The organism is Paraburkholderia sp. Ac-20342 (genome assembly GCF_017104985.1).
In the GTDB taxonomy this organism is placed as follows: Bacteria; Pseudomonadota; Gammaproteobacteria; order Burkholderiales; family Burkholderiaceae; genus Paraburkholderia.
The window spans coordinates 57,300-114,970 of the sequence record NZ_JAAGPQ010000012.1 but is presented as its reverse complement, the minus strand read 5'-3'; the positions used below and the strand labels follow the sequence as shown (position 1 = coordinate 114,970).

50 protein-coding genes and 2 pseudogenes (2 of these 52 cut by a window edge) are annotated in these 57,671 nt (G+C 63.7%); 29 read left to right on the top strand and 23 right to left on the bottom strand.

The window, feature by feature from the left end:
• Both G3N58_RS07290 and G3N58_RS07285 read left to right on the top strand, forming a co-directional pair.
• On the top strand, positions 1-214 hold the 3' portion of the coding sequence (locus G3N58_RS07290; RefSeq protein ID WP_167048628.1) for a YciI family protein. Its footprint begins 155 nt before the window's first position; only the last 214 of its 369 coding nucleotides appear in the window; the start codon falls outside the window, past its left edge; the stop codon is at positions 212-214.
• Entirely contained in the window at positions 211-1,473 is a 1,263-nt protein-coding gene (locus G3N58_RS07285) for a DUF6596 domain-containing protein (RefSeq protein WP_205987996.1), read from the top strand. Before G3N58_RS07290 ends, G3N58_RS07285 begins: the two co-directional genes overlap by 4 nt.
• Before the next feature lie 203 nt (positions 1,474-1,676).
• Here G3N58_RS07285 and G3N58_RS07280 read toward each other — a convergent pair whose 3' ends face one another.
• The 8 genes from G3N58_RS07280 to G3N58_RS07245 form a co-directional block, all read right to left on the bottom strand.
• Positions 1,677-3,047: an MFS transporter gene (locus G3N58_RS07280; protein WP_205998847.1), complete on the bottom strand. Its 1,371-nt coding sequence runs from the start codon at positions 3,045-3,047 to the stop codon at positions 1,677-1,679.
• 32 nt (positions 3,048-3,079) lie between these two features.
• Positions 3,080-4,267: a porin gene (locus G3N58_RS07275; RefSeq protein ID WP_205998846.1), complete on the bottom strand. Its 1,188-nt coding sequence runs from the start codon at positions 4,265-4,267 to the stop codon at positions 3,080-3,082.
• A 143-nt stretch (positions 4,268-4,410) separates the two neighbouring features.
• The gene (locus tag G3N58_RS07270) at positions 4,411-5,388 is read right to left on the bottom strand and encodes an aldo/keto reductase (RefSeq protein WP_167048620.1); all 978 of its coding nucleotides are present in this window, start codon (positions 5,386-5,388) and stop codon (positions 4,411-4,413) included.
• A 39-nt stretch (positions 5,389-5,427) separates the two neighbouring features.
• Positions 5,428-6,252 carry a hypothetical protein gene (locus G3N58_RS07265; protein WP_205998845.1) on the bottom strand — a complete coding sequence of 275 codons (825 nt, stop codon included), beginning with the start codon at positions 6,250-6,252 and terminating at the stop codon, positions 5,428-5,430.
• Positions 6,249-8,102 (bottom strand): hypothetical protein, encoded by a 1,854-nt coding sequence (locus G3N58_RS07260; protein ID WP_205998844.1) that lies wholly within the window; start codon positions 8,100-8,102, stop codon positions 6,249-6,251. Before G3N58_RS07260 ends, G3N58_RS07265 begins: the two co-directional genes overlap by 4 nt.
• A 36-nt stretch (positions 8,103-8,138) precedes the next feature.
• The gene (locus G3N58_RS07255) at positions 8,139-9,611 is read right to left on the bottom strand and encodes an aldehyde dehydrogenase (protein WP_205998843.1); all 1,473 of its coding nucleotides are present in this window, start codon (positions 9,609-9,611) and stop codon (positions 8,139-8,141) included.
• Positions 9,611-10,483 carry an alpha/beta fold hydrolase gene (locus tag G3N58_RS07250; protein WP_205998842.1) on the bottom strand — a complete coding sequence of 291 codons (873 nt, stop codon included), beginning with the start codon at positions 10,481-10,483 and terminating at the stop codon, positions 9,611-9,613. The genes G3N58_RS07255 and G3N58_RS07250 overlap by 1 nt, the downstream gene beginning before the upstream one ends.
• Positions 10,476-11,060 carry an amino acid synthesis family protein gene (locus G3N58_RS07245; RefSeq protein ID WP_205988003.1) on the bottom strand — a complete coding sequence of 195 codons (585 nt, stop codon included), beginning with the start codon at positions 11,058-11,060 and terminating at the stop codon, positions 10,476-10,478. Before G3N58_RS07245 ends, G3N58_RS07250 begins: the two co-directional genes overlap by 8 nt.
• Positions 11,061-11,346: 286 nt before the next feature.
• Between G3N58_RS07245 and G3N58_RS07240 the strand changes: the two genes are divergently transcribed.
• Together G3N58_RS07240 and G3N58_RS07235 are read left to right on the top strand one after the other, a co-directional pair.
• A complete protein-coding gene (locus tag G3N58_RS07240; protein WP_167048607.1) occupies positions 11,347-12,108 on the top strand; it encodes a GntR family transcriptional regulator in 762 nt (253 codons plus the stop codon).
• Between the two features lie 34 nt (positions 12,109-12,142).
• A complete protein-coding gene (locus G3N58_RS07235) occupies positions 12,143-13,621 on the top strand; it encodes an NAD-dependent succinate-semialdehyde dehydrogenase (protein WP_205998841.1) in 1,479 nt (492 codons plus the stop codon).
• Between the two features lie 291 nt (positions 13,622-13,912).
• Here the strand turns inward: G3N58_RS07235 and G3N58_RS07230 are convergent, their stop codons facing one another.
• A complete protein-coding gene (locus tag G3N58_RS07230; protein ID WP_346778245.1) occupies positions 13,913-15,208 on the bottom strand; it encodes a YbfB/YjiJ family MFS transporter in 1,296 nt (431 codons plus the stop codon).
• A gap of 92 nt (positions 15,209-15,300) precedes the next feature.
• On the opposite strand from G3N58_RS07230, the gene G3N58_RS07225 reads away from it, so the two are divergent.
• From G3N58_RS07225 to G3N58_RS07210, 4 genes are all read left to right on the top strand, one after another.
• Positions 15,301-15,903, top strand: coding sequence for a TetR/AcrR family transcriptional regulator (locus G3N58_RS07225; RefSeq protein ID WP_167048601.1), 603 nt, complete (start codon positions 15,301-15,303; stop codon positions 15,901-15,903).
• 433 nt (positions 15,904-16,336) lie between these two features.
• Positions 16,337-17,185: a phosphonoacetaldehyde hydrolase gene (gene phnX, locus G3N58_RS07220; protein ID WP_167048599.1), complete on the top strand. Its 849-nt coding sequence runs from the start codon at positions 16,337-16,339 to the stop codon at positions 17,183-17,185.
• A complete protein-coding gene (psrA, locus tag G3N58_RS07215; protein WP_205998840.1) occupies positions 17,182-18,321 on the top strand; it encodes an iron-containing alcohol dehydrogenase PsrA in 1,140 nt (379 codons plus the stop codon). Before phnX ends, psrA begins: the two co-directional genes overlap by 4 nt.
• A gap of 47 nt (positions 18,322-18,368) precedes the next feature.
• Entirely contained in the window at positions 18,369-19,748 is a 1,380-nt protein-coding gene (locus tag G3N58_RS07210; RefSeq protein WP_205998855.1) for an MFS transporter, read from the top strand.
• Between the two features lie 161 nt (positions 19,749-19,909).
• Here G3N58_RS07210 and G3N58_RS07205 read toward each other — a convergent pair whose 3' ends face one another.
• The 5 genes from G3N58_RS07205 to G3N58_RS07185 form a co-directional block, all read right to left on the bottom strand.
• On the bottom strand, positions 19,910-20,527 hold the full coding sequence (locus G3N58_RS07205) for an NAD(P)H-dependent oxidoreductase (RefSeq protein WP_205998854.1): 618 nt from the start codon (positions 20,525-20,527) through the stop codon (positions 19,910-19,912).
• A 52-nt stretch (positions 20,528-20,579) separates the two neighbouring features.
• Positions 20,580-21,680, bottom strand: a complete 1,101-nt coding sequence (locus G3N58_RS07200) for an LLM class flavin-dependent oxidoreductase (RefSeq protein WP_167048593.1) — start codon at positions 21,678-21,680, stop codon at positions 20,580-20,582.
• A 55-nt stretch (positions 21,681-21,735) separates the two neighbouring features.
• Positions 21,736-23,064, bottom strand: a complete 1,329-nt coding sequence (locus G3N58_RS07195) for an MFS transporter (RefSeq protein ID WP_167048591.1) — start codon at positions 23,062-23,064, stop codon at positions 21,736-21,738.
• Between the two features lie 112 nt (positions 23,065-23,176).
• Positions 23,177-24,304: a porin gene (locus G3N58_RS07190; RefSeq protein ID WP_345889870.1), complete on the bottom strand. Its 1,128-nt coding sequence runs from the start codon at positions 24,302-24,304 to the stop codon at positions 23,177-23,179.
• Positions 24,305-24,349: 45 nt separating this feature from the next.
• A complete protein-coding gene (locus G3N58_RS07185) occupies positions 24,350-25,207 on the bottom strand; it encodes an alpha/beta hydrolase (RefSeq protein ID WP_167048590.1) in 858 nt (285 codons plus the stop codon).
• Positions 25,208-25,253: 46 nt separating this feature from the next.
• Between G3N58_RS07185 and G3N58_RS07180 the strand changes: the two genes are divergently transcribed.
• The 5 genes from G3N58_RS07180 (at position 25,254) to G3N58_RS07160 (ending at position 31,200) form a co-directional block, all read left to right on the top strand.
• Positions 25,254-25,973, top strand: a complete 720-nt coding sequence (locus G3N58_RS07180) for a MarR family winged helix-turn-helix transcriptional regulator (protein WP_167048588.1) — start codon at positions 25,254-25,256, stop codon at positions 25,971-25,973.
• A gap of 657 nt (positions 25,974-26,630) precedes the next feature.
• Positions 26,631-28,325: a thiamine pyrophosphate-binding protein gene (locus G3N58_RS07175; protein ID WP_167048586.1), complete on the top strand. Its 1,695-nt coding sequence runs from the start codon at positions 26,631-26,633 to the stop codon at positions 28,323-28,325.
• A gap of 22 nt (positions 28,326-28,347) precedes the next feature.
• Positions 28,348-29,634, top strand: coding sequence for an FAD-dependent oxidoreductase (locus G3N58_RS07170; RefSeq protein WP_167283395.1), 1,287 nt, complete (start codon positions 28,348-28,350; stop codon positions 29,632-29,634).
• Between the two features lie 32 nt (positions 29,635-29,666).
• Positions 29,667-30,422, top strand: a complete 756-nt coding sequence (locus tag G3N58_RS07165; protein WP_167048582.1) for an aspartate/glutamate racemase family protein — start codon at positions 29,667-29,669, stop codon at positions 30,420-30,422.
• A gap of 79 nt (positions 30,423-30,501) precedes the next feature.
• A complete protein-coding gene (locus G3N58_RS07160) occupies positions 30,502-31,200 on the top strand; it encodes a GntR family transcriptional regulator (protein WP_167048580.1) in 699 nt (232 codons plus the stop codon).
• A gap of 70 nt (positions 31,201-31,270) precedes the next feature.
• On the opposite strand, the gene G3N58_RS07155 is transcribed toward G3N58_RS07160, so the two are convergent.
• Positions 31,271-33,019: a gamma-glutamyltransferase gene (locus tag G3N58_RS07155; RefSeq protein ID WP_167048578.1), complete on the bottom strand. Its 1,749-nt coding sequence runs from the start codon at positions 33,017-33,019 to the stop codon at positions 31,271-31,273.
• Between the two features lie 118 nt (positions 33,020-33,137).
• On the opposite strand from G3N58_RS07155, the gene G3N58_RS07150 reads away from it, so the two are divergent.
• From G3N58_RS07150 to G3N58_RS07135, 4 genes are all read left to right on the top strand, one after another.
• The gene (locus G3N58_RS07150; protein WP_167048576.1) at positions 33,138-34,466 is read left to right on the top strand and encodes an MFS transporter; all 1,329 of its coding nucleotides are present in this window, start codon (positions 33,138-33,140) and stop codon (positions 34,464-34,466) included.
• A gap of 215 nt (positions 34,467-34,681) precedes the next feature.
• Positions 34,682-35,920 carry a porin gene (locus G3N58_RS07145; protein ID WP_167048574.1) on the top strand — a complete coding sequence of 413 codons (1,239 nt, stop codon included), beginning with the start codon at positions 34,682-34,684 and terminating at the stop codon, positions 35,918-35,920.
• A gap of 171 nt (positions 35,921-36,091) precedes the next feature.
• On the top strand, positions 36,092-36,889 hold the full coding sequence (locus tag G3N58_RS07140) for an alpha/beta hydrolase (RefSeq protein ID WP_167048572.1): 798 nt from the start codon (positions 36,092-36,094) through the stop codon (positions 36,887-36,889).
• Between the two features lie 356 nt (positions 36,890-37,245).
• Positions 37,246-37,683, top strand: a complete 438-nt coding sequence (locus tag G3N58_RS07135) for an SET domain-containing protein-lysine N-methyltransferase (RefSeq protein WP_167048570.1) — start codon at positions 37,246-37,248, stop codon at positions 37,681-37,683.
• 133 nt (positions 37,684-37,816) lie between these two features.
• On the opposite strand, the gene G3N58_RS07130 is transcribed toward G3N58_RS07135, so the two are convergent.
• Both G3N58_RS07130 and G3N58_RS07125 read right to left on the bottom strand, forming a co-directional pair.
• On the bottom strand, positions 37,817-39,067 hold the full coding sequence (locus tag G3N58_RS07130) for an MFS transporter (RefSeq protein WP_167048568.1): 1,251 nt from the start codon (positions 39,065-39,067) through the stop codon (positions 37,817-37,819).
• Positions 39,068-39,183: 116 nt separating this feature from the next.
• Positions 39,184-40,317 (bottom strand): mandelate racemase/muconate lactonizing enzyme family protein, encoded by a 1,134-nt coding sequence (locus G3N58_RS07125; RefSeq protein WP_167048566.1) that lies wholly within the window; start codon positions 40,315-40,317, stop codon positions 39,184-39,186.
• 115 nt (positions 40,318-40,432) lie between these two features.
• On the opposite strand from G3N58_RS07125, the gene G3N58_RS07120 reads away from it, so the two are divergent.
• Both G3N58_RS07120 and G3N58_RS07115 read left to right on the top strand, forming a co-directional pair.
• The gene (locus G3N58_RS07120) at positions 40,433-41,167 is read left to right on the top strand and encodes a FadR/GntR family transcriptional regulator (protein WP_167048564.1); all 735 of its coding nucleotides are present in this window, start codon (positions 40,433-40,435) and stop codon (positions 41,165-41,167) included.
• A gap of 191 nt (positions 41,168-41,358) precedes the next feature.
• The gene (locus tag G3N58_RS07115) at positions 41,359-42,273 is read left to right on the top strand and encodes an NAD(P)-dependent oxidoreductase (protein WP_167283394.1); all 915 of its coding nucleotides are present in this window, start codon (positions 41,359-41,361) and stop codon (positions 42,271-42,273) included.
• A 151-nt stretch (positions 42,274-42,424) separates the two neighbouring features.
• Here the strand turns inward: G3N58_RS07115 and G3N58_RS07110 are convergent, their stop codons facing one another.
• The 4 genes from G3N58_RS07110 to G3N58_RS07095 all read right to left on the bottom strand — a co-directional run bounded on the left by G3N58_RS07110 (position 42,425) and on the right by G3N58_RS07095 (position 46,348).
• A complete protein-coding gene (locus G3N58_RS07110; RefSeq protein WP_167048560.1) occupies positions 42,425-43,228 on the bottom strand; it encodes a sugar phosphate isomerase/epimerase family protein in 804 nt (267 codons plus the stop codon).
• A 28-nt stretch (positions 43,229-43,256) separates the two neighbouring features.
• Positions 43,257-44,156 carry an NAD(P)-dependent oxidoreductase gene (locus G3N58_RS07105; RefSeq protein WP_167048558.1) on the bottom strand — a complete coding sequence of 300 codons (900 nt, stop codon included), beginning with the start codon at positions 44,154-44,156 and terminating at the stop codon, positions 43,257-43,259.
• Positions 44,157-44,210: 54 nt separating this feature from the next.
• A complete protein-coding gene (locus G3N58_RS07100; RefSeq protein WP_167048556.1) occupies positions 44,211-45,602 on the bottom strand; it encodes an MFS transporter in 1,392 nt (463 codons plus the stop codon).
• Positions 45,603-45,673: 71 nt separating this feature from the next.
• Positions 45,674-46,348: a hypothetical protein gene (locus tag G3N58_RS07095; protein WP_167048554.1), complete on the bottom strand. Its 675-nt coding sequence runs from the start codon at positions 46,346-46,348 to the stop codon at positions 45,674-45,676.
• 117 nt (positions 46,349-46,465) lie between these two features.
• On the opposite strand from G3N58_RS07095, the gene G3N58_RS07090 reads away from it, so the two are divergent.
• Positions 46,466-47,383, top strand: coding sequence for a LysR family transcriptional regulator (locus G3N58_RS07090; protein WP_167048552.1), 918 nt, complete (start codon positions 46,466-46,468; stop codon positions 47,381-47,383).
• 440 nt (positions 47,384-47,823) lie between these two features.
• Positions 47,824-48,111, top strand: a complete 288-nt coding sequence (locus tag G3N58_RS07085; RefSeq protein WP_205998839.1) for a hypothetical protein — start codon at positions 47,824-47,826, stop codon at positions 48,109-48,111.
• Positions 48,112-49,316: 1,205 nt separating this feature from the next.
• Here the strand turns inward: G3N58_RS07085 and G3N58_RS34060 are convergent.
• Positions 49,317-49,454, bottom strand: a pseudogene (locus tag G3N58_RS34060) (transcriptional regulator); the annotation flags it as partial.
• A gap of 308 nt (positions 49,455-49,762) precedes the next feature.
• On the opposite strand from G3N58_RS34060, the gene G3N58_RS07075 reads away from it, so the two are divergent.
• Genes G3N58_RS07075 through G3N58_RS07055 form a run of 5 tightly spaced genes read left to right on the top strand, consistent with a single transcriptional unit; the run spans position 49,763 to position 55,081 of the window.
• Complete coding sequence (locus tag G3N58_RS07075) at positions 49,763-50,434, top strand: TetR/AcrR family transcriptional regulator (protein ID WP_167048548.1); 672 nt, start codon at positions 49,763-49,765, stop codon at positions 50,432-50,434.
• On the top strand, positions 50,431-51,396 hold the full coding sequence (locus tag G3N58_RS07070) for an HlyD family efflux transporter periplasmic adaptor subunit (RefSeq protein ID WP_167048546.1): 966 nt from the start codon (positions 50,431-50,433) through the stop codon (positions 51,394-51,396). The genes G3N58_RS07075 and G3N58_RS07070 overlap by 4 nt, the downstream gene beginning before the upstream one ends.
• Positions 51,393-52,370, top strand: coding sequence for an ABC transporter ATP-binding protein (locus G3N58_RS07065; protein WP_205998838.1), 978 nt, complete (start codon positions 51,393-51,395; stop codon positions 52,368-52,370). The genes G3N58_RS07070 and G3N58_RS07065 overlap by 4 nt, the downstream gene beginning before the upstream one ends.
• A complete protein-coding gene (locus G3N58_RS07060; RefSeq protein ID WP_167048542.1) occupies positions 52,367-53,518 on the top strand; it encodes an ABC transporter permease in 1,152 nt (383 codons plus the stop codon). Before G3N58_RS07065 ends, G3N58_RS07060 begins: the two co-directional genes overlap by 4 nt.
• A gap of 12 nt (positions 53,519-53,530) precedes the next feature.
• Positions 53,531-55,081 (top strand): efflux transporter outer membrane subunit, encoded by a 1,551-nt coding sequence (locus G3N58_RS07055; RefSeq protein ID WP_240159269.1) that lies wholly within the window; start codon positions 53,531-53,533, stop codon positions 55,079-55,081.
• 277 nt (positions 55,082-55,358) lie between these two features.
• On the opposite strand, the pseudogene G3N58_RS34055 reads toward G3N58_RS07055, so the two are convergent.
• A pseudogene (locus tag G3N58_RS34055) lies at positions 55,359-55,496 on the bottom strand (DUF6402 family protein); the annotation flags it as partial.
• A gap of 317 nt (positions 55,497-55,813) precedes the next feature.
• Here G3N58_RS34055 and G3N58_RS07050 point away from each other — a divergent pair.
• The 3 genes from G3N58_RS07050 to G3N58_RS07040 form a co-directional block, all read left to right on the top strand.
• Positions 55,814-56,866, top strand: coding sequence for a LacI family DNA-binding transcriptional regulator (locus G3N58_RS07050; protein WP_205193278.1), 1,053 nt, complete (start codon positions 55,814-55,816; stop codon positions 56,864-56,866).
• Between the two features lie 86 nt (positions 56,867-56,952).
• Positions 56,953-57,366 (top strand): GFA family protein, encoded by a 414-nt coding sequence (locus G3N58_RS07045; protein WP_167048538.1) that lies wholly within the window; start codon positions 56,953-56,955, stop codon positions 57,364-57,366.
• 33 nt (positions 57,367-57,399) lie between these two features.
• A protein-coding gene (locus G3N58_RS07040; protein ID WP_167283392.1) for an aldehyde dehydrogenase family protein crosses the window boundary here: on the top strand, positions 57,400-57,671 show its 5' end (the start). 1,105 nt of this gene lie beyond the right edge of the window; 272 of the gene's 1,377 nt are visible here — the first part of the coding sequence; it begins with the start codon at positions 57,400-57,402; the stop codon falls past the right edge of the window.

Genomic DNA, 57,671 nt, shown 5'->3' with positions numbered 1-57,671 from the left:
CACAGCTACCACGGTGCGGCTCGTCGACGGCAAGCCGCAGGTGCTCGACGGACCGTATTCCGATTCGAAGGAACAACTCGCCGGCTACTATCTGATCGACGTACCCAACCTGGACGCGGCGATGACGTGGGCATCGCGCTGTCCCGGCGCGGCGCACGGCGTCATGGAAGTGCGCCCGGTCTGGACTGCGCCCTACGAAGCGCCCTCTGCATGAGTTCGTCCGCCGGCGGCCGTGGCGATGACGGCGCCGCGCGTTCGGTTGCCGAGGCGGTCGCGCGCCGCAGCTACGGCAAGCTCGTCGCCCTGCTGGCGATGCGCACGCGCGACGTCGCCGCGGCCGAGGATGCGCTTGCCGACGCATTCGCGGCCGCGCTCGCGGATTGGCCCGAGCACGGCTGCCCCGCGAATCCCGAAGCCTGGCTGATGACGGTCGCGCGCCGTCGGGCAATCGACGGCGCACGCCATCGCCGGACCGGCGACGAAGTCGCGAACCAGCTCCTGATCCTCGCCGACGAAATCGACGAGTGCGAAGCCGGCGCGTTACCCGACCGGCGGCTCGCCCTGCTGTTCGCGTGCACTCACCCTGCGCTCGAAGCCGCCATTCGCACGCCGCTGATGCTGCAAGTCGTGTTGGGCCTCGAAGCGAAGACGATCGCGTCCGCGTTCCTGATGTCGCCCGCCGCCATGAGCAAACGCCTCGTGCGGGCGAAAACCAAGATTCGCGAAGCGGGCATTCCATTCACGGTCCCCGAGCGCGAGGAATTGCCTGGCCGGCTCGCGGCGGTACTCGAAGCGGTCTATGCAACGTATGCGGAAGGTTGGACGGACCCGCTCGGCGGTGATATCGAGCGGCGCGATCTTGCCGACGAAGCGTTCTATCTCGCGCAACTGCTGGTCGAGCTGCTGCCCGACGAACCGGAAGCGCTTGGTCTGCTCGCGCTGATGCTGTTTGCACAGGCGCGGCGCAATGCGCGACGCGATGAGGCTGGCAACTACGTGCCGCTGTCGGCTCAGAACCCGGCAACATGGCACGCACCGATGATCGACACAGCGAACGCGCTGCTGCGGCGAGCAAGCGCGCTCAATGCAATCGGGCGCTTTCAGCTCGAGGCTGCACTGCAGTCGGCACACGTGCATCGCTGCCGGACGCGTCGCCCGAATTGGGACGAAATCGTTCAGCTCTACGATGGACTGCTCGCCATTGCAGCGTCGCCGGTAGTGGCAATCAATCGCGCGCTCGCGTTGGCGGAACGCGACGGCCCGCAGGCGGCGCTCGACGCGCTTGCGCCCTATGCGGACGATCCACGACTGGCCGACTACCAGCCCTACTGGGCCGCACGCGCCAATCTGCTCGCGCGCGTCGGTGCGACAGCGCAAGCACTCGACGCGTACGATCTGGCAATCGGTCTCGAGCGCGACCCGGCCGCGCGCCGGTTCCTGCAGGGTAAGAGAATGGAGCTTGCATCGACATGACCGGTCGTATCGGAACCGATCGGTCGGGCAGTCGGCGCCGTTGGTCCTCGCATCATGGAGCGCGACGGCGGCGGCGGCGAGCGTTTTCCCCAAGGCTCTCTTACGGCTTCTGACGTCTCGAAGGTCTTTCGCGAACCTTGCGACGATAGCGAGCTTGTCGTCATGAATACGCCCCGGTTACGACCGGGGCGCAGATACAGCGATCAATCAATCAGCGGACCATCCTTCTTCATCCGTTGCCACGTCCTGATGCCGGGCAAGAACACGATCGCGAGAATCGCCACGACGATCTGAGGCCCGATCAGCTCGATCGTGCCGGCGAGGCGGTAATCGGCGATGCCCGTCAGCCAGCCGGAAACCGGACCGGCGCCGCTCGCCACGAGATAGCCGATCGCGCCCGCAAAGCCGGTTGCGATCGCGACGCGATGGTTCGGCACCCCGTCCTGCGCCAGCGTATAGCCCATGAAATACAGCGTATTGAGGCCGACCCCGATGATAAAGACGATGACCATCGTCATGGCCTGCCCCGCCGGATGATTCAGGAGAACGTACAGGCCGATCGCATCGACAATGCCAAGCGTTGCGACGACCACCTGTCTGCCGTAGCGGTCGGCAATCCAGCCGAAAAGAGGCGAAACGAGACTCGTCAGCCCAAAGCCGAATCCGAACACGACACCGACAAAACCCACGCTCTTGTGCTGATACTGAATCAGGAATGTCGGCATGAGGCCGCTGAATTCCCAGTACGAAATCAGGTTCACCGCGTGAATAGCCAACCCCTTCCACATCGAGCCACGACGCGCGACGTCGAGGAACGCGGCGGCAGTCGTCTCGCTGTTGCGCTGCTTCGCCTGAGAAGCCGCCTTCGCCGCGGGCTGGTCGCGCCACATCTTCTTGAGCGTCAGCGCCATGACGATGAACATCACCACGGCGAGCACGATCGTGACCGCACCGAAGATCGACAGGCCGAGCCGCCAGCCGGTGTTCTCGTCGGAAGTCGCAATGATCTGGCTGAAGACGGTCGGGCCGATCACGGCGCCGGTCGCGAAGAAAAACCCGAGGCAGTTGTTCAGAAACGCGCGACGTTGCGGCAGTACCGATCCGGCGAACGAGTAGGCACTGATATTGAAGATGCCTTCGAACACGCCGAACAGTACGCGATACGACAGCGTCAACGGATAATTGTACGCGAAATACGCGAGCAGCATCGACGTTGCCCCGGCACCCGCGGTCCCGATCAGCATCAGCGCGTTCATGCGTGGCGTGACCCCGGCCTTGCCGTGGCCCGCGTTCCACAATCCCGCGGGCACATCGATAAGCGCCTGGCCCAACAGAAAAATAGTCGCCAGCGTACCGACCTGCTGAACGCTAAAGCCAAGAGACTTGGCAATGCTGTGCAGGCCGATCGGAAACGCCGAGCGATTCATCGAGTAGATCAGATAGCCGATCCCGACTGTGACGAGTTGAACCAGAAAGATAGAGCGCGCAAGCCGCTGTACTTTTTGCGACTGCGGATCGTCGCCCGATGAAGCGTTGTCGGAACTGGCTGGCAGTTCGAACCGGCTGGTGGTCATGATAGTGCTCTCCTGTTAGCGGGTCGTTGCTGTCAGAACATATGGCGCATGCCGAATCGCACGAGCGCCTGGCGGGTGTTGGACGAGTCGCCCAGCAGCGAAATATTCGCGACGGCCGGCGCGCCGGTCGAGCTGGTTCCGCTGGCAATCTGGTAGGTCGCGGCAACGTAGAGGTCGGTGCGCTTCGAGAGCGAGTAGTCGGCGAGCGCGGAGAACTGATGGTAGGTCTGATCGCCGATATCGCCGGACACCGCATTGCCCTTCGTGTAGCTATACGCGGCCGAGACGAATGCCGCCGGCGAAAGCCGGTACATGCCGTTGATTTCGACGTTGTTGAACGTTGCGGTCGCGCCGTTGAAATGGCCGATGTTTCCGTACTTCACGTTCGAATACAGCATGCCGATCGCAGCCGAGGCAAACGTGTACTGGCCGCCCGCCGCAACGACCTGCCATGAGGTGGCGGGCGCATTGCCGGTGAGGTAGCCCGAGTTGATCGAGCCGAAAACCGTCGAGGTCGCCGGCGGCACCGCGTTGGCATTACCGTTCAGCACCGCGCCGGCATTCGACGGATTCCTGAAGAACTCGTACACCACGCCGAGTCCGAGCGGGCCGTTGTTGTAGCCGACACCGGCCGTGTAGCCGCTGTTCTGCGAGACCGATCCCGCAACCCCGCCGAGCATGACGGTGCCGCCAAAGCGCAGCCCCGAAAAGCTCGGCGAAGCGTACTTGATCGAATTGTTCTGGCGATAGGTTCGCGCAGCGTTGTCGATGTCGCCGGGATGCGATGCGCCGCTGCCGTAGGCGGCAAGGCCGAATCCGAACTGGCCCACGTAGTCGTTCACGCTGTCGTACTGGCGGCCGAGCGTCAGCGTGCCGAACCGGTTGCTCGACAGGCCGACGAATGTCTGACGGCCGAAGGCCGTTCCCCCTTGTGCGAACGCGCCCGTATTCAGATTGACACCCGACTCCAGGGTGAACACGGCAGCGAGACCGCCGCCGAGGTCTTCCTTGCCCTTGATGCCCCAGCGGCTTCCATACGGACCCGCAAGCGAATCGAGCGACCACTGGCGGCCGCCGACGTTGGTCGAACCCACCACATGCTTCGCGTTCGTGTTCAGCTGTATGGCCTCGTCGAGTACGCCATACAGCGTGACGGAACTTTGGGCGAACGCGGGCGCGGCGATCGTCGCTGCCGAAAGTGCGATGAATATCTTTTTCAATTCCAGTCTCCGATGGTTGTCCGGGCAAGCCCGCTTTTTTAATCTGCAATACTTATCGATATCTCTGTATTGGCGCATGCTGTATCGAGGGACGGCTGACCGGTGCCTCAGGAACCCGCCAGCCGCCCTTCCCTGCTCTCCGCTCAGAAGTGTCCGCTACGCGGACGCGGTTCGTAGGCCGCGCCGATCGTTTGCATCTCCTCCGCGGACAAAACGACGCCCACCGCGGCGAGTGCTTCGTCCACTTGCGGCAGCGTCGTTGCGCCGATAATCGGCGTTGCGGACGGCAGTTTGTTCAACACCCATGCGAGAGCGACCTGTGCGGGCGTCAGGCCGCGCGAGCGAGCCACCGCGTCCACCGCCGCGCCGACGGCGTGATCCGCCGCGCGTCCGTACCACTCCCACGTATAGCCATCGGTGCGCGCGCGTTCGGTCGAGTTGCGATCGCGCCGCGCCTCGCCGCACAGAAAGCCTCTCGCCATCGGGCTGTACGGCAGCATCGCGACCCCTTCGTGGCGGCAAAGCGGTAGCAGTTCGCGCTCGTCCTCGCGCCATACCGCGTTGTAGTGGTTCTGCATCGACACGAAGCTCGCCTGTCCACGAAAACGCGCGCTGTAGAGCGACTTCGCGAACTGCCAGCACGGCATGTCCGCGGCGCCGACGTAGAGCACCTTGCCCGAGCGCACCAGGTGGTCGAGCGCGGCCATCATTTCGTCGATGTTCGTGGACTCGTCCCAGATGTGCGTCTGATACAGATCGATGTAGTCGGTCTTCAGGCGCCGCAGCGACGCTTCCACCGCCTCGACGATGTGCTTGCGCGAATAGCCGCGCGCATTCGGCCCCTTCCCCATCGGGTTGCCGAACTTCGTGGCGATGACGAATTCGCTGCGGCTGCCGAACTCGCCGAGCAGCTCGCCGAGAATCCGCTCGCTGGCGCCGGCGGAATAGAAGTCGCAGGTATCGAAGAAGTTGATGCCGGCTTCGACGGCCCGGCGAACGAGCGGCCGCGCCTCGTCCGCGTCGAGCACCCACGAGCGCCACGCCTTGTCGCCGATACCCATCGCGCCGAAGCCGATGCGCGAAACCTTGAGGCTGCTGCTGCCGAAATTGATGTAGTCCATAGGTCGAAATACTCTCTTCGTGATCGGAATATCCTGGGTTCAGCCGGCCTGGCGGCGACTGCGCTCCGAGGTGGGAACGCGCAGCGACACCAGCAGTTCGCCGAGCCGCGAGAAGGTCGACGCCTCCATCGTCACGCCGTGGCGAAGCGCCTGATCGAGCGCCTTGTCCATGTCGATGCGCTGGACCGCGTCGGTGTCAGCATCGGCGTCGCGGGGAACCGGCGCCGGGTGCTTGCCGTCACCCTGCACGACGCGCTCGACGACAATGGCCACCCATCCGTCGTGGCCGGCCGTCGCATCGGAATGCAGTGCGAGAAACTGGCCGAGCCGCTCCATAAGCGAGGGCGTGCTCGCGGCTACGCCACCGTTCGATGCGTGTTCCATACCGGCGTACACGATGGGCTTGCGGCCCGCGCCATCCGGTTCGGCAACAACCGGCCTCTGCGCACCCGGTCCACTCATGCGCAGCACCGCGCGATATCCGTGCAGCGCCGCGCGGCGCGCCAGATACGGCGCGAATTGCGCACCGTCCGTGCGGCTCACGATCATGAGCGCGCATCCCGAACGCGACGCCTCGCCACACGCGAGATCGACAAGACGCGGTCCGATCTGCAACAGCGACAAACCCGCGCCGTCGATCCGGTACTGGCCGTCCTCTTCATGCAGGACGCGCGGCCGCAACGCGGCGTTCAGCGTCGTCCCCTTGCTGTCGAGCAGATAGCGGTAGGCATCGCCGGACAGCGCTTCCGTCAGCAGGATCATCTCGGCGGCATCGTCCGCCTGGCCGACCGAGAAGCCGCACGCGCGGAACATCTCCGGCGTGGTGCGCGCGAGTTCCGGGTAGCTCAATCTCAATGTGCTCATCGCTCGTTCTCCTGCTGTCCGGCAACGCTGCCGGACAAAGCCACACGGGCACCTTGCGGCATGTGCGCGGATGCGGAAGCGCCGAGCAGGTCCTCCGGCAACACGGCGTTGAGAAGAAAGACGCCGCGCACCCATTGACGCGTGACCGGCTGCGACGTTTCGAGGCCGAACGTCGTGAGCAGAAAGCGGATCGCGTCCATCGGGAAGAACGACTGGCCGATCACGTTCTCGCGGATTTCCGAATACGGCAGCGTGGCGGCGAGCTGCATGCGGCTCGCAATGTGCACGAACTCGGGATGATCCAGCAGCACGCGCGCCACCAGTTCATCGCGAGGCCGGCTGCGCAGCACGGTGCAGAATGCCTGCACGGCGCCCACCACGTCGACGAACGTTTCGTTCTCCACACCAGGGTCGATGGCGCGCTCGCCGCGCCGGTTCTCGCCGTTCTCGCCCGACTTGTACCAGAAGTACATGGCGGTCTCGGGCGCGCTCCGGTCGACGTCGAGCGCCCAGCGATAGCGCGTGTCCGCGATGTCGAGCAATTCGCCGACCGTCGCTTCGACGCGCTGCTGGCGAGTGATCTTCATGGTCGAGGGAATGACCGCTTCCATCGCCGCGGCAAAACGCGGATACAGCGCGACGAGATGCGCGACGAGCTGCCCGTGCGCCTCGTCGCTGCCAAGCGAGCGCGCCTTCGCGAGCAGTGCCCGCCAGGGCGACGCCGTTTGCCGAGTTTGCCGATCGTCGACGCTGCCGGTCGCGGCAAACCGCTCGGCCGCCGAGGCCAGCGTCGCGAGCGCACGCGCGATATCGGCATGCCGCTCCATTTCGTCGATGTCGCCGTCCGGCAGCGTTTCATAAAGACGTGCGGAGCGCGTGAGGAGCGCGGCCAGCGTCGTTGCGTCCGCGCGTGCGGTCTGCGCGTCGCGCGTCAGCGCATAGGCGAGCGCCAGCTCGCGCCCCAGCGAAAACGCGCTCAGCCATGCGGGCCAGCGCACCAGCGTCGCCACCATGCCGAGCCCCGACGAATTGCCGACGCCCAGCACGAGCTTCGAACCCGGTTCGAGACGCGCCGCCGCGGCATTCCTGCTGCGCGCCTGCGCCTCGACCACGGTGAAGCTCGTGAGCCGCCACATGTACAGCGCGAACAGATCGACGTGGTACGGATAGGCGAGCGGATGATCCGGCGGCAGCGAAACCCATGCGCGCGTGCCGTGCCGCCCGTTGGCGTAATAGCCCGCGTTGCGGATGATGTAGCCGCCGCCCTCGGCGAGATGGTCGAGTTCCGGCTGCTGGCCCGCTTCCAGGCGGCCGAGCACGTAGTCGTAAAAACGGTTGCTGCGATTCGCGACGGTCCAGCCGAGCGTGGACAGATTGGTCGTGCGGCCGCGCCACACCTTGCCGACGATTTCCTCGCGCTCGTGCTCGATTGCCGCGAGGTCCGCCGGCCCGTCGACGAGGATGCCGAGAAAGTCGAACGTCCACTCCGTGAACCGGCCGGGCCGGTCGATGCCGTCGCTCGCCTGCGAGAACGCCGCGAAATGAAACTGGTGTCCCGCCGCCGTGATCTCGTAGACGACGGTCCCTTCGCCATTCGCGTCGACATCGCACGACACGCACTCGATGCGCCAATGCTCGCGCTTCATGCGCTCGACGAGGCTGTGCGCGAAGCTCAGACTCGTGGCCTTGGCCGCGCGCATCGCGTGCGCGCTCATCACGTCGTCTTCGCTGCGCAGTGCGCCGAGCACCCGGGCGCCGTCCGTCTCGCCGCATGCCGCGCTCACGAGGCCGCGAACGAACGGCGGAATCGGCCCCGAGAAGCGCTCGTCTGATTCCTGCTGATTATTCACGTTTGCTTCCATATTCCATGACTCTGATCGTTGGCCTCAACGCATCACGAACGGATCGGCAATCGGTTCGTCCGAAATGCGAAGCCAGACGGTCTTGGTGCGCGTGTATTCGAGAATCGATTCGATACCGCCTTCGCGTCCGTAGCCGCTTTCGCCATAGCCGCCGAACGGCGCGACCGGCGAGATGGCACGGTACGTGTTCACCCAGACGACGCCCGCGTGAATCGCCTTCATCATCCGGTGCGCGCGCGACAGGTCCCGCGTGAATACGCCGGCGGCCAGGCCGTACTCGGTGTCGTTGGCAAGACGCACGGCCTCTTCCTCGGTCTCGAATCCGAGCACGCTCAGCACCGGCCCGAACAGCTCCGTCTGCACGCTCGGGATCGCCGGGTTCGGGCAATCGACGATGGTCGGCTCGTAGTAATACCCGGCTTCCATCGACGCCGGGCGCTTGCCGCCCGTCAGCACGGCCGCGCCCGCCGCTTCGCTCGACGCGACAACCTGCTCGATCTTTTCGAGCTGGCGCGCGGTCGCGAGCGGCCCCATTTCGGTCGCCGCATCGTCGGGGGCGCCGATGCGAATCTGGCGTGCCTTCGCGACGAGCGCATTGAGGAACGCGTCGCGAATCTTCGCGTGGACGATGAGCCGCGAGCCCGCCACGCAGCTTTGCCCGGACGCGCCGAAGATGCCGGCCACCACGGCGTTCACGGTGCCGGCGATGTCGGCGTCGTCGAACACGACGACCGGCGATTTGCCGCCCAGTTCGAGCGAAGTCGCCGCGAGATTGGCCGCCGAGTTGCGCACGATATGGCGGGCGGTTTCAGGACCGCCCGTGAAGGCGATCCGCGAGACAAGACGATGGCTCGTCAAGGCGCGGCCGCACGGTTCGCCGAAACCGGTCAGCACGTTCACGACGCCCGCGGGAAAACCGGCCTCGTGCACGAGCTTCGCGAATTCGAGCAGCGGCGCGGGCGCCTCTTCCGACGCCTTCAACACGACCGTGCAGCCGGCCGCCAGCGCAGGACCGAGCTTGACCGCGGCAAGGAACAGCTGCGAGTTCCACGGCACGATCGCCGCCACGACGCCGATCGGCTCGCGACGCGTCGTGACTTCCATGTCCGGCTTGTCGATCGGCAGCACCGCGCCTTCGAGCTTGTCGGCCGCCCCGCCGAAATAGCGGAAATACTCGGCGATATAGGCAATCTGCGCGCTCGTCTCGCGGATGATCTTGCCGGTGTCCGTCGTCTCGATCGAGGCGAGATGCGGTGCATTCTGCGCGAGCAGATCGCCGAGACGGATCAGCAGCTTGCCGCGCTGCGTCGCCGTGAGCTTCGCCCACGCGGGCTCGCTCAATGCCGCATGCGCCGCCTGCACGGCCCGTTCGACGTCGTCCTGCGTCGCCGCGGGCATGGTCGCCCAGGGCTTGCCCGTCGCGGGGTTCACGCTCTCTAACGTTTCGCTGCCATTCTCGAAGCGTCCGTTGATGTATTGCTGGAATACGTCAGGCATCACACCTCCTTCGTTTCACGCGCGGCCGTCGGGCTGGACGCGGCGGCGGACGTCGCGCCCTGCCGCGGCGATTGGTCCAGAAACGCGCGGATCGCCCGGTTGACCTTTTGCGGCGACACCACGGCCATCATGTGCCGCTCGCCGTCCAGCGACTCGCTCACGCCACGCGGCGTGAGCCCCGCCATGCGCACCGACATCGCCGGCGACGAATTCGCGTCGAGCTCGCCGGTCAGGTACAGCGCCGGCATGTCGAGTTGCGGCAGCACGTCGACGTGCGCCCGGTCCGAACTCGCGAACACGTGATAAGCGCGCGCATAACCGTTCGCGTCGACGCCCGAGAGACACTTCAGGATCGCGTCCGCGGCCGGGCCGGGCTCGGGGCTCGTCGTGCCGAGCCAGCGCCCGAGCGTGACGTGCATGTCGGTGAGCGCGCCTTCCGGGCCGAGCGAGGTCGCGCGGTTCATCACCGCTTCGCGCTGCTCGGGCGTGCGCTCGAAAACGGCGTTCATGGCGATCAGGCGTCCAACCCGCTCCGGATGACGGCCCGCGAGGCCGATCGCGATCAGCGCGCCCATCGAATGCCCGACCACCGTCGCACGCTCGATACCGAGCGTGTGCAGCAAGCGCGCGGCCTGCTCGACGTAATCGTCGAGCGTGGCGTCCTCGCGCGGCATGCTGCTGCCGCCGTGGCCGAGAAAATCCAGCGCGATCACCGTATGGTCTTGTTCGAACTCCGCGATCTGCGGCGCCCAGATCGACGAATTCATGCCGACGCCGTGAATCAGGACGAGCGGCTCGCCGCTGCCGCTGACATGGTATGCGGTGCCGTCGAGCATGCGCTTGCCGTCACCCGGCTCTGTGTGACTAGCCATTCGACGACATCTCCTGAATGTCCTTGTAGCGGTCGCCGATGCGGTGATGCGGCCGGCCGCCGATCGACGCACCAAGCGCGACCACGATCTCGTCCGGACCCGGCGCGTCGGTGATCGAGAATTGCACCGTGAGGTAATGCGAGCGCATGCCTTCGTCGTGCTTGTGCATGAGCGGAATCGTGACCGGGCAATTCGCCGGACCGCGCAGATTCGTGAACGCAAGATAGGACTTCGCGCCGACCGCCTCGCGATACTTGTTGCCGAAACGCAGCGTATGGATCAGCGCCGATGCATGCTCCATCTCGCCGTTCAGGCCGACGATCGATGCCTTGCCATAGCCTTCCACGTTCTCCCCCGACCCCGTGATGTCGAGGATGCGCGACGTCAGCAACTCGCCGAGCACCGGGCCGATTTCGCGAATCTCCGGCCCGAGGTCCTCGACATAGCCGCGGCCCGCCCACGGATTGGTCAGCACGGCGGCGACGCCAACCAGCTTGAGCGGAACAGCCGCTTCGCGGCCGCCGTCGACGGTAATGTCTTCGAAAAAGGTCACTGTCTTGCGAATCAGTTTGTGCATCTTGACGCTCCAGATTGGCGGGATTCATCCCTGACATGGTTAAGCAGTACCGGCACTGCGCCGCGCAGTTGCGCGCCGGTCTTACGCCACACTCGACAAGAATATGAGATTCCATATTCTTGTAGCATCTATGTTGGTATACCATGCTATAGTCAATTGAAAACGCCGTGGGGAGTTTTCGACTAGGGAAGAACCCTGGGTAAGCTTCCTTGCTACGCGGGCAAGCGGCCTGCATGATGGATAACTGAAGCGGGCATGCCGCCGTACCGGGACAACGGAACAAGCTATGACGACTGAGAAAAAATCGCTGCGTATCGAACGCGAAGTGAAAACGCTCCGGCAACTCGCACTTGAGCGCATGCGCAACGCCATCCTGCAATCGCATTTTCTGCCGGGGGAACGACTGGTCGAACGACCGCTATGCGACGAACTCGGCGTGAGCAGAACCGTCGTGCGCGAAGTGCTGAGGCATCTGGAAACCGAGGGGCTGGTCGAGAACATTGCGAACCTCGGCCCCGTGGTCAAGAAGGTCGACCTCGACGAGGCCATCCAGATCTACGAGATTCGCGCGCTGCTCGAAGGCAGCGCGGCGCGCGCCTGCGCCGAAAAATCGACGCCGGAAATCGTCGCCTATCTCTCGCTGATACTCGATGCGGTACAGGAAGCGTTCCGCAACAAGGACTATGACAACGTCCTGCTGAAGGTCGGCCAGTTCTACGAGTACATGTTCGGGAGCGGCGGCAAGACGGTGGCGTGGAAGCTCGCGGAGACGCTGAACGCGCGCATCAACCAGCTGCGCGCGCACACGATCCGCTCGCCGGGCCGCGACAAGGCGTCGTTCAAGGAAATGAAGAAACTGCTCGATGCGATCGAGGCCAAAGACGGCGCGGCGGCCGAACGGGCGTCCGTCGAACACGTCCAGGCGGTGATCCGCATCCTGGTGGACTCGCAGTCCAAACGGGATGCCGCCGATGAACCGGCAGCCACCGACCTGCCCGCGCCTGCGCGGAGTCCCGCCAGGCCACGCCGCCAGAACGCGGCAGCCTGACCGAACGAATTGTCATTGTTCCATGGAGACTGGAATGTCAGAAAATCAGGTGGCCCTGCCGCCTTTGCGCGACCCTTCGCTGCTGCGCGAAGCCTGTTTCATAGCGGGCGAATGGCACGCCGGCGATGCCTCGTCGGCGATTGCCGTGACCAATCCCGCCAACGATCTGCTGATCGGCACAGTGCCGCGTCTTGGCGCAACCGAGGTCCGTCACTGCATCGAGTCCGCACGGACGGCGCTGCCGGCCTGGTCGGCGAAGACCGGCAAGGAACGCGCGGCCATTCTGCGGCGCTGGTACGAGCTCATGCTCGACAACCAGGACGACCTCGCCACCATCATGACATGCGAGCAGGGCAAACCGCTGGCCGAGAGCCGCGGCGAAATCCTCTATGCCGCCTCCTTTCTGGAGTGGTTTGCCGAGGAGGCCAAGCGCGTCTACGGCGATACGATTCCGGCGCATACGGCGGACCGCCGCATCGTCGTGCTCAAGCAGCCGATCGGCGTATGCGCGGCGATCACGCCGTGGAACTTCCCGGCCGCGATGCTCACGCGCAAGATCGGTCCCGCGCTGGCCGCCGGCTGCACGATCGTGCTCAAGCCCGCCAGCCAAACGCCCTTCTCCGCGCTCGCGCTATGCGTGCTCGCCGAGCGCGCGGGCGTGCCGCGCGGTGTGCTCTCCTGCGTGACGGGCAATGCCGCCGCGATTGGTGACGAGCTGTGCCGCAATCCGGTCGTGCGCAAGCTCTCGTTCACCGGCTCGACCGAAATCGGCAAGGTGCTGCTCGAGAAATGCGCGGCCACCGTCAAGAAAACGTCGATGGAACTGGGCGGCAACGCGCCGTTCATCGTTTTCGACGACGCGGATCTCGATGCGGCCGTCGCGGGCGCGATCGCCGCCAAGTTCCGCAACGCGGGGCAGACCTGTGTGTGCGTGAATCGCTTTTTCGTGCAGGACAGCGTCTACGATGCGTTCGTCGAGAAGCTCGGCGTGGCGGTTCGGGCGCTGACGGTCGGCAACGGCCTCGATGCCGCCACGAAGATCGGGCCGCTGATCGACGGCAACGCGGTGGCGAAAGTTCGCGAGCACGTCGACGATGCGCTCGCGCACGGTGCGTCGGTTGTCGTCGGCGGCAACGGTCATGCGGCGGGCGCGCAGTTCTTCGAGCCGACGGTGCTCGCGGGCGCCACGCCGGCCATGAAGATTTTCCGCGAAGAAACGTTCGGCCCGGTTGCGCCGGTGTTCCGCTTCACGAGCGAAGCAGAAGCGATTCGCCTTGCTAACGATACCGAGTTCGGCCTCGCATCGTATTTCTATGGTCGCGACATCGGGCGCATCTGGCGGGTTGCCGAAGCGCTCGAATACGGCATGGTCGGCATCAACGAAGGTCTGATCTCCACCGAGGTCGCGCCTTTCGGCGGCGTGAAGGAAAGCGGGCTCGGCCGTGAAGGATCGAAGTACGGGATCGACGATTATCTCGAGATGAAATACCTGTGCATGGGTGGGATCGCCTGAGGGGCGCTCACTGGCTACGGCAGTTGGGTGGATCTTTTTGATTTCCGTTTTGGCTGCTGATGTGCGGACAATGCCTGGCGTTTCCTGAGTTAGCTTCTGAATCAGGAAACGCCGGGTATACACAGCCGATTAATAACGAAGTTCTTCAAAGGGCCGGAAAAACAAGGTGCGATAAAGCCCCGTGTGCCCTGAATCGCGAGCCCTCGTTTTTCGGCTCTGCATCTGGCTCCGCATGAGCGCAGCCTCTCCAATTTCCATGTGAAAGCCGCGCCGCCTGTTCGCGCCGCCTCGTCAGGCGGCCCCCTTCGCCGCGGACCTGAACCCGTTCGCCAGTTCGCAGGCCAGCGCCATCATCACCAGACAGGCAGACACCAGGAAAAGCAGACGATGGTTGCCGCCGCTTGCGTTGAATAGCGCCGAGAACGCGTAGCCGGAAACGGCCATGACCCCGGCCGACAGAATCGTCGCCCTGCTCCACGCGATGTTCTGCCGATGCGCATTCTTCGGCACCAGCTCATGAATGCGCGCCAACGCCAGCGGAACGATGCCCGGCGCAAACGTGCCGATGACAACGGCACACACACCGAGTGCCGGCACATTCCCCGTCAGATAAACACTCGCCAATGCGACGGCCTGCGCAAGCGATACCAGTCCGATGGCCGCCCGGGCACCCATCCGGTCCGCGAGAAAGCCATAGAGAGGCGGACCGGCAATGGCGCCTACCCCGTAGAGCACCCAGAAGATGGCGCCCTCATGCGTGCCCAGGCCGAGCCCACGCGCGATGAAGTCGACCAGAAACACCATGGGCGCGACGACAGAGGCCGCCATCAACGCATATTGGGCGTACAGGAGATTGACGCGCCATCCGAAATGCGCGCGCGAGGCCCGACTGTCCGCGCCCCGAGCGGGCGTCTCCGACGAGAGGCGCGCCGACGGCCACGCGAACCAGCTCGCCGACGTCAGGATGGCCGAGACGATGGCGAGACCGATCCAGGTCTGGGCCAGCCCCAGTTTCAACAGCAGTGGAATCAGCGTTCCCGACCCTGCGATACCGAGCCCCAGACCGAGAAACACGGCACCGCTCGCCATGCCCCGGCTCGCCGGCGGCACGTGCGGAAGAATCGTGGCGGCGACCAGCACCATCACCACGCCGCCCGCGATGCCCGACAGGACTCGCCAGCCGAAGTACCAGCCGACCGACAACGGAAAGGCGCACGCGAGAAAGGTGGCCGTAATGATCAGCATCATCACGCGCAGCGTGCGCTCCTTGCCGAACCGGCTGCCCAACGGACGGGCCAGAAGCGCGCCGCACAGATAGCCCGCCAGATTGGCAGCGCCAAGATAGATCACGCTCGCGGTCGAAAACCAGTGCGCGCGAATGAGCTCCGGAATGAGCGGCGTAAAAGCGAAGCGGGCCAGCCCGATACTCACGAGGCTGGCGCATAGCCCCGCGAAGATATAGCGCGAGACGAGCCTTCGGTCGATCTGCGCCGGCGTGAGTGAACCTGTCATGGAAGTCATGAATGTGTTTTTGCAAGCGGAAGAAATCCGGCGGATAGCCAAGCCTCCACCAGTCTTTGACATCATTGTCAATTTTGACAATCTAGACAAACTTGACATCAACGTCAAGAATGAGATTAAATTCAGACTGGATACCGATTCACGACACGGAGCAAGACATGGCAGGCGTTCGCCAGTTCGACGAGGGCGCGGCCCTCGAAACGGCTCTTCCGCTCTTCTGGCAGAAGGGGTTTGCCGCGACGACGATGCAGGATCTCGCCGCCGCCACGGGAATCCAGCGGGGCTCGCTATACAACGCCTATGGCGATAAGGAAACGCTGTTCCTGCGCGTGTTCGATCTGTACCGGGAGCGCTTTCTGCAGCAAATCCGCCGGTCGCTCGATAAGCCGAAGGTCCGCGACGCGTTGCAGAGTTTCTTCGACTGCGTCATCACGTCGATGACGACGACCATCGCTGCGGATGCCCCCACGCGCGGCTGCCTCAGCACCAAGACCGCGGTCGAGACGCAGGACATGGATGCGCCGATACGCGAGGCGATCCAGTCGCTGCTCGATGACTTCGAGACAATTCTGCTGGAGCGGCTATCGAAGGTCGAAAAAACGGCGCACCTGCGGATTCCGGCCGCGGAAGCCGCGCGGCTGGTCCTGACGTTGACGCGCGGAATCGTGGTGATCGAACGGGTGTACCAGGACCCCAAGCGGCTGCGGCATACCGCCGATTCGCTGATCGAACTGCTGTTTGACAGCCGGCCCCGTCGTTGAAAAACCATTCCTGACTTTGCGCAGCACGCTCACACTCACGCTTATCGGGAATGAATGCCGGCTCTGACCGGAACCCTTGAGCGCGACAGGCCATCGATCATGCCGATGGCCAACGATGTGATATCTCCCCGCCGCATCAATCTTCAGCACATTCCGCACGCCGTGCACGTGTTCGCCGCTGTCCCGCGGCGGCGAACACGCATGGCGCCCGAGGCCCGCGATTTACCGCGCGGCCGCCGGGCACGCCACCCCCACGCCCAATAGCCCCGCACGACGGCGAGCAACGCACGTATCCGTATACGCGTTATACGGCCAATCGATCAATTTTTTCGGTTGATTCAACGAATTCAACCCGGTATTTCGATCATACGAGCGTCACGCGACAAATCTATTCTGCATGGACTCATCAGCCCTCTTCAAAAAGGACACCGCCATGCAACCCAGTCTACTGACCTCGAACGCGTCGCACCGTCAGTACCGCGGTCCGATTACCACTGCCATTTTCGATTGGGCCGGCACCGTGCTCGACTTCGGCTGCATTGCCCCGGTCGAGGCGTTCCGTCAGGTCTTCTCCGACGCCGGCGTGCCGATCACGATCGCCGAAGCGCGCGCGCCGATGGGCGCGGCCAAGCGCGAGCACATCGCGCTGATCCTCAAGGAGGCCGACGTGCAGGCCCGCTGGCAGGCGCACACCGGCCACGCCTCGAACGAAGCCGACGTCGATGCGCTGTACAAGGAGTTCCTGCGTGTGGACGAAATCAACGTCGCGAAATACGCCGACCTGATCCCAGGCGCAATCGACACCATCGCGCATCTGCGCGCGCGCGGCATCGCGGTCGGCAGCACCACTGGCTATCCGCGCGAAGTCATGAAGAACCTGATTCCGCTCGCGGCCGAACGCAATTACAAGCCCGACTTCGTCAGCACGGTCAGCGACGTTGCACGCGGCCGGCCGTTCCCCGACATGATCCTCGCCAACGCACTCGCGCTCGCGACGCCGGATGTGCGCGGCGCCGTGGTAGTCGACGACAGCCCGACCGGCCTGCTGGCCGGCCTGGCCTCGGGCATGTGGGCGGTCGGCATCGCCGCGAGCGGCAACGAAGTGGGCCTGTCGCTCGCCGAGTGGACCGCGCTGAGCCCCGCCGAACAGCAGGCGCATCTGACGCCCGCGCGCGCGAAGCTCGAACGGACCGGCGCGCACTTCGTGATCGATACCATCGCCGATCTGCCGGCCGTGATCGACGCGATCGAGGCGCTGCTCGCCGCCGGAGAGCGTCCGTGAACAGCGCCTGGCAGTTCCACAACCCGGTTCGCGTGCGCTTCGGCGCCGCCTCGCTCGGCGAGATCGGCCAGGCCATCGCGGGCCGCCGCTACGTGATCGTCACCTATCCGGACGCGGTGTTCGCCGACCTCTCGGCGCGTATCGAGGCGATCGCCGGTCCCGCGCAATTGCGCATCGATTCGGTCGAGCCGAATCCGTCGGTCGGCATGCTGCGCCGCGCCTGCGAACAGCTCAAGGCGTTGCCGCAAGAAACCGAGGTGCTGGTCGCGCTCGGCGGCGGTTCGGTCATGGATTCGGCCAAGGTGCTGGCCGCCGGGCGCGGCGACTTCAACCCGGTCTACGCCTACCTGAGCGCGGGCGGCCCCGCGACGGCGAACCCGCTGCCGATCATCGCGATTCCGACCACCGCCGGCACCGGCAGCGAAGTGACCTGCTGGGCCACGGTCTGGGACCCGGACAATGCGCGCAAGCTGTCGCTGTCGCGCGAGGATCTGTACCCGGAAGCAGTCCTGATCGATCCCGAACTGATGGTCGGTCTGCCCGAAGGTCCGACGCTCGCGAGCGGTCTCGATGCGTTGGCTCATGCGCTCGAAAGTATCTGGAACGTGCACGCGAGCCCGGTCACGCGCGGCCTCGCGATCCATGCGGCACGCGAGATCATGGCCGCGTTGCCGCGTGTGATGGCGCATCCGTCCGACCTCGAGGCACGCGGCGCAATGGCACTCGGCGCGCTGCGCGCGGGTCTCGCGTTCTCGAATACGCGTACCGCGCTGGCTCACAACATCTCGTATGCGATCACGCTGTCGCACGGCGTCGCGCATGGCATCGCGTGCTCGTTCACGCTGCCGGCCGTGATGCAGGCCGCGCTCGGCACCGATCCGGCCTGCGACGCCGCGCTCGCCGAAATCTTCGGCGACACGCAAACCGCGCCCGCACGTCTCGCGGCCTTTCTCGACTCGCTCGGCGTCGCCACGCATCCGGGCTCGTACGGCCTCGCTGAAGGCGAATGGTACGCAATCGTCGATCAGGCGTTCGACGGCGCGCGCGGGCGCAACTTCATCGGCAGCCGCAGCCACTTTCCGAAATTCGATTTCGCATCGGTTCCGCCGATTGCCCCCTCCAGGAGATTGTCTTGAGTACGCAACGTTCCATCTCGACCGATGCGCTCGCGCGCCTCGACAACATGCCGTGGACACGCTTCCACACGCTCATCATCGCTGCGCTCGGCGTGGGCTGGGCACTCGATTCGTTCGAGACCAACATCATCGGCAGCGTGTTCGGCGGCATCCAGTCGTACTGGCATCTAAGTTCGACACAGGGCTCGCTGGCCGTGAGCATCTGGGTGTTCGGCATGCTGGTCGGCGCGATCGCATTCGGCTATCTCGCCGACCGTTTCGGCCGCAAGCGCCTGTTCCTCGCGACGCTGCTCTGGTACGCGCTCTTCAGCGTTGCGACCGTGGTGTCGTGGAATTTCGATTCGTTCCTGTTCTTCCGCGCAATGACCGCGCTCGCGGTCGGCGGCGAATACTCGGCCATCACCGCCACGATGGGCGAGTTCATCCCGCGCAAGCATCGTGGCCGGACCGATTCGCTGATCCTGTCGGGCTTTCCGCTCGGCGCGCTGATCGCAGCGGGCGTATCGTACTTCGTGCTGAATCACCTGCCGGCCAGCATCGCCTGGCGCGTCGGCTTCGGTCTGGGCACGACGATGGCGCTGATCTTCTTCTGGATTCGCCGCGTGGTGCCGGAATCGCCGCGCTGGCTGTTGCAGCAGGGTCGTGTCGAGGAAGCCGAGGCGATCGTCACGAGGATCGCGGCGGCCGCGACGGGCCCCGATGCGCTGGCCGCTCAGCGCCGCTTTGAACCGACCACGATCGTGCCGGCCCATCCGATGTTCTGGCGCAACGTCGGCGAACTGCTCGGCAAGTACCGCGCGCCGTGCGGCCTCGCGAGCGCACTGAACTTCTCGCAGGCGGCGGTCGTGTATGGCGTGCTGTCGCTGATGGCGCTCGTCATCCTGCCGTACATGAAGGTGCCGGCCGGGTCGATGCCGATCTACTACGCGTACGGCAACCTCGCCGCGCTGCTCGGCGGGCTGACCGCGTCGTTTCTGGTCGAGGCCTGGGGCCGCCGCTCCTCGCTGTTCGTGAGCTATACCTTCACGCTGCTCTCGATCCTCGTGGTCTACATGGCGCATACGCTGGCGGGCATGGTGATCGGCTACTGCCTGATCCAGTTCGGCGTGACCTGGGCCTATATCTCGGCCTACGTGGTGTCCTCCGAAATCCTGCCGACGCGGTTGCGCGCTTCGGGTCTCGGCATCTCGGTGGCGGTCGGCCGCGTCGGCGCGATGATTACGCCGCTGCTGCTGACCAGCGCCTTCTCCTCGACCGGCACGCCGGCCGGCGCGCTGACCACGCTGTTCGTGATCGCGGCACCGGGGCCGGTTGCAGCCGCGCTCTGGTGGTGGAAAGGACGCGAAACACGCAATGTGTCGCTGGAGCAGGGCAGCCTGGATGCGTTGACCGCGGAAAACGGATTGCAGACGGTCGCGGCGGGCTGAGTGCGATGATGGGCCGGCGCTGCTTTCGCCGAGCCTTTATTCCCGATGTTCTGAAGAGCCGTGCGCTTTTGCGTGCGGCTCTTTTTTATCTGGAATCTTGACTATATTTCTGTGCAATACGCTGTGCAATGCGGCGGGACCTATCGGTCTATCGCGAACCGCTAGACCGACTCGCAAGACACTTCGGATAGAGCTTCCCGCTCCTCTCTCGCACTCGCGTTCGCTCTCGCGAACATAACGATCTCGCCGGCCATAATACGCAATTGCTCCGTCGCCGCGACATCGACACAGACGCCTTCGGCATTGAACAGCGTTTGCGACGTGTTCAGCATGACGCCGAGCGGCGTCGGCCATCCGCGCAGCGCATGCACGATCGAGCGCAGCGTCGCGAGCGTCGAAGCGCCCGCCTGAACGCCGCCTGCACAGGCAACGCACCCTACCGCACGCTGACTGAAATAGCTTCGCTCGTCGTCGCGCATGTCTTCCGTGTAGTCGAGCGCGTTCTTCACCAGTCCCGATACCGAGCCGTGATAGGCGGGCGAAGCGATGACCACCCCGTCGGCGCGCCGCAGTGCCTCCAGAAAACGCATGGCTTGCGGTGTGCGCTCCAGGGCTTCGGGTGAATACATCGGCATCACCAGTTCGGGACCGACGATGGCTTCCGTCGACGCACCGAGCCTTTGAGCTTCGCGCAGCACGGCGCGCACGACCCGCTCGGAACTCGACCCGTATCTGAGTGTGCCGCCTATGCCGACGATATGAGGAACGAATGGCTGCATCATGATTTTCTCCAGATGGCAAAGCACGGGGTTCTCGTGGATGAACTCGCCATCAGACTTCAGCCAGGCGGGCTCGCTGCGCGAATTCCGCGGAGAAGTGCGGCGCCACTTCGCTCGCGAAGCGGCCAAGCCACTCGCGCCGGCGCTGCTGCGGGATACCCGGCGTTGCCGCCATCACGATCAGGTGATTGAAACCGACGTCGAGATATTCCTGCACGCGCTCACAGACCGTTGCCGGAGAACCGAACAGTTGCAGACGATTGAAGGGCCCGAGATTGTCAGGATTGCACATCGAGACACGGCGTTCGTGAACAGCCGCGAACGACTGATAGTCGGGAATCGACGGGAATCCGCCTTCATCCGGCCGGTAGTGCTCGACTTGCAGTTCGAACCAGCGCGGCATGTACTTGCGCGCGAGCGCCTCGGCTTCATCGTCGCTGTCCGCAATGATGCAACTGATGGCGACCGGCTTCGTCACGTCCACATCGCCGCCGCGTTGCAGCGTGACGTCATGCCAGGTGCTCAGCACCTTCCGCTGCACGGCCAGAGGCAGTGTACCGTTGGAAATCGGCGGCAAACCGAGTTCGGCAATCTTCGTCGCGCTATCAGGACTGCCAATCGCGCCGTAGAAGTTGATGTTCTCGCGTCGTGCATCCGGGCGCAGCCGCACTTCCAGCGGCACGCGCACATGCTGGCCTTCATAGGTGAACGGCTTGCCCGACAAGGCCAGATCGAGTACTTCCCAGACTTCCTGGAAGCGGGCCTTCGCATTCTCGAGCTTCAGGTCGAACGCATCGTATTCGAGCGGGGCGGCACCGCGGCCAAGGCCGAGATGGAGCGGCGCGTCGGACATCAGGCTCAGCATCGCGATCTCGCCCGCAAGCCGCACAGGGTTATGCCACGGCGTAACGAGCACCATCGTACCGAGCCCCAAGCCAGGACAGCGCGACGCGATGTTCGACATCAGCATCAACGGGCTGGGCGTGGGGAAATAGCTCGAAAAGTGATGCTCCGGAGTCCATACCGTACGGAAACCCGCTTCGTAACCAAAACGGGCATCGTCGATCATGTGGCGATACAGTTCGAGATCGGGCGTCGGCTCGACGTCCGACGCGGCAATCATGAACCCAAATTCGACCTGCGAAGCTGACATCTGAAGTCTCCTCAATTAGATGTATTTACATATGTTATGTCATTAATCTTCGCTGTCAAGCAGATTCTCGCTCGCCGGGGGTGGGCCCCTTGCGGATCGTCAGGGCCGTGAAGGTCGTAATCAGGCCGAGGACGACGAGATAGGCGGCCACCGGCCAGTACGCGTGGGACCAGACGAGCAGCGAAGTGGCAATGAACGGCGACAATCCTCCGCTAAAGATTGCGGCGATCTCATGCCCCAGCGCGAGGCCCGAGTAGCGCATGCTCGTGCCGAAAAAGCTGCTGAACAACGTCGGCTGTGTCGCAACCAGCGCCGCGTAGCTGATCGTGTTGACGAGTAGAAACGCGAGCAGCGTCAAGGCCGGGCTGCCGGTGCTGACGAAATGGAAGAACGGATAGGCAAATGCCATCATCGTCAGGGTGCCGAACAGATAGATAGGACGACTGCCGATGCGATCGGAAAGCCGCCCCATCAATACGATCACGGGCAATTGCAAGACAAACGACAGGATCATCGCGCCGAGCACCTGCCCGTCGGGCACGTGCGCGAACTTCGCGAAGGTCAGCGAAAACGCGACGAAGACGTACGAGCTGCCGTTTTCCGCCACCCGCAGGCCCATGGCCGTCAGTACCGCTCGCGGATGCTCGCGCAGAACCTGCAGCACCGGCAGCTTCGCCCGGCCGCCGCGTGCGGCGAGTTCCCTGAACGCCTGGGTCTCGGGAACGAAACGGCGGATGTAAATGCCAAGGCAGAAAACCACGATGCTCGCGAGAAACGGCATACGCCATCCCCATGCGATGAAATCGGCTTCCGGCAGTTGCCGCACGAGCCATACCGCCGCGGCCGACAACAGGAAACCCAGACTCAGGCCGGCCTGCCCGTATGCAGAGAAGTAACCGACCTTGCCGGACGGCGCGCTTTCCGTAATCATCAGCACCGAGCCGCCCCACTCGCCGCCGGCCGCGAGCCCTTGCACGATCCGCAACGCAACCAGCAACATGGGCGCGAGGATGCCGACCTGGCTGTACGACGGAAGAAGCCCCATCAGAAACGTGGCGCTGCCCATCAACGTCAGCGTCCAGATCAGCGCGGCACGGCGCCCGTAGCGATCGCCGATGTGCGAGAAGATCACGCCGCCAAACGGGCGGGCCAGAAAGCCGACGGCAAAGCCGCCAAAAACACCCAGCGCAGCAACCAGCGGCTGCGTTCCTTTCGGAAAGAAAATCTGCCCGAACACCAGCGCGGCCGTGGTGCCATACAGAAAGAAGTCATACCATTCCAGGGCATTGCCGAGCGCGCTCGATATGACGATGCGTTGCAATGCACGCCCCTGCAGGGAAACGGACCGTTCCCTGCCTCCAGACAACGTTTCCGATACTTCCATACCAATCTCCAGATAACGGCGACCATGACGGCCGCCGTGGTTTGAGCCGGCAAATCAGAACCGCCTGCACACGACCGCCCGCGCGGCGGTTAACGCAACGATCGGGCAACGATCAGAACAGGTGTCGCATTCCGCCGAGCAGCAGCAGCTGGTTACGCGAACTCGATGGCGAGGCCTGGAAAATAACGGCCGGCGCCAGCGGCCCGTTGGACGCTCTCACATAATTCGCAAAGGCAAATACGTCCGTACGCTTCGACAGGAAATAGTCGACGCTGACCTGGCCCTGGTGCCAATGGGGATTCGCGCTGACACCCTGGTAGTTGCCGCTCGTGTAGAGCCACGCCGCGGAGACCGTCAAGGCCGGCGTGAGCTGGTAAAGACCGATCACGTCGAAGTTGTTCAGGTTGACGCCGCTATTGTCGAGATACGTGAAATGCACGTTCGAGTACATGCCGGCGACGCTCAATGCACTGAACCGGTAGAGCCCGCCCACTGCCGCCACCTCCTGATGCTTGACGCCGACCGTGCTGTTTAGCGGGCTCGTATGGAACAGCGCGAACGGCGCGCCGGCATAGTCGTCCGTCACCGCGCCGTTGGGATTGCCCACACCCGGCCGATCGAGATACAGATAGGCGGCCGCGAAGCGAAAACGGCCATTGTCATAACCCGCGCCGGCACTCCACGCCTGATTCTGCGAAAAATTGCCCGCGCTGTTACTGAACGCGTAGAGACCTTCGAAGGTCAACCCGCTGAAATTGGGGCTGACGTACTTCACCGAATTGCTGTAGCGAAAATTCCCTTCGACGTTGTCGCTATCCCCAAAGGTGGTTCCGAACCCGGGACCGAACGCCTGAGGTTCGTAGCGGTCCAGGTAGTCCCACATCATGTCGTACTGACGGCCGAAGGTCACGGTGCCGTAGCGGTCGCTGCCAAGGCCGACGAACGCTTGCCGCCCGAACATCCGGCCGCCCTGCCCGAGCGAGCCGTTGGTCGAGCTGAACCCGTTTTCGAGCTGGGCGACTGCGGCAAACCCGCCGCCGAGATCTTCGTGAATCTTCAATCCCCACCGGTTGTTCTGATTTGCACCACTGAACATCTGAACAGCACTTTTTCCGCCTTCGTTACTCACATACCCGATGCCAGTCGAGATGATGCCGTACAGCGTGACGCTGTTCTGCGCCCAGGCGCTCGTCGAGATCATCGAAATCGAATAAATTAAGATACCTAATTTAATTTTCACGAAGCATCCTTTTATGTCAGGAAAACGACGATTTAATTTAATGTGTCAGGAAACGCGAGAGGATCGGTTGAAAGCGGATTGCAGGAATTGCATCAGACTCAGATCGAATTGCTCCGGATTCTCGATGTTGGAAAGGTGACCCGATTCGGGAATCACCTTGAGCGTCGCGTTGGGAATGCTGGCGGCCAGTTCCTGCGCCAGCACAGGCGGCGTCAGCGTGTCGTACTCGCCGACCATGACGAGGGTGGGCGCGACGATCCGCGACAGGTCGCCGACGAAATCGTCGTTCAGATTGGCCTCGATGGTTTTCAGATAGCTGTCCGTACGCAGGATCGAAATGCTGGCGACCAGTTCATCGAGCGCGGCTTCCGTAATCTTCGGACCGGCAAGACCGCGCGCAACCGCCGGCGCGATGTCGGCCGGCGTCTTGCCCGCGAGAAGCGGTTGCGCGCGGGCAGCGAGAAAAGCCTCCCGTTCTTCCGGCGTGCGGGTGTCGCGCGTATCCGGACGCGTGTCGACCAGCGTCAACGAGGCAACGCGCTGCGGATACTGCAGCGTAAAGCGCTGCGCAATGCGCCCGCCGAGCGACAGCCCGACCAGATGCACGCGAGCCGCGCCACAGTGATCGATGAGCCGCAGGACATCGTGCGCGAAGTCGGTGATCGTCACCTTGCCGTCATAGTCGTCACTCGCGCCATAACCGCGAGCATCCCAACTGACCGCGTGCGCGAAGGTGCCGATCGAAACCAGTTGCCGATACCAGTTCGAACGGTTTCCACCGATACCGTGCAGAAACAGAACGAGTTCTCCTGTGCCTCGCTCCGAAAAAGCGATCCTCGGCGCGCCCGGCACGAATGTGACCGGCCACGCGGCGGGAGCGCCGCGCCAACCTGCTTCCCCCATTTTTGTCCCCATAATAGTTAGCATGACATCACGCCGAAGCGTGCCGATGTTGCATCAGCCGGCAGAAACATGGAAAATACATGTAATTTCATATGTATGTGAACACACCTTAGGCCACCAATTTCTGCATGTCAACGGGCCGCGCATAGCGTTGCGAAAAGACCGGCCGGAAACCACCAGCGGGATGTTTCCTCGAGGAGAAAAAGCAATGAATACGGCAAAGGGAAATCGTTCGAGCGGCAGAAAAAAGGAGAGCGGCGCGACGGCGGCGCCCCAAAGCACGGGGCCTCATTCATCACAGGAAAAGACAGGCCGCGCCGACATACCGCCCGACGCCTCGTACTTCACCGACCGCTTCGTGCCGTATCTGATCAACCACGCGGCCAGCCTGTTCAACCTGCAATTCAGGAAAGACCTGCGCAAGCTCGATATTTCGGTCATGCAATGGCGCGCGCTGGCCGTGCTGCACGGCGAGCCGGGATTGGCGCTGCGGGAAATCGTGGCGAAAACCGCGATCGACCAGCCGACGCTGAGCCGGGTCGTCGATCAATTGCACGAGCGCGGCTTGATCGAGCGCGCCGCGCGGGAATCGGACAGCCGATACCTGAGCCTGTCGCTCACCGCAAGCGGTGAGGATCTTTATCAGAACCTTTGGCAACTTGCATGGAAGCATTACCAAAGGGGGACGTCTCATCTGACGCCTGAGGAGACCGAGACGCTCATGATGTTGCTGAAGAAAACGATCAGCAGTCTTGAGGCAAATTGAATCGCACCGGTTTATTGCGGCTTGATCGGTCGTGAGTCGTGATTGCGCGCCGGCTGGAGAGCGAGGCGGATCGCTTCGTTCGCCAACACGCGGAATCGCACAACCAACCGAGTCCCGGGCAACGCCTTCTCTACCATTCACCACGGGCGATCAAGACATTGTTGGGCACCGCTCTTCGCGCTGTCTCCCGCCCGGCTTGACCGGCACATCATTCAAGCCTGCCCGCCCATCACGGCACCGGTTTTCCCGGAACCGAACATCAACTCCGATAGCGCGGCTGTCGCCTGCTGGATCGCCGATTCAATCGACGCGATCCCGTCATGCAGACAATTTCGTCGCTTGAGTCCGCGCGCTGCCCCCTTGCTGCCGGAGGCGTCTGATCTCTTCCTTCATGGCGCCCGCGACGGGCGACTCCCGCGCAGACTACCAGGACCCAACGCTTCGGATTCCAGAGTTATCTCTTTTGCCCGTCAAATTCGAAGCGCCTTTGCCCGCCTTCGTCAGTCCGGCACGCCCCCGCAGTTTCCGCATCCCCACCCAAGCGAACCGAACATCTAAGGGATACGCCTTATCCTTGTATGTATCCAAATTTGGATATAGTATTGAATACCAAACGCCGGGGGACGCTCCGGAGCCTACCTGTCCAGAGGAGTGTTCATGAGTAAATTGTCCGGCGCCGAAGCCATGGTGCGCATGCTGCAACTCAATGGCGTCAAACATATATTCGGACTGTGCGGCGACACCAGCCTGCCGTTCTACGACGCGCTTCACCGCCTCGATCACGGCATGCAGCACATTCTGACCCGCGACGAGCGTAGCGCCGCCTACATGGCGGACGGCTACGCCCGCGTCACCGGCAAGGTGGGCATATGCGAAGGCCCGAGCGGCGGCGGCGCCACGTATCTGCTGCCGGGACTCGTGGAAGCCAACGAGTCGTCGATTGCCGTCATCGGCATCACGTCCGACGTCTCGGTCGGCTCGCGCGGCCGCTATCCGCTGACCGAGCTCGACCAGAAAGCGCTATACCGTCCGCTCACCAAATGGAACACCACCATCGACCGCGTCGACCAGATTCCCGGCGCGGTGCGCGGCGCTTTCCGCGCAGCCACCACCGGCCGGCCGGGCGCGGCTCATCTATGCCTGCCGTACGACGTACAGAAACACGAAATGGATTACCCGGACCTGTGGGCCCAGCCGGGTCACGACCGCTTTCCGGCCATGCGCACCGCCCCGGCACGCGACGACCTGGTACGCGCCGCCGAACATCTGCTGTCAGCCCGCACCCCGGTGATACTCTGCGGCGGCGGCGTGGTCATCGCCGGTGCTTGCGCCGAGCTGCAAAAACTGGCGGAAGCGCTCAATGCGCCGGTCTGCACCACGGTAAGCGGCCAGGGAAGCCTCGCCGACACCCACCCGCTGAACGTCGGCGTCGTCGGTTCGAACGGCGGCGTGCTCGCCACCCGCGAGGTGCTGGCCGCCGCGGATGTCGTGCTCATCATCGGCTGCCGTGCCGGCTCGACTTCCACCGAACACTGGAAGGTGCCCAATGCGTCGGTGCCCATCCTGCATATCGATTCGGACCCGATGGTGGTCGGCACCAACTACCGCACCGAGGTCGGCATGGTGGGCGACGCTCTGCTGGCGCTGCAAATCCTCAACGAGGAAGTACGGGACCGTCTGCCGCAACGGCGCGGCGACACCAGCGACGGTCATGCGCTCGCGCGGGCGGCGCGGCACGCGAAGTCGGAAGCCTTCCTGCAGCTGGCCGCGTCGAACGACACGCCGATCAAGCCCGAGCGCGTGGTCGACGCACTGAACCGCCTGCTGCCCGACGACGCCATCGTGGTGGCCGACCCCGGCACCCCCTGCCCTTACTTCTCCGCCTATTTCTCGGCCGCGCACTCCGGCCGGCACTTCATCACCAATCGCGCGCACGGCGCGCTCGGCTTCTCGATGGCGGCCGGCGTCGGTGCGTCGATCGGGCGCCCGGGCTGCAAGGTCGTCTCGGTCATGGGCGACGGCAGTTTCGGCTTTACTGTCGGCGAACTGGAAACCGTGGTGCGCCACAAGGTACCGTTGCTGATGATCGTGTTCTCCAATTCCGTCTACGGCTGGATCAAGGCCAGCCAGAAAGCCGGCTACGAGGAGCGCTATTTCTCCGTGGACTTCGACCGCACCGACCATGCGCGCGTAGCCGCCGCCTATGGCGTCGCCTCATGGAAAGTCGAGGACCCCGGACAGCTCGATGCCGTGCTGCGCGCCGCCATCGCACATGGCGGACCGGCGCTGGTCGACATCATCACGCAGCCGCTCCAGGAAACCGCCGCGCCGGTCAGCCAGTGGATGGGCTGAGCGACGCACGGGCCACCGGAACATGAACAACGCAATCAGGACAGACAACCGGCCAATCGCCGTGCTCGGCGCCGGCGCGGTCGGCCTATGCGCCGCCGCCGCGCTGCACGAAGCCGGCTACGAGGTGGTCGTGATCGACCGTGCGGCGCCGGCACAGGGCGGCGCCTCGCTGGGCAACGCAGGCTGTATCAACCCGTCGTCGATCATTCCGGTCGCCATGCCGGGCGTGGTGCGGAAAGTGCCCGGCTGGCTGCTGCAGCCGGATGGTCCGCTGGTGCTGCGCGCCGCCTGGCTGCCGCGCATGCTGCCGTGGCTGACGAGCTTCGTGCGGGCGGGCAATGCCGCGACCGTCGAGGCCTCGGCCGCCGCCTTGCAACGCCTGCTGGCCGGCAACGTCGAAGCCTGGCAGGCGCTGGCAGCGCAAGCCGGCGCGCGGGACCTGCTGCACGATCGCGGCAACCTGGTGGTCTACTCGACCGCGGAAGGCCACGCGGCCGACCAGCGCGCGATACGCCTGCGAACCGATCACGGCATCGCCGTCGAGACGCTCGATACCGCCGCGCTGCGCGACCTGGAGCCCGACCTCGCACCGGTCTTCACGCGCGGCTATCTGATGCCCGGCAATGCGCACCTGACCGATCCGGGCGAGTTCCTGACCCGCATCGCCGACTGGCTGGCGACACGCGGCGTGGAGTTTCGCCGCGCGGAAATCTCCGGACTACGTAGCAATGGCTCCGCGGTCACGGAAGTCGTGCTGACCGGCGAGACGCTGCCCGTGCAAGCGGTGGTGATCGCGTTGGGTGCCTGGTCGGGTCCGCTTGCGCGAACGCTGGGAGACCGCGTGCTACTCGACACCGAACGCGGCTATCACGTCGAAACGCCGGAGACCGAGGCCGGTCCGCGCCTGCCGGTCATGTGGGGCGAAGGCAAGGTGGTGGTGACGCCCATGCACGGCCGGGTCCGCTGTGCCGGCACGGTCGAGCTGGCCGGTTTGCGCGCCGCGCCGGACTGGCGCCGCGCCGATCTGCTGGCCCGGCTGCTTGGCCGCATGTACCCACGGCTGACACCCGGCGCCGAACGCGACGGCAGCGCGCATATGGCACGCTGGCTGGGCTTTCGCCCCAGTACGCCGGATTCGCTGCCGGTGATCGGCCGCTCCCGCCGCCACGCCAATGCCGTCTATGCGTTCGGCCACGGTCACGTCGGCCTCACGGCCGCGCCGGTCACAGGCCGGCTCGTCGCGAGTCTGATCGCCGGCCGGCCGGCCGCCATCGACCTCGCCCCCTACTCGATCGACCGCTTCCGCTGAAGCACCGCCTCTTACCGACACGGAGTCACCCCATGTCCTCAGACAGACACGCTGTTTCTTCCGCCAGCACGGCCGAGCGGTTCTACCATGGCGGCAAATCCGTCTATGGCGCACCGCTCGGCATCCTGATGCTGGATGCACGCTTCCCGCGCATTCCGGGCGACATGGGCAATGCCACGACCTGGCCGTTCCCGGTGCTCTACAAGGTGGTCAAGGGTGCCTCGCCCGACCTCGTCGTGCTGCGCGAGGCGAGCGGCACGCTGGAACGCTTTATCGACGCCGCGCGCGAACTGGTGGATCTCGGCGCCGAAGGCATCACCACCAACTGCGGCTTCCTCGCGCTTTTCCAGCGCGAGCTCCAGCAAGCCGTACCGGTCCCGGTATTGACTTCCTCGCTGTTGCAGGTCGCCCAGGTCGGCCGCACGCTGGCGCCGGGCAAACGGGTGGGCATCGTGACGATCTCGTCGGCGACCCTCACGCAGCGCCATCTGAGCGCGGCCGGCGTGCCACCCGATACGCCGATCGCCGGCACCGACGAGGGCGCCGAGTTTTCGCGCGTCATCCTCGGCAACGAACTGACGCTCGATCGCGACCTGGCCGAGCGCGACGTCGTGACGGCCGCCATCACGCTGACGCGCAACCATCCGGACGTGGGCGCCATCGTACTGGAGTGCACCAATATGTGCCCGTACGCGAACGCGGTACGATGCGCGACCGGTTTGCCGGTGTTCGACATCTACAGCCTCGTCAGCTGGTTCCAGCTCGGCCTCGCGCCACGCCGGTTCTGAAGCGGCCAGCAAGTTGACCGGACGCCCGCGGCTCATTAATGTATACAGCTTTGGATAATGCCTGCGGGCACCTCACGTCATGCCGCGAACAGCCGCCCCTCGGGAAACGCCACCGGTCCGGGTCAATATTGCCGAGGACGTTTTCTGCCGTCTGCGGGACATGGCCATCCAGTACGAGTTGAAGCCCGGCGAACGGCTCAACGAAGTCGATCTGGCGGAACGTCTGGGCGTGAGCCGCACGCCTGTGCGCGAAGCGCTCTACCGGCTGGCCCAGGAAGGTTTTCTGGTCGAATCGGGCCGCGGCTACAGCCGTCGGCAACTGGACGTCAAGGAAACGCTGGATCTGTATGAAGCACGCTGTGCGATCGAGGCCGAATGCGCGCGGCTGGCCGCCGAGCGCGCGTCGGACGAAGCGCTCGACGAGATCGACGCGTTTCTCAAATCCAGTGCCGGCGTGCCGGCCGACACGTCGGCATCGCATCTGGTCGAACTGGACGAAGCGTTCCACGAGCGCATCGCGCGGGCGAGCGGCAATGCCGAGTTGATGCGCATCCTGATCAATCTCAATCACCGGATACGCTTCATCCGCTGGATCAATATGGAGAAGATCGGCCGCGACCACACCCAGGCCGAGCATCGCAAGATCCTTGCGGCACTGCGCAAACGCGACGCCGATGCGTGCGTGGCGCTGCTGCGCACTCATATTACGCACCGCACCGACCAGATCGTCGACGCCATCACCGCTGGCCTCGCGCGTATTTATCTACAGCAGCCATAGCGGCTGCGGCAGGCGGTAACGACCGTCATGGCCGCACGGCACGACGGCGCTCATCGCGTTCGGTGCATGCCTACCACGCCAGCGCATAGCTCGGCCGCCGCGGATCGGCACCGGCGGTCAACACCCCCCGCTCGGGATCGCTGACGATCATGCAGGCGCCGCCGGCCTTCCAGCCGAACTGCGGCCACCAGTCCACCCCGTGCCCGAGTTGAGCCAGCGCGTCGCCGGTTTGCGGCGGCAGCCGTGCCTCGAGCTTGATCTTGCGCGGCGTATACGCGTGCGGATCGGTCGTGAGGGGGAAGCCGTAAGTGGCAAAGCGCGGCGCTTCCACCGCCTGCTGCGGGTCCATGCCGAAATCGACGACGTTCAGGAAAGCCTGCAGCATGGCCTGGATCTGCACGTCGCCGCCCGGCGAACCGAACGGCAGCGCGCGGCGGCCACGCTCGCCGTGTACGTCGTCGGGATGCGCAGGGCCGAACGCGATCATCGGGCTCGGTGTGAGCCGGGGCCGCTTGCCGGGCGCCAGCACCGAGGGATGCCCCGGATCGGTCCACGACTGCGCGCCGCGGCTGGACGGCATCATGCCGGTGCCGGGAATGATCGGGCTCTCGCAGGTCGCGTCGCTCGGTGTGGCTGAAAACAGATTGCCGTGCCGATCCGCCACGCACACGTACGAGGTGTCCAGCGCGGACACGTCGACGCCGCTCTCCAGCGGCTGCGCCGCCGGCATGCCGTCGAACACCCGATCGGCGCGGATACGCGCGCGCAGGCGGCTGGTGTAGTCGTCCGACAGCAGCCGCTGCAGCGGCACGTCGACATAGCGCGGATCGCCGAAGTATCGCTCGCGATCGGCGAACGTCAGCTTGAGCGCCTCGACCACGGTGTGCACGTAGGCCGGGCTGTTGTGTCCCAGCGCGGCGAGATCCACGCCTTCGAGCACCTTGAGCGTCTGTCCCAGGATCGGCCCCTGGCACCATGGCGGGCAGCTATAGAGCTCGTATCCCTTGTAGCGGACCATGACGGGCCGCTCCACTTCCGCGTCGAACGACGCCAGATCTTCCGCCGCCAGCCAGCCGCCATGCTCGCGGTGATAGCTCAGCATGGCCGCGGCGATGTCGCCACGATAGAACGCGTCGTGCGCGGCGGCGAGACCATGCAGACGGCCACGGCCGGCCGCCCGCCGCTCCTCGTCGACCATGAACTGCAGCGTGCGCGCAAGATCGGCCTGCACGAACAGCTCGCCCACCGCCGGCGGACGACCGCCTGGAAGATAGATGCGCGCATTGGCCTCCCAGCGGCGGTAGCCGTCCTCGTGCTCGCGGATGGTTTCGGCCATCAGCGCATGCATGGCGAAACCATCGCGCGCGAAACCGATGGCGGCCTGCGCCACGTCGCCGAACGACAGCGTGCCGTAGTGCCGCAACGCGGTGATCCACGCCGCGGGCGCGGCCGGCACCACCGTCCGCAGCACCCCCGGGGGGATGCGCCCGCCATGCTCGCGCCGCAAATACTCTGCCGACGCCGCCCGTGGCCAGCCGCCCAGGCCCGCGATCGACACCACCTCGCGCCGCGCGGCCAGATAGATCAGGATCGGTGCAACCCCGGCCATGCTGACCAGATCGCTCTGCAACACACTCAATGCAATGCCGGCCGCGACGCCGGCATCGACCGCGTTGCCACCGCCTTCCAGCACGCGCATCGCCGCGTGCGCGGCACCATAGTGGCCGGCCACTACTGCATGACGCCGGCCCGTCACGGGCGGGCGATAACTATCGATCCCGCGTACGGCAGCAGCGGACGGAAGCTCGACGGTTGCCATGGGAAAACCCTCGGTTGCTATTGGATGTAATCGACACAATAATGTATCCAAACAACAATACATACATGGATACTAATTTACGCTGTTCGATACGTCAACTCGTGCAAGGGTAAAGGACATGCAATCAAACAACGGCGGAGCCTCTGCCGCAACCAGTCGTGCGCGTCTGAGAAGCATCGTCGTCTCGGCGACGATCGGCAATGCGCTGGAGTGGTACGACTTTCTGGTCTATGGCTACTTCGCCAGCGTCATCGCGAAAGTGTTCTTTCCGGTGCACGACGAGTGGGTGTCACTGCTGCTGTCGATCGGCACCTTCAGCGTCTCCTTCGTCACGCGGCCGGTCGGCGCCGTGGTGCTGGGTCTGTACGCGGACCGTCGCGGCCGCAAGGCGGCGCTCACGCTATCGATCTTCATGATGACCGCCGGCACGCTGGTGATCACGCTGATGCCCGGCTACAGCCGGATCGGCCTGTTCGCGCCGCTCGGCATCCTGTGCGCGCGCCTGCTCCAGGGCTTCGCGGTCGGCGGGGAATACGGCAGCGCCACCGCCTTCATGGTGGAACACAATCCGGACAAGCGCGGCTATGCCGCCAGCTGGATGTTCTCCAGCCAGGGCATGTCCACCATCCTTGCCGCCTCCATCGGCAGTGCGCTGACCGCCGCACTGAGCGCGGAGCAGTTGCAATCGTGGGGCTGGCGGGTACCCTTCGCACTGGGTCTGCTGATCGGACCGGTCGGTTACTACATCCGCCGTCGGCTGGAAGAATCGCCGGAATTTCTCGCCGTCCACGCACGCACGACACCGCGGTCGCGCACCGCCGGCAGCGGACAGACGGGCAAGCTGCTGATCGCTACCGGCATCGTGGCGCTCTCCACGGTGATGACCTATGTGCTGCAACTGTACATGCCGCTCTATGCCGTCAGGCAGTTGCACCTGCCGGCCGCGCAATCGCTCGGCATCGTGGCGCTCAACGGCTTCCTCCAGTTCGCGCTGTCGCCCGTCATGGGAGCGCTGTCGGATCGCGTCGGCCCCATACGCGTCATGCTGACTACCGCGATGGCAATGGCCGTCTCGGTCTATCCGATGTTTCTCTGGCTCAAATACCACCCGACCATGGCTTGGCTGCTCGGGCTGGAAGTGATCGCCGGACTGTACAAGGCGGGTTATTCCGGACCCATGCCGGCATTGGTATCGGAAATCTTTCCAGTCGAAACGCGCTCGACCGGCCTGTCGTTTTCCTACAGCCTCGGGGTCACGTTATTCGGCGGCTTCTCCCCCTTCTTCGTGACCTGGGTCATCGGCGTCACGGGCGACACGCTGGCACCGAGCTATTACGTGCTGATGGCGGCGCTGATCAGCGGCGCCGCGCTCTCAGCGGTGGGCTGGCGTCGCGGCGAATGGCCGTTCGGGCGCCGACGCCATGTGGCAAATGCGCGGATACGCTGATGCCGCCTGGGCGGCAAGGCGTGCAACGTGACGCAGGACGCTCTCCGCCCGGCGAGTCGATGCCCAGTCATGTCGACGATGTTTCGACATGGCTTAACGTCAACCGCCGAAACCGTTTCGCTAAAAATTTCTTCCAGATAATTAGTATGTCTAATTTATAGATATTTGAATAAGATTATTCAATTCCAGAAAGACGACAACTCAAGGAGACGCGAATGAAGATTCAAAAACTACCCGCAGTCGTTGCGTTAGCGACGATCGGATATAGCGCGCAAGCCTTTGCGCAGAGCAGTGTCACGCTCTACGGACTGATCGACGCCGGCATCAATTTCACGAGTAACGTGCAAACCGCACGGCCCGCCAGCGGTCCGCAAGGCAATCACCAATACTCGTTCCAGGATGGCGCGACGGGCGGTATTCGCGGTAGCCGATGGGGAATCAGGGGTGTCGAGGATCTGGGAGGTGGACTTAAGGCGGTATTCGTACTCGAAAACGGCTTCAGCATTGGAAACGGCGCCTTGGCGCAAGGTGGCGCGGAGTTCGGACGCCAGGCATTCGTCGGATTGCAAAGCTCATACGGCACCCTGACACTGGGACGTCAATATGACTCCGTGGTCGACTATACCCAGTTATTCCAGTCTGGAGCGCAATGGGCGGGATACATGGGTGCCCACGCCGGCGACGTCGACAACGCATTGAACACCCGACGCATCAACAATGCCGTGAAGTTCGCCAGCAACGATTATTCCGGGCTACGGTTCGGCGGTTTATACAGTTTCGGCGGGGTGCCCGGCAGTGTTTCCCGTAACCAGGTGTGGTCGTTGGGCGGCGGGTATACGCACGGTCCATTCGGACTTGGGATGGCCTACCTGAACGCTCGCAATCCAAACCTGGGGTTCTACGGCAGCAATCCCAATAACGGTACGACTGCCGCGAGCAACAATCTTGGCTCGCTGGGGTCGGCAACGACGCCGGAGTCCAATCCCATCTATGCCGGTTATGCATCGGCCTCCACGTTGCAGATCATCAGTGCAGCGGGTTCGTATCAGATCGGTAGCGCAACGCTGGGACTGACTTACTCAAACGTGCAGTTTCGCGGACTCGGCTCCACGAGCGGGCCGAATCCGCTTGGTTACACAGGCAATGCGCGGTTTAACAACGTCGAAGTGAACGGCAGATATCAGCTAACGCCTGCATGGCTCGCCGGCGTCGCCTATATCTATACGAATGCAAGCGGCGCCGAAAACCGGAGCGGAGCCTTGTATCACCAGCTGCAAGCAGGGTCCGACTATTTCCTGTCCAAGCGTACCGACGTGTATTTCATCGTCGTTTATCAGCATGCGAGTGGAACCGACTCGCTCGGTCAGCCGGCGGTTGCTTATCTGACCGGGCAAACGCCATCGGCAAGCAACCACCAGCTTGCGCTACGCATAGGGATTACGCACCGGTTCTGATTGTCGACCCCACTGCTTCAAAATTCCAGCCACTGCTGTCGTACGGAAACGCATGCCCGCCTATTGACTCTCGTTCGAGCGATTGATAGCATGGCTTCACTTTCAAAACGCCCTCCCGGTTCGCCGGGAGGGCGTTTCGTTTTGGTTCCGCCATCTGAATGGAACCCTGAAATGAAAGTACCCCTTGAAATCCGTCCGGGCTCGGACGCCGACCTCGGCTATGTACAGTACGGCCAGGGCCCGATTCATGTACTGGTCATGCATGACTGGCTCGGGGACCACGCCAGCTACGATGCAGTCATACCCTGGCTCGATGGTCATGCGTTCACCTACGTTTTCGCCGATTTGCGCGGCTACGGGCAATCCATCGCATTGACGGGTGAATTCACCCTGGAGGAAATTGCCACCGATTGCCTCATGCTCGCCGATCGGCTCGGTTGGCCGCACTTCCACGTAATCGGTCACTCGATGACCGGGATGATTACGCAGCGCCTCGCGGCAGACGCGCCTTCTCGCGTCATCAGCGCAATCGCCGTGTGTCCGGTTTCCGCTGCCGGAAACCGGTTGAGTCCGGAAGCCCTGACTTTCTTTGCCAGCACCGTAGAGGACGACAACGCCCTTCGGCGGTTATTCAAGTTCGTCTCCGGCGGGCTTTCCGACGAGTGGGTCGATAGCAAGGTGCAATATAACCGCGACACCGTAGCGCCAGCCTGCCGGAGGAAATACCTCGACATGCTGGTCACGGCAAATTTCGTCGACGACGTACGGGGACTCGAAACCCCTTTCCTGGTCATGATTGGCGACAAAGATCCGGGGCTCGATGCGCTGGCCATGCAGCGCACCTTTCTCGCATGGCATCCGAACGCGGAGCTGCACGTTATTCCTGACAGCGGCCATTACCCGATGCAGCAATGTCCGTCCTACTTCGCCACCGTCGTCGAAAGCTTCCTGAAGCGCCAAACCGCCTGACGGGCCCAGGCAACACCCGCGCGCGGCGTCACGCCGTCACGTCGCGCGCAATCGTTGCGTCGAGGTCCGCGAAAGGCAGAGACGCGGCGTTGTCTGTCGTGCGCGTTACGATTGCGCGCCCAACGGATACGGAAGACACGAAGGAATGTCCAAAGTCAGGGTGCCGGTCGCATCGTCAAGGCGAAAGTACGAGTACGTCCACGGCAATGCTTAAATATCCAAAATAGTGGACATCGGCGGAATGGACGAATCCGGACACCGCATGACGATGCTCATGTTTCGCACGATTCAAATGCCGCCCAATGACTTATCCTCCGGCTATACTCGGAGCCTCTCTCCTCCTCGCGTGGCCCGGTATGAAGCGTGTCTCCGTACGGCAATCCTCTGTTCATGGAAAGGGCGTTTTTGCGCTTCGGGCGATTTCCACGGGCGAGCGCATCTTCGAGTACAAAGGTCTGGTGACCTCGTGGCGGGAAGCCGCCCGCCACTACGCGAAACGCGAGGAGAGCGGGCACACGTTCCTGTTCGGCCTGTCCGACGGACGCGTGATCGACGGCGGCCGCGGCGGGAATGGCTCGCGGTGGCTCAATCACGCGTGCATGGCAAACTGTGAAGCCGCCGAAGAAGACGGTCGCGTCTACATTGACGCGATCCGCGACATTGCGCCAGGCGAGGAGCTGTTTATCGATTACTCGCTCGAAGTACCGCCCGAAGAAGCCGACGAGGCGCGCAACGATTACGCATGCCACTGCAACACCAAGGATTGCCGTGGCACGATGCTCAACCTGGCCTGAACCCGACCGATCTGTTTCGCCGCGCGCCTCGACCGGAAGGCGGCGGCGCGGAGCGTCCGCATGGTGCATGCATACACGTCCGCACATCAGCGCGATATAACGCCACCGCAACGCCATCGCGCGAAGACCAGATTCACCCCTGCCTGGTCACCCGGCCAAACAGCAGCAGCGAGATACCGCCTAGCACGACAAACGCGCCCAACGTCGCGAAGCCGGGAATATACGAACCCGTCGACTGATACAGCATGCCCACCACGAAGCCGGCCATGGTGCCGCCACCGCCGGCGCCGATACCGTTGATGATGCCCGCGGCCGGACCCACGGCGTCCGGGTGCACGGTGCTTTGCACGATCGACCAGATGTTCGGCGAGAACGCGCTCGCATAAAACCCCAGCGAAAGCGTAATCAGGATCATCTTGGCCATCGCGCCGCCCACGAACGGGAGAGTCACGACGAGCAGGCCAGGAATGAGCAACCCGAGTCCGGCGATCAGGGTGCGCCGCTTCGTCCTGTCGCTCAGGCGTGAAAGCGGAATCGCCAGCACGACGGCGAACAGATAAGGGATGGAACTCGCGAATGCCTGTTCGAAGCCGGTAAAGCCGAGCGTCTTGACCGCGAGCGGAATCCACAGCGTGATGCCCCAGAACAGCGCCCCTTGCGTCAGGTAGCTGAACAACAGAAGCAGGAACGCGGGGCCGCCCAGCGAGGCGAGCGTCAACCGCTCTTTCTTCCCGGTCGAAACCGCGGGTTCGGGGAACGGCGCGGCGTCCTTGCGCGGCAAACGCCACAGATACAACGGCACGATAATCAGGAGTCCAAGCAGACCCGTGATATGAAACAGCGCGCGCCAGCCCAGCAGATCGTAGAACGGCGTCAGGATCATGAAGCCAAGACCGAGCGCCAGAAACTGACCGTAATACTGGATCAGGCTATTGGCGGTCGTCCGCTGCTCCGGGCTAAACCACGCTTTGGCGAAGCGCGATTGCTGCGGCCAGTAAATGCCTTCGGTCACGCCCAGCACGACGCGGCAAACGAGCAGCGTGGCGATCGAGCCCGTCGTGCCTACGACGAGCGTCGCAACCGACCAGATCGCCACGCAGGCGATCATGATCCACTTCGGATCGCGCCGGCGCGTCAACAGGCCGCCGAGAATGTTCGCAATCGTATAGCCGATCAGAAAGGCCGTCAGCGCCCAACTGGATACCTTCGCGAACTGCGGGCCATCGAAACCGAGATCCCGCGCCACGCCCGGCAGGCCGACCGACAGATTCGAGCGGTCGAGGTAAGCGACGAACAACCCGATCATCAAGGTGCCGCCAATCGACCACCACGGTGCCGGCACCGCCGCGCTCCCGCCTGACGGCTCCAGTCGCTGTGTTTGCATGCTGCTTCTCCTTCCCTTGTTGTAGCGCCTGATGCGCCGGTGCGCGTTGCCCGACCGCAGGCGCGAGCGGTCGCCAGGTCATCGGAATGCCTGGGAAATGGCGGATTGGAAATGAATCAGCGAACCCGAAATGCTTCGAGCGCGTCGCGGTCGATCTCGATGCCAAGGCCCGGACCGTCCGGAATAGCCATGCCGCCGCCCGAGTGCACGAGCGGCGTCTTGAGAATCGCCTGGCGGATCGGATGCTCGGTCTGGTCCAGTTCGAGAATCGGCTCGACCGGCTGCAGCGAGGTCGGCGTATGCGTCGGCAGCGTCGCCATCAGTTGCAGCGAGGCGGCGATGCCGATGCCCGTACCCCAGACGTGCGGGTTGTAGCGAATGCCGAAGGTTGCCGCCATGTCGGCGATCTTCTTGCATTCGCTGATACCGCCCGCGGCACACGTGTCCGGCTGCACGATATCGAGCGCGTGCGAGGCGAACACGTCGCGAAAACCGAGGCGGGTGAATTCGCACTCGCCGCCGGCAATCGGAATCGGCAGCGCGCGCTTCACCTCGCGATAGGCGTCGAGGTCTTCCGGGGGCACCGGTTCCTCGAACCAGCCGATATCCAGATGTTCGAGCTTGCGGCCCAACTGGATCGCCGCGACCGCGTCGTACGCATGATTCGCGTCGATCATCAGGCCGACTTCCGGCCCGATGGCCTCGCGCACGGCGTGCGCGGCGAGGACGTCGTCACGGATACCGAAGCCGACCTTCAGCTTGACGGCATGAAATCCCTCGCGGACATAGCCGGCCGCCTCTTCGGCGAGATACTCCAGCGGGTTGCCGCCTTCGCGCCGATACAGCCCCGTGGCATACGCCCGCACCGAATTGCGCAACGGGCCGCCGAGCAAGTCGTAGACCGGCACGCCGAAGTGCTTCCCCTTGATGTCCCACAGCGCAATGTCGATGCCGCTGAGCGCTTCGACCACGAGCCCCTTCTGGCCGTGATCGCGCAAATCGGCGTAAATCTGCTGCCACAACCGGTCCGTGTGCAGCGGATTCTGGTTCAGCAGCCAGCGCGACATGGCCTGCACGACGGCCGACGTCATGCGTGCCGGTCCATAACATTCCCCCCAGCCGGTCAGCCCGGTATCCGTTTCGATTTCGACCAGCATCGCGGTGCGGCCGGCGTACCAGGCGCGCGAATAAGCGAACGGCTGGGATAATGATGCTTCGAGAACATGGGTGCGAACGGCGCTGATTTTCATCTGGGCTCCTTGGCGAATTGATTGACTGGCATCGCCTCGGTACGGCAAGCCTAGATCGATGTATTAAATATTATTATATAATTCACTCACCTTTTAAGCGGGAAAACCCCAGGCCATGATGTTGAAAGGTCCCTTGCCCAAAACGCGCACCGAACAGGTAGTGGATGCGCTTGGGCGCGAAATCGTCTCCGGGAAGCTGGAGCCTGACAGTCCGCTGCCGGCAGAAGAGAACCTGCTGGCGCAGTACGGCGTGAGCCGGACGGTGCTGCGCGAAGCGCTGCAGGTTCTGGCCGCCAAAGGGCTGATCGAGTCGCGCCAGAAACGCGGCACGCTGGTGACAGCACCGCCGAACTGGCATCAGCTCGACCCGGCCGTGCTCGGCTGGCACAGCCAGCTCAGCGCAAACGCACCAGTGCTGGTGGATCTGATCGAAATGCGCCGGCTCGTCGAGCCGTCCGCGGCGGCCCTGGCGGCGACCCGCTCCGGACCGGAAGACAAGACGCGGCTCGCGTCGGCGTATGAAGCGATGGCCACGGGCGCGCACACCGACGACACCGAAGGCTTCATCAAAGCCGATCTGGAGTTCCACACGGCCATCCTGCTCGCCGCGCACAACCGCTTCCTGTTGCCGCTGGCCCATGCGATCCGCGCGACGATGCTGGCATCGCTGCATCTGACCAATTCGCGCGCGGAAGAAAACCACGCGATCTCATTGCCGCTTCACAAGGCGATTCTCGACGCCATTCTCGCGGGTGACGGGCCCGGCGCGCACCGCGCAATGCTCGAACATCTCGACGACACGGAAATGCGCAGGCTGCGCTCCGCGCAGCAGCAAACGGACGACGAGTAACGCCGCTGCGCCCACTGCCCGCTGCTCGAGGCGCGATGCGGCCGTGATGGTCTGATCGGCTTGCCCCTGCCGTTGTGCGAATCGCTGACGCAAATGCCGATACGCCTCACAATGCGGGGCACGCATTGGAAATGCCGCCGTATTGACGCGCACGCATCTTCCCGTTATCTCCCTCACCCTGGAGCGGTCCTATGCAAACAGCAGTCGGATTCATTGGTCTCGGCGTCATGGGCACGCCGATGGCGCTCAACCTCGTGCGGGCCGGCACGCCGCTCGTCGCCTGGAGCCGCTCCCAGGGACACTACGGCACGTTGCGCGACGCCGGTGCGCAAGTCGTCAAGGAAGCCGGCGAGGTCTTCGCGCAGTGCCGGACCGTGATCCTCATGCTCGCCAACGATCCCGCGATCGATGCCGTTCTTGGCCGCGGCACGCCGGCATTCGGCGCGCGCGTCGGCGGCCATACGATCGTCAACATGGGGACCACGTCGGCCGGATATTCCCAGGCGCTGGCGGCCGAGATCGAGGCGGCGGGCGGCCGTTACGTCGAGGCGCCCGTTTCGGGCTCGCGCAAGCCCGCCGAAGCGGGCCAGCTCGTCGTCATGCTCGCAGGCGCCGCCGCCGATGTCGAAGCAGTGCGTGCGCTCGTCAAGCCGCTGTGTCGCGACAGCTTCGTGTGCGGTGCGGTGCCGTCGGCCCTGACGATGAAACTCGCCGTCAATCTGTTTCTCATCACCATGGTCACGGGTTTGACCGAGGCCACACACTTCGCCGAGCGCCACGGCATCGATCTCGCGCAGTTCGCCAATGTGCTCAATGCCGGACCGATGGCCAGCGACGTATCGCGCGTGAAGCTGGACAAGCTGGCCACGCAGAACTTTTCGGTGCAGGCCGCCATCACTGACGTGCTGAAGAACAGTCGCCTCGTGGCCGAGGCCGCGAGAGACGCGAGTATTGCGTCGCCGCTGCTCGACCTCTGCCACGCGCTTTATGGCGAAACCGAAGCACTCGGCCACGGGCAACAGGACATGATCGCGGTCATCCGCGCGATCGAGCAGCGTACCGACCGCGGCACGCCGGCAAACCAGCCGTCCGGGCCGCAAAGCTGAGCACCGCGCGCGCCATCCGATAACGCGATGCATACGGCACCGGCGGCACTTACAGCCCCCGGAGCCTGACCCGGCATCGCGCAAGACCAAGCGGCCAGCCTTGCGGTTGCCGCCCGTGCTTGCCGGTCTCAGCCTCTCCCCGCGCGCGTTATCACCAGCCTTGCGCGCGCAGCCTCTCGAGAGAAGCGCGCAGGTCCTCGATCGGGCGCGCGCTGATAATCTCCAGCACCACGTCCCCCGCGAATTGCATATCCGCGAGTTGCCGGCGTATCGCCTCGAAGTCGATGTCGCCCGAACCGATCGGCGCATGCTGCCATTTGCCCTTGCCCGCATCCGAAAGATGCACGACCGCGACGCGCGGCGAGAGCAACGCGAGTCCGTCCACGGGGTCTTCTCCTATCGCGGCCGCGTTGGCGACGTCATAGAGCACGTCCACATTGCCGAAGTCGTGTCGGTCGAGAAACTGCGCAAGCGCCGCAGCCGTATCCAGCAGGCAGCCGGGAATGTTCTCGATCAGGATGCGCATGCCGAGCTCGCCCGCGCGATGCGCAAGCCGTTCGAGCGCTTGCGAGTACACCTGAAGAAGACGCTCGTCGGGCGGCGGCAGAAGCATATGCTTGCGGCCCGAGTTGATCGTGAGCCACTTCGCGTTCACCGCATGCGCCAGCGACATCGCCTGTTCGTAGGTCGCCATCGCGAACTCCACGGCAGCGGGCGTCGAGCTTGCGATATTGATGTCGCTGCTCGGCAGATCGACGGCGATCACGCGTGCGCCGCACGCATCGAGCGCACGCTGCAGCGGCGGCAACGCGGCCTGCCAGGTCCACGGGTCCAGATGCGGGGCCATCGCCATCAACTGGAAATCGCGAAAGCCAAGCTCAGAAAACGCAGCAATGGCGCCTGCCGCATCATGCGTCCATACAGTGCCGAAGGTATGCGCGCCCAATAACTTCATGTGATGTTCTCCCGGATAAGCTGGATCGTCAGGCGACGAGCGCCACGCGATAATGTTCGACTGTCCGACGCAGACCCTCGCGAACCGGCGTCAGAGGCAGCGCGCCGAGCACGTCCTCGCCGGTCGCGCCAATCGCCGTCGACAGACTGGGCATCGGCGGACCTTCCGCGCGAATGTCCGCCGCGGGATCGATGCGACGCAATTCGTCGATCACGTCGCTCATGTCGGTGCTATGCCCCGGCTGATTAACCACGTGAGCGCCATCGAAGCTGCGCAGTAGCGCACGCTCGTAGGCCGCCGCGACATCGCCGACGAACACGAGGCCCGAGCGTCCCGTATAGGGAATGACATACGGTTCGCCCCGCGCCACCGCGCGGCAGGCGAGCGTCGGGCCCGCCGTGAGTCCCGTCTCGCGACCGGGGCCGTAAATGACGAACGGGCGAAAGCCGATGCTCGCGATGCCGTGGTCGAGCCAATATGCGCGCGCCGATCCCTCGTTCGCGAGTTTGAACGCGCCATAGTGCGTGGTCGGAAAAGGCACCTCGGGATCATCGGGTCCGTAGACGCCGCCGCTGCTCGAATAGAGTACCTTGCGAATACCGGCCTGCCTCGCGGCCTCGAATACATTCAGCGTGCCGATGACGTTGACCACCGCGCCCAGCAGCGGATCGCTCTTGCAGGCGGGCGTCAGCAGTCCCGCCAGATGGATGACGTGATCGCAATCGCGCATCGCGGCGCGCACGTCTTCCGCGCGACGCACGTCGCCCACGCGCCAGTCGAGCGTTGCCGCCGACGCCCCGAGCACGGCGGTCGCGATGCTTCGATCGTCACGCCATTCCATCAGGCGCACGTCGATGCCGCGCGCGATGAGCGCGCGCACGATCCACGCCCCGAGGAAGCCGCCGCCGCCCGTAATCAGTACCTTCATGGAGTCGCTCCTTCGCTGTCCTTCTCTATTCCTTCGCTATCGTTCTGGAAACGCTCACGCGCGTCCGGTAGGGTCGCCCGCGCGCACCTTGTCGGAAACGGCATGCGCCACCGTCCCGCTACCGTGCTCCTGCTCGACGATGTAGCGGCGCAGCGTGAACGGCAATGCGCCCATCAGCACCGTCGTGCAGCCGAGAACAAACAGCGCGGTGCCGAAGCTGCCCGTGCTCTGCTTGAGCCAGCCGACCAGTACCGGGCCCACGTAACCCGTCAGATTGCCGAGCGAATTGACGAAGGCGAAACCGACCGCCACCGCATTGGTTCCCGCCAGCACGAGGCCGGTCATGGTCCAGAACGCGGGCTGCGTCGCGTTGACGCCGATGACGGCGAGCGTCAGCGCCGCGATGTTGAGCACCGGCTGATTCAGCGTGTATCCCGCGATAAAGAGACCCGCGGCCGCGACCCATCCGGCGATCGCGTAATGCCAGACGCGCTCGCGCTTGAAGTCGGAATGCAGTCCCCAGAACACGACTGCGATGCCGGCGAAGCCATAAGGAATCGATGCGACAAGGCCGGTCTGGAAGGTGGACAACCCGAAGCTCTTCACGAGTTGCGGCAGCCAGAAGTTCACGCCATTCGTGGCGAGGCCGTTCAATGCGAGCATCAGCACGACGCACAGCACCTTCGGATTCGAAATCGCCGCGAGCCAGCCGCCCTTGGCGTGCACCTTGGCGAGCGCACGCTCGCCGTCCAGCACCTCGATGAGCCAGGCGCGTTGATCGTTGCGCAGCCAACGCGCCTTGAGCGGGTTGTCCGCGAGATAGCGCATCGTCGCGATACCGAGAATCACGGCCGGCAATCCTTCGAGGACGAAAAGCCAGCGCCAGCCCGGCAAGCCGTGAGCGCCATCGAGAAGCGTCATGAGGCCGGTCGAAAGCGGTGCGCCGACGAAGCTCGCCACCGGAATGGCGAACATCAGAAAGCCGACCACGCGCGCGCGGTAGCGCATCGGAAACCAGTAGGTGAAGTACAGCATGAGCCCCGGATAGAAGCCCGCCTCGCCGAGCCCGAGAAGAAAGCGCAATACGTAGAAGGACGTGGCGCTATTCACGAAGGCCATCGCCACCGAAATCAGGCCCCAGCTGATCATGATGCGCGCCAGCCAGCGACGCGCGCCGAAGCGCTCCAGCATCATGTTGCTCGGTATCTCCGCGAGGAAATAACCGATGAAGAAAAGCCCCGCTCCCGTGCCGTACGCGACGTCGGAGAGTCCGAGATCGGTCTTCATGGTGATGGCGGCGAAGCTGACGTTCACCCGATCCAGGAACGCCACGAAAAACAGCAGTCCGACAAAGGGCGATATCTTGCGGATCACAACAGACATCGTTTCCCGCTGCAACGGGGAATCGTCGGTAGTGCGAAAACTTGCAGGGGTTGCTTTAGACATGGGTCTCCTCCTTTTTTCCGCTTGAAATCCTGAGCACCAGCTGCGCTCAGAAAAGCGTGTGCATGCGAAGTTCAGCGAGCGTGCGACAGCAATTGCGAAAGCCGGTAATCGGCCGCTTCGATATCGAGTAGTCCTTCCGTGCGCAACGCAGCGAGCACGCGTTCGCGCGCCGCCCCGAGTTCGTCGAGACCGAGACCCTCCACGATGACGACCGCATCGAATACGTCTTCCCGATTGGGGCCTTTCAGCTCGGTCTCTTTCGTGCGCACGCTCGTCACGTCGGCGACGTTCGAGCCGAGACGCACGCTAATCACACCGTCGATGGCCGCGATGTCGTACAGCGCGCCGGCGCAAACGCGCATGACGTCGTCACGGCGGCTTGCGTCGAGCGTCAGGCGATAGGTCGAGCACGCGCCGCCCACCCCATCGCCCATGCCCGCGGTCACCACGCAGGCGCCGCGAATGAAATTGCGGAAGACGGGATGCATGCGCTTCGACCATTCGGTCGGATCGTTCAGGCGCGCGAGATAGCCCGGCGAGCGGAAGGTTTCGATATGCGCGCCGTCGTACAGCGTGAAGCAGCCATGCTTCGGCAGCGACCAGTTGACGTAGCGGCGCGCGGCAAGAAAGCCCGGAATGCCGATGCGCTCCGGCATATGCTCGCGCGTATGCCAGCGCTCGAACGCCTGCGTCTCGCCTGTTTCGATGTCGTGCCAGATGGCAAGGAATGCGTGGCCCGCGGCCATGACGTGTCTCCTGTGTTGCCGGCCACGCACGATGCGCGCCGGATCGTATGGCGACACATTACTATGAACTTGATCGGTTATTATTTATCGATCTGATATCACATAAATAACCTGAAGATGAATAATGAACTTTATCTTCGCGATCTGCGCGTGCTTTGCGCGGTCGCCCGGCGTGGGAGCTTCATTGCGGCGGCGACCGAACTCGGCACCTCGCCGCCCTACGTCAGCAAGCGCATCGCCGCACTGGAAGCCATGTGGGGCGTACAGCTCTTTCATCGCACGACGCGGCGCGTCGCCGTGACGGAAGACGGCGATATCGCCTACAGCCGCGCGCGTCGCATTCTCGAGGAAGTGGTCGAGATGAACGACCTGCTCGCCGGCGGCGAGCGCGAACCGCGCGGCACCTTGCGGATCAGCACCAGCCTCCGGCTCGGACGGCTGCATGTCACGCCGATTCTCTCGATGCTGCGCGAGCGCCATACCGGACTCGAAATCTGGCTCGAACTCGTCGATCGGCGCGTGGACCTCGTCGGAGAGAACTTCGACCTCGACATCCGCGTGGGGGAAGTCCAGGAAGCGGCCGTCATTCCGCACAAGGTGTCCGAGAGTACGCGCGTACTGTGTGCCTCGCCGAGCTATGTCGAGAAGCACGGAGCGCCCAAATCGCTGCCCGACCTGGTCCAGCACGACTGCCTGGCATTTCGCGATCGTCAGCAGGCATTCGGCGTGTGGCAACTGAACGGGCCGAACGGCGCGGAGTTCGTGAAGGTGACGGGGCCGATGGCGTCGAACCAGAGCGACATCGTGCGCGAATGGGCGCACGACGGACACGGCATCATCATGGCATCCGAGTGGGATGTCGCCGAGAGCATCGAGTCGGGCGCGCTCGTGCGCATCCTTCCCGATTACTCGCGCCCGGCCGACGTATGGGCCGTGTCGACCGCACGTTCTTCGGCTTCGGCAAAGGTGCGCGTGGCGATCGAGTTTCTGCGCCAGCAACTGGCTGCCGGCCCGTTTGCGCTGCGAAGGCTATAGGCTTGATGGCGAGTGTGCCGATCGATATCGTCCCGGCGGCGGGTTGCGCTGCCTCCACGTTCATCCCAGCCGTCGCGCCTGCCTTGCTGCTCCGCCTGCGTCGCTGGTGGTGCGAAGTCTCCGGCTATTGGATGATTGGAATGACGTAACGCTCCGGCGTCAGTCTTCGCCCCGATTTTGAGCGAGGCGATGATGACAAAGGAGTTGAGAGAGCAAGATCGATGTCGAAGAAGACAGCACTGTCGGCAATGGTAGCTTGACGTGTAGCACCAGTCGGCCCATTGTCTGGCAGGGTAATGTCTTCGCTTTAAACGCAAGCCCGAAGCAGAGACTATGCTGCGGGCGATGCGCCGCTGTTTCGGCGCATCGCCAAGGTTCATTCCGCACGCCGACGCTTAGTCATACTCCTTCCTGGCTACTGTCGCCAAAAGCAAAACCGGGTGTTACAAAAAACCGGCATCTTGCAGATTGCTTATGGCCGTTTCATCCACCCGTCGGCGTTGCACCTGAGCCTGTTGCCCGAGAGCCTGCATTTCGCTCAGATGTCTGCCGGCACCATCGACAAGGTTCTCAAGGCTTCCGGCATAAGGCGAAAGCTGGTTAAACGCTTCCGTGAGAAGCCGCGCGCTTTTTCCATCATTAGCTTCGTGCGCTCGGCCAATGTTGAATTGCATGACGTGAAGCGGAGATCGGCCTTTCGAATTCAGGGCCCGCAGCGCGTCGCCTAGCAGGGGCTTCCGGTCTGGGTTTGTGAGTCCCCAATCCCGCAGGATCCGGATCGTGTCCGTAGTTGGGTTCTTTGCAAGAAAGTGGAAAGCATTGTTCTTATGTTCGGAGGACTGGGCGGTCGGATCGGCTCCATTCGCGAGCGCTTGCCGAAGTTTAGCGCCATCCCCGCGGGCGATTTCATCGCGTGCCGCCGCATTCAACTTTTCCGGAGGAGTGTGGCCAACCCGCGTCATCGCTCGCCCCATTCTGGATACGCGCGACTCCCGGGATGGACCCGTTATCTGACCGTCGCCGGAGGCCCGCGATGGCCGTTGCTCATCGTACCCCAACGTATTCAGGCCTTCGATGAGCGTCGACGTCACTGAAACAGAGTCAACGGAGTGTCTCCGGTTCGAGGTAGATGCCGCAAACCCTGGCGGCAACGGTGGAACAGGTGGTACTTCCCCTCCTGGTTGACGATTAGATCTCAATAGTCCGCTTCCCATGCGGCGAAGACTCTGCAGTCTCCCTATGATGACCCCTTGGCTCTCCTGGCGCCTGATTGTAGGAGCTTGACCTTGATTCCGAGTCTCGTGTGTTTGCTCAGTATTCGCGGCTATGCCGCCTGGACTATGGCTGGATGACCCCGCTTTATTAATTGAACTCATGTATTTCACCTTTGAGAAGAGACGGTGGAAATCTTTGACATAAACGTCATCGAAATTAATGTGTGGCCGTTTGTCAGCGACAATTGAATCGCGAAGTCAACGCGTGCGATACGAAGAAAACCCTGCGCAACGCCTCGATGATCATGAAGGGCCGCGATTTCGAGAAAACATACAAACACTATCTTCTTTGCAGGGTCAAGAAAAAAAGAGTAGCGAAATTTGTGTGCGAAACGCGAATATCCACGGAGATAGATGACGCGTTCAGTGAGGCTCGTAATCACAGAAAAACATCAAAGTGCCTTGCAACCGCAAATCAAGCTTCAGTGGGCAAGCGGCACCACCTGCGCATCCCGTCGCTCCGCCGGTGACCATCGTCGAGATCGATGAAGAGACGCTCGCGATCGGCCTCGACATCTACATGCCCGAGTCCGATCAGACCTCACCGGACAAAGTGGCCGACAATCTGTCGGCGCCCGACGCGACTCTCGCCACCGCGTTGCGCGCCCTGCCCAGCCACGACACGATTCTCGCGGCTTCTCTGCGCGCGGCGCCGACCCAATATTTTGCGGCCTGCCTACGGTCGAAACCATCGAGAAATAGCGCAACACTTCCCCTGCGCGAACGAAGCCGAGCGGGATGACCGGCATCGAGGGCGTGACGGTCGAACCGCGATGCACCTTCCAGTCACATGGCACGCCGAAACATGGCATCTCCTTGACGGTGCGCACCACCGGATTGATCGTGCGATAGCCGACGTGTAGAGGCCGCTTCCGCACGCGCCAATTACATGCGACGTAATCGCGGCATGCCATGCAGCAGGTAAGCGGCAACGCGTCCTGCCCACAAACCGTGGTCCCGGCACACAGGCCCTCGCCACCACGCGGCCCACGCGCTAGGGTTTTCCCTCCTTCAACATCCGCGAAAGCGACCTACTATCAATGACTTAAAACTAACTAATTCATCAATTAGTGACGTGAGCCTACCCCAACCTATCCGCTCCCGCATGGGTCGCCGTCCTCATCCGCAGGACTTCGACGCGCGCGAACATCTGCTCGATGTCGCAGTCAGGCTGTTTGCCGAGCGCGGCATCGCCAACACGACGGTGGCGCAAATCGCGGCGGCGAGCGGCGTGACGTCCGCGATGGTGCATTACTGGTTCCAGACGCGCGAAAAGCTGCTCGACGCACTGTTCGAGGAAAAGCTCGTCGCCGCCTTCGCGGCGATCTGGGAACCGGTCGACCCCGAGCACGACGATCCGCTTGCGCTGACGCAAGGCATCGTCAAGCGCATGTTCGACGTCACCGAAAAAATGCCGTGGTTGCCCTCGCTATGGCTGCGCGAAATCGTCAATGAAGGCGGGTTGCTGCGCGAGCGCGCGTTTGTCCACATCCCCTTGCAGAAGCTCGCGGGGTTTGGTCAGAACATCGCACGCGGCTGCGCGTCGGGCCAGTTGAACGCGCAACTCGAACCGTCGCTGCTGTTCAATTCCGTGCTTGCCCTTGTGATGCTGCCGCAGGCAACCGCGAAGATCTGGCAGCGCCTGAACCCGAGCACCTCGTTCGATCGCGCAACGCTCGAACGCCATGTCGTCGCGCTGCTCACGTGCGGGATGAACGCAACCCCAACGCCCGCATCGACGCCCACGGCGCCCCACGCGAAAAGGAAGCCGTCATGACTCCGTCCGCGCTCAAAGCGTCGCTTGCCGTCGTGCTGACACTCTGCATCGCGTGTGCAGGCTGTTCGCGGCAACCGGCGAACACCTGGCAAGGTTATGTCGAGGGCGAGTACCTCTATCTTGCATCGTCGCAGGCGGGACAGTTGACCCAGCTCGCGGTTTCGCGCGGACAGACCGTCACGGAGAACACGCCGCTCTTCGCGCTCGAAGCACAAAACGAAACCGAGGCCGTTGCACAGGCCAACGAACAATTGCGCGCGGCACGCGCCCAGCTTGCCGATCTTGGAACCGGCAAGCGCCCGTCCGAAGTCGACGTGACGCGCGCCCAACTCGTGCAGGCCGAGGCGGACGCCGCGCGCGCCGCGACCCAGTACCATCGCGACGAACAGCAATTACGCGCGGGCGGCATCGCGCAAAGCCAGCTCGACGACTCGCGCGCGAACGCGCTGTCGAGCGCCGCGCACGTACGCGAGTTGCAAAGCCAGCTCGCCGTCGCGCGTCTGCCGGGACGGATCGAACAGATTCGCGCGCAGCAGGCGCAAGTCGACGCGGCCCAGGCCCAACTCGGCCAGGCCCAATGGAAGCTCGATCAGAAAAGCATCCACGCGCCGCACGGCGGCCTCGTCTTCGACACGATGTATCGCAGCGGCGAGTGGGTGCCGGCTGGCAGTCCCGTGGTGCGCATGCTGCCGCCGGAAAACGTCAAGGTGCGCTTTTTCGTGCCCGAGGCTGTAGTCGGTTCCCTCGCGCCGGGCCGCCGCGTATCGATCCATTGCAACGGCTGCGCGGCCGATATACCGGCCACGCTCAGCTTCATTTCGGACCAGGCGGAATACACGCCGCCCGTGATCTACAGCAACGAAAGCCGCTCGAAGCTCGTGTTCATGGTCGAAGCCCAACCCCAGACCGCCGATGCGCCGAAACTGCGGCCCGGCCAACCCGTCACGGTGACGCTGCAATGAACGCAACCGCCGGCAACACGGCCGACCCCGCCTATGCCATCGACGTGCACAGGCTGAACAAGCATTTCGGCGCGAAGCACGTCGTCAACGATGTCTCGCTGCGCGTGCAGCGCGGCGAGATTTTCGGCTTTCTCGGTCCGAACGGCAGCGGCAAAACCACCTGCATCCGCATGATGTGCGGCCTGCTCACGCCCGACTCCGGCAGCGGCACCTGTCTCGGCTACGACATCGTGCGCGAGAGCGCGCAGATCAAGCGGCGCGCCGGCTATATGACGCAGCGCTTCTCCTACTGGGACGATCTGACGATCCGCGAAAATCTCGACTTCGTCGCGCGTATGTACGAGATGAAGAACCGCCGCGACGCAGTGGATCGCGCGCTCGAACAGCTCGGCCTCGCGAGCCGCGCCAAACAGTTGGCCGGTGCGCTGTCGGGCGGCTGGAAGCAGCGCCTCGCGCTGGCCGCGTGCATGCTGCACGAGCCGGAACTGCTGCTGCTCGACGAGCCGACCGCGGGCGTCGACCCGAGCGCGCGCCGCGACTTCTGGGAAGAATTGCATCGCCTGGCCGCAAGCGGCATCTCGGTGCTCGTCAGCACGCACTATATGGACGAAGCGGAGCGCTGCCATAAGCTCGCCTACATCGCATACGGCAAGCTGCTCGCGCGAGGCACGTCGCAAGAGGTCATCGATTCGCAGGGGCTCGCGACATGGGCCGTGTACGGCCAGAATCTCGTCGAACTCGGCGAACAACTGCGCCGCTCGCCCGGCGTCGAACAGACGGTCGCGTTCGGTTCGTCGCTGCACGTGAGCGGCCCAGATACGCCCGAGCTGCATGCGACGCTCGAACAGTTGGCCCGCTCGAATACGACGCTGCGAATCGAAAGACAGCCAACGGGCCTGGAAGACGTCTTCATCTTCATGATGAACCGCTCGACCGACAACTACGCAACGCCTTCTACGGGTCAAGCATCGTGAACGCCGCCCGCCGCTTTCCACGCTTTTCTCTGACACGCTGGTGGAGCATCGTGCGCAAGGAGTTTCTGCAACTGAAGCGCGACCGCATCACGTTTGCGATGATCATCGGCCTGCCGATCATGCAGATGACGTTGTTCGGCTTCGCGATCAACACCGACCCGAAGCATCTGCCCACCGCCGTGATCGCCGCCGATCACAGCGAGTTCACACGCAGCTTCGTCATGGCGATGCGCAACTCCGACTACTTCGACATCGTCTCGACGCTGCCCGATGAAGAGTCTGGCCGCCGCGCGCTCGCGCAAGGCAAGGTGCTGTTCGTGCTGAACATCCCCGTCGGCTTCACGCGCGATCTCGCCAAGGGTGCGCATCCCTCGCTGCTCGTCGAGGCCGACGCGACGGACCCGACGGCAGTCGGCACCGCGCTCGGTGCGCTGCCGTCGATTGCGCAATCCGTGTTGCAGAAGGACCTCACGGGTCCGTTGTCGGCGCTCGCGGTCGGCCCCGCCGCATTCGACGTGCAGTTGCACCGGCTCTACAACCCCGAAAGCGTCACGCAATACAACGTCGTGCCCGGCCTGATGGGTGTGATCCTGACAATGACGATGGTCATGATGACGGGCCTCGCGATCACGCGCGAACGCGAGCGCGGTACGATGGAAAATCTGCTCGCCACGCCGGTGCTGCCGCTCGAAGTGATGACGGGCAAGATCGTACCTTACGTGGCGATCGGGCTGATCCAAGTGAGCATCATTCTCGCGGCGGCGCGCTTCGTATTCGGCGTGCCGTTCGAGGGCAGTCTGATCGCGCTGTATCTGTCGGCACTGCTGTTCGTCGCGGCCAATCTGACGATCGGCATTACGCTGTCGTCGCTCGCGCAAAACCAGTTGCAGGCCATGCAACTGACGATGTTCTATTTCCTGCCCAACATCCTGCTGTCGGGTTTCATGTTCCCGTTCGCGGGCATGCCGAAGTGGGCGCAAATCATCGGCAACCTGCTGCCGCTCACCTACTTCAACCGGCTCGTGCGCGGCATTCTGCTTAAGGGCGTCGGCTGGGCCGACATGTGGCCGCACGTATGGCCGCTGCTGATCTTTCTGTGCGTCGTGATGGGTATTGCCGTGAAGTTCTACCGGCGTACGCTCGATTGAGGATGGCCCGCCATGTGTTCCGCTTCCGCCGCCACTGCTCTCATCGCTTCTGCCGCTACCGCCTTTCGTGCTGTGATTGTTAAGGTCGCGGCTTGCCGTTTCGACGCACGCCGGCTTGCCGTGTTCGCCGCGAGCGCGGCATTGTGCGCGTGTACGGTTGGCCCGGATTTTCATCACCCCGACGTCACCGCCGTATCGAGCTATACCGCCGCACCGCTTGCGGCAAGCACGGTTGCATCCGACGGCCCCGGCGGCGGCGCGCAGCACTTCGTGCCGGCCGATCTGCCCGGCGACGGCTGGTGGCGCGCCTTCGGTTCGCCGACACTCGACGCCCTCGTGCAGCAGGCGCTCGACGACAGCCCCACACTCGCGCAAGCCCGCGCGAAACTCGACGAAGCGCAGCAGGACTATCGCGCGCAGGCAGGCGGCACGCTGTGGCCGCAAGTCGATGCGAACCTGTCGGCCACGCGCGAGAAAATCGATCCTGAGGCACTCGGCTTCGGCGCACTGACGCAGGGCCGGTCGTTTGCGCCGTTCACGCTGTACAGCGCGCAGGTTACGGTGTCGTACACGCTCGATCTGTTCGGCGCGAATCGACGCGCGCTCGAAGCCGTGGCCGCGCAGGTCGACTATCAGCAATACGAACTCGAGGCCGCGCGTTTGACGGTCGCGGGCAATGTCGTGACGGCGGCGATCCGGCGCGCGTCGCTCGCACGGCAGATTGCGCTCACCGAAGCGCTGCTCGCGGTACAAATGCAGCAACTCGATATCGCCGAGCGCCGCTATCACGCGGGCGGCATCTCCGAGGTCGATCTGCTGAGCCAGCGCACGCTCGTGCAGCAGACCCGTGCGACGTTGCCGCCCTTGCGCACGCAACTCGCGCAGACCGACCATCAACTCGCGATCTATCTGGGACGCGCACCAGCGGAACTGGCAGCCACGCACGACCTCGCCGCGCTCGATCTCGATACGCTCGTGCTGCCCACCGATCTGCCGCTAACGTTGCCTTCGACGCTCGCGCAGCAGCGGCCCGATATCCGTGCGTCCGAGGCACTGCTGCATCAGGCCAGCGCGAACGTCGGTGTCGCGACCGCCAATATGTATCCACGCATCACGTTATCGGGCAGCGCGGCGACGGAACGTGTGAGCGTGTCCGATCTGCTGACGGGCTTCAACGTGTGGAATTTCGGCGCGGGTCTCACGCAGCCGCTTTTTCATAGCGGCGAATTGCTGGCGCGCAAGCGTTCCTCGGAAGCGGCCTTGCAAGCGGCGCTTGCCGTGTACAGGCAAACCGTCCTGCAAGGACTGCAGCAGGTTGCCGATGCGCTGCGCGCGCTCGATCAGGACGCGCTCGCATTGCAGGCGCTCGACGATGCGCATCGCAGCGCGCAACGCAGCGCGGGCATCGCCGGCGAACGCTATGCGGCGGGTGGCATCAGTCAATTGACGCTGCTCGATACGCAGCGGCAGGAATTGCAGACCGGACTCGATCGCACGAAAATCGCCGCGCAGCGTTATGCCGATACTGCGGCGCTGTATCAGGCGCTCGGGGCTCGGCCTTAGTGCGTCAGGCATGTTGAAGCGCTGGCACGGCGTGGACAGGTATAAGTCAAGGCAGGATGGCGCGCAGCCGATCACGCCAGTTGGGCGGGATGTCGATTGTCCCCGTTCCCGCCAGTGACGCACGATTCGGCGCGATATAAGCCACTTTGTGAAATCACGCTGTTACATTCGGATGCTGTTGTACCTGCGTGCGCGTCGACAATGTATTGGACGATATTGAACCCGACGATTACCACGACGACAGCGACACCGATGCGACGCACTCGCGAAAGTATCCTCATTTCGGCACCCCGAACTTGATCGGATTGATTTTCACAACCCGGTAATCGGAGAATAGAACCCTATCGCCGCCCGCGTTGCGTGCGTCCTGCCAACGCCGGAAATCGCTATTGTGGACGGGCCATTGCGATCCCCCTTCGCGGGGGTCTTCACATACGCGATGTCTCTAGGTTGTTCCCGCCATTCCCCATCGCTCGGCGTATAGACGGATAATTTTTGTGCGCTCATGCAGTTTCAGAAAGGGTCTATGGAATGGCCCTTTTAGCACGACCGCCGTACAGTACATCTCAAAATTGCCGTGCTAATGCCGGTTCTTCCGCGTGTCTTATCCCTCGATGAACTGCCCGCGGCAACCATAACTCACCCCACGACCCCACCGACAAACGTCCGAAAACGATTTCGATTATAATCCGATCATCTTGAACGTCAGATCACGGATTCGGTAAGGCAGCCATGACACAGCGCATCAACATCGTCGGACTGGCCCAGCAACTGGGGCTGTCGGTGTCCACGGTCTCCAAGGCTCTCAACGACCGCCCGGACGTGAGCGACGCAACCAAACGCCGGGTGCGGGCCACGGCGCAAGACCTCGGATTTCTCCCCGACCCGAGCGGAAGGCGGCTACGCACCAAGACGTCCGAAACCATCGGCTTTATCCTGTCGCCTCAGCAAAGCGGCCTCGCGCATCCGCTCTTTCTCGATCTGCTGACGGGCATCGATCAGGGCCTGGAGAATTCGCCGTTCCAGCTCGTCATCGTCACCGGGCGGACCGTGGAGACGGAGATTGACAGCTTCCGCCGTCTTGTCGAAAAGCATCGCGTCGATGCGGTGATGTTCGGTCGGACACGGCGCACCGATCCCCGCATACGCTACCTCGAGGAACAGAAAGTGCCGTTCGTGACGCTGGGCAGAAGCGAGACAGGCGCGCCCTTTCCCTATGTCGACATCGACAGGACCGTGGCCGGCAGGAACGGCACCGCACGCTTTATCGGCCTCGGCCATCGACGCATCGGGCTATTGAATACGCCAGGCTATCTGATGATGAGCCACCATCTGCGGCAAGGCTACCGGGCCGCGCTAAGCGCCGCGGGGCTGCCCTACGAAGCCGGCCTGGTGATCGAAGCCGACTTCGGCGAGAGCGGCGGCCTGAACGGAGCGCGGCAGCTTCTCGCCATGAAGCATCCGCCGACGGCGATCATGTGCGGCCACGATCTGATCGCGGCCGGCGCCATGCAGGCGATTGCCGAAGTCGGCAAACGTGCGGGCACCGACGTCGCGGTGATCGGCTGCGACAACCATCCGCTCGGCCCCTATCTGAATCCGCCTCTGACGACGTTTTCCGCTCCCGCTCTCGACGCGGGACGCAGGATGGTCGAACTGCTCCTCGCGCACATGGCGGGACGTCCGGCCGAAGACCTGCAGGAGGTCTGGTCGCCCGAGATGATACTGCGGTCCTCTCACGGCGGGCAGCAGGAACCGGTTCGAAAAGCGGCCGCCAGAACCTGAACTCATCGTAGCGCCCTTGATATGGGTCATCTCGGCCGTATTTTGACGAAATCGTTTTCGATCATTTGGCCTATAAGGAGGAAATCGTGAAAGACCAGCAAGGTGGCTGCCTGTGTGGAGCCGTACGCTACGCGCTCAAAGGCCAGCCGCAAACAACCGTGATATGCCATTGCACGCACTGCCAGAAGCAGAGCGGCAGTGCGTTTTCGGTCAACCTGCTGATGCAGGAGAGCGACTTCGAACTGCACGGCGAGACTCGCTTCTTCGTCGATCGCGGCGATAGCGGCTTGTCGCTCCACCGTCATTTCTGCCCGACGTGCGGTTCTCCGATCATGACGAAAGCGGAGAACCTGCCCGGCATCGCCATCGTAAAAGCCGGCACGCTCGAACATATGGAAACGGCTCGGCCACAGGTCGAGATTTATACCGACCATGCGGCGCCTTGGTTCACGCCGCTCACGGGTGCGGCCCGCTTCGAGCAGAGCCCACCTGCCCAGTAACAAGGACTCCGGAAAAGGAAAGGAATCGAAATCATGAGCTTTCAGACAATCAACCCGACAACCGGCGAAGCCGGTCCGGAATTTCCGTTTCTCTCGAACGAGGAAGTCTTCGCGGCGCTGGCAACGGCGAACGCGTGCTTCCATGACGACTGGCGCAAGCGGCCAGTCGCCGAGCGGGCACGGATCGTGGGCCGCGCCGCCCGGATCCTGCGTGAAAAGCGCGACGAATATCAGCGCTATCTGACGCTCGAAATGGGCAAGGTGACGCGCTTCGGCTATATGGAAGTCGATCTCGCCGCCGATAT

Coding starts and splice junctions, on each gene's coding strand:
- G3N58_RS07285 (WP_205987996.1), top strand. CDS start 211: ATGAGTTCGTCCGCCGGCGGCCGTGGCGATGACGGCGCCGCGCGTTCG.
- G3N58_RS07280 (WP_205998847.1), bottom strand. CDS start 3,047: ATGACCACCAGCCGGTTCGAACTGCCAGCCAGTTCCGACAACGCTTCA.
- G3N58_RS07270 (WP_167048620.1), bottom strand. CDS start 5,388: ATGGACTACATCAATTTCGGCAGCAGCAGCCTCAAGGTTTCGCGCATC.
- G3N58_RS07265 (WP_205998845.1), bottom strand. CDS start 6,252: ATGAGCACATTGAGATTGAGCTACCCGGAACTCGCGCGCACCACGCCG.
- G3N58_RS07255 (WP_205998843.1), bottom strand. CDS start 9,611: ATGCCTGACGTATTCCAGCAATACATCAACGGACGCTTCGAGAATGGC.
- G3N58_RS07250 (WP_205998842.1), bottom strand. CDS start 10,483: ATGGCTAGTCACACAGAGCCGGGTGACGGCAAGCGCATGCTCGACGGC.
- G3N58_RS07245 (WP_205988003.1), bottom strand. CDS start 11,060: ATGCACAAACTGATTCGCAAGACAGTGACCTTTTTCGAAGACATTACC.
- G3N58_RS07240 (WP_167048607.1), top strand. CDS start 11,347: ATGACGACTGAGAAAAAATCGCTGCGTATCGAACGCGAAGTGAAAACG.
- G3N58_RS07235 (WP_205998841.1), top strand. CDS start 12,143: ATGTCAGAAAATCAGGTGGCCCTGCCGCCTTTGCGCGACCCTTCGCTG.
- G3N58_RS07230 (WP_346778245.1), bottom strand. CDS start 15,208: ATGATGTCAAAGACTGGTGGAGGCTTGGCTATCCGCCGGATTTCTTCC.
- G3N58_RS07225 (WP_167048601.1), top strand. CDS start 15,301: ATGGCAGGCGTTCGCCAGTTCGACGAGGGCGCGGCCCTCGAAACGGCT.
- phnX (WP_167048599.1), top strand. CDS start 16,337: ATGCAACCCAGTCTACTGACCTCGAACGCGTCGCACCGTCAGTACCGC.
- G3N58_RS07210 (WP_205998855.1), top strand. CDS start 18,369: ATGCCGTGGACACGCTTCCACACGCTCATCATCGCTGCGCTCGGCGTG.
- G3N58_RS07205 (WP_205998854.1), bottom strand. CDS start 20,527: ATGCAGCCATTCGTTCCTCATATCGTCGGCATAGGCGGCACACTCAGA.
- G3N58_RS07200 (WP_167048593.1), bottom strand. CDS start 21,680: ATGTCAGCTTCGCAGGTCGAATTTGGGTTCATGATTGCCGCGTCGGAC.
- G3N58_RS07195 (WP_167048591.1), bottom strand. CDS start 23,064: ATGGAAGTATCGGAAACGTTGTCTGGAGGCAGGGAACGGTCCGTTTCC.
- G3N58_RS07185 (WP_167048590.1), bottom strand. CDS start 25,207: ATGGGGGAAGCAGGTTGGCGCGGCGCTCCCGCCGCGTGGCCGGTCACA.
- G3N58_RS07180 (WP_167048588.1), top strand. CDS start 25,254: ATGTTGCATCAGCCGGCAGAAACATGGAAAATACATGTAATTTCATAT.
- G3N58_RS07175 (WP_167048586.1), top strand. CDS start 26,631: ATGAGTAAATTGTCCGGCGCCGAAGCCATGGTGCGCATGCTGCAACTC.
- G3N58_RS07170 (WP_167283395.1), top strand. CDS start 28,348: ATGAACAACGCAATCAGGACAGACAACCGGCCAATCGCCGTGCTCGGC.
- G3N58_RS07165 (WP_167048582.1), top strand. CDS start 29,667: ATGTCCTCAGACAGACACGCTGTTTCTTCCGCCAGCACGGCCGAGCGG.
- G3N58_RS07160 (WP_167048580.1), top strand. CDS start 30,502: ATGCCGCGAACAGCCGCCCCTCGGGAAACGCCACCGGTCCGGGTCAAT.
- G3N58_RS07155 (WP_167048578.1), bottom strand. CDS start 33,019: ATGGCAACCGTCGAGCTTCCGTCCGCTGCTGCCGTACGCGGGATCGAT.
- G3N58_RS07150 (WP_167048576.1), top strand. CDS start 33,138: ATGCAATCAAACAACGGCGGAGCCTCTGCCGCAACCAGTCGTGCGCGT.
- G3N58_RS07145 (WP_167048574.1), top strand. CDS start 34,682: ATGAAGATTCAAAAACTACCCGCAGTCGTTGCGTTAGCGACGATCGGA.
- G3N58_RS07140 (WP_167048572.1), top strand. CDS start 36,092: ATGAAAGTACCCCTTGAAATCCGTCCGGGCTCGGACGCCGACCTCGGC.
- G3N58_RS07135 (WP_167048570.1), top strand. CDS start 37,246: ATGAAGCGTGTCTCCGTACGGCAATCCTCTGTTCATGGAAAGGGCGTT.
- G3N58_RS07130 (WP_167048568.1), bottom strand. CDS start 39,067: ATGCAAACACAGCGACTGGAGCCGTCAGGCGGGAGCGCGGCGGTGCCG.
- G3N58_RS07125 (WP_167048566.1), bottom strand. CDS start 40,317: ATGAAAATCAGCGCCGTTCGCACCCATGTTCTCGAAGCATCATTATCC.
- G3N58_RS07120 (WP_167048564.1), top strand. CDS start 40,433: ATGATGTTGAAAGGTCCCTTGCCCAAAACGCGCACCGAACAGGTAGTG.
- G3N58_RS07115 (WP_167283394.1), top strand. CDS start 41,359: ATGCAAACAGCAGTCGGATTCATTGGTCTCGGCGTCATGGGCACGCCG.
- G3N58_RS07110 (WP_167048560.1), bottom strand. CDS start 43,228: ATGAAGTTATTGGGCGCGCATACCTTCGGCACTGTATGGACGCATGAT.
- G3N58_RS07105 (WP_167048558.1), bottom strand. CDS start 44,156: ATGAAGGTACTGATTACGGGCGGCGGCGGCTTCCTCGGGGCGTGGATC.
- G3N58_RS07100 (WP_167048556.1), bottom strand. CDS start 45,602: ATGTCTAAAGCAACCCCTGCAAGTTTTCGCACTACCGACGATTCCCCG.
- G3N58_RS07095 (WP_167048554.1), bottom strand. CDS start 46,348: ATGGCCGCGGGCCACGCATTCCTTGCCATCTGGCACGACATCGAAACA.
- G3N58_RS07090 (WP_167048552.1), top strand. CDS start 46,466: ATGAATAATGAACTTTATCTTCGCGATCTGCGCGTGCTTTGCGCGGTC.
- G3N58_RS07075 (WP_167048548.1), top strand. CDS start 49,763: ATGGGTCGCCGTCCTCATCCGCAGGACTTCGACGCGCGCGAACATCTG.
- G3N58_RS07070 (WP_167048546.1), top strand. CDS start 50,431: ATGACTCCGTCCGCGCTCAAAGCGTCGCTTGCCGTCGTGCTGACACTC.
- G3N58_RS07065 (WP_205998838.1), top strand. CDS start 51,393: ATGAACGCAACCGCCGGCAACACGGCCGACCCCGCCTATGCCATCGAC.
- G3N58_RS07055 (WP_240159269.1), top strand. CDS start 53,531: ATGTGTTCCGCTTCCGCCGCCACTGCTCTCATCGCTTCTGCCGCTACC.
- G3N58_RS07050 (WP_205193278.1), top strand. CDS start 55,814: ATGACACAGCGCATCAACATCGTCGGACTGGCCCAGCAACTGGGGCTG.